57 protein-coding genes, 1 tRNA gene, 1 pseudogene and 2 riboswitches (2 of these 61 running past the window's edge) are annotated in these 57459 nt (G+C 57.7%); of the genes and pseudogenes, 25 read left to right on the top strand and 34 right to left on the bottom strand.

Annotated elements, in window-relative coordinates; translation table 11 throughout:
* The 4 genes in view from purT to BY454_RS06700 are tightly spaced (at most 21 nt apart) and all read right to left on the bottom strand, a layout consistent with a single transcriptional unit that may run on beyond the window.
* A protein-coding gene (purT, locus tag BY454_RS06715; RefSeq protein WP_104416034.1) for a formate-dependent phosphoribosylglycinamide formyltransferase crosses the window boundary here: on the bottom strand, positions 1-890 show its 5' portion. The gene continues 313 nt to the left of window position 1, outside the view; only the first 890 of its 1203 coding nucleotides appear in the window; the start codon lies at positions 888-890; its stop codon lies off the left edge, out of view.
* A 21-nt stretch (positions 891-911) separates the two neighbouring features.
* Positions 912-1094 (bottom strand): DUF1289 domain-containing protein, encoded by a 183-nt coding sequence (locus BY454_RS06710; protein ID WP_104416033.1) that lies wholly within the window; start codon positions 1092-1094, stop codon positions 912-914.
* A 2-nt stretch (positions 1095-1096) separates the two neighbouring features.
* On the bottom strand, positions 1097-1624 hold the full coding sequence (locus BY454_RS06705; protein ID WP_104416032.1) for a gamma carbonic anhydrase family protein: 528 nt from the start codon (positions 1622-1624) through the stop codon (positions 1097-1099).
* 16 nt (positions 1625-1640) lie between these two features.
* Positions 1641-2222, bottom strand: a complete 582-nt coding sequence (locus BY454_RS06700; protein WP_104416031.1) for a CoA pyrophosphatase — start codon at positions 2220-2222, stop codon at positions 1641-1643.
* A 110-nt stretch (positions 2223-2332) separates the two neighbouring features.
* Between BY454_RS06700 and BY454_RS06695 the strand changes: the two genes are divergently transcribed.
* The gene (locus tag BY454_RS06695) at positions 2333-2881 is read left to right on the top strand and encodes an NUDIX hydrolase (RefSeq protein ID WP_104416030.1); all 549 of its coding nucleotides are present in this window, start codon (positions 2333-2335) and stop codon (positions 2879-2881) included.
* Here the strand turns inward: BY454_RS06695 and BY454_RS06690 are convergent, their stop codons facing one another.
* Complete coding sequence (locus BY454_RS06690; protein ID WP_104416029.1) at positions 2882-3193, bottom strand: NGG1p interacting factor NIF3; 312 nt, start codon at positions 3191-3193, stop codon at positions 2882-2884. It abuts the gene before it with no gap.
* Between the two features lie 428 nt (positions 3194-3621).
* Positions 3622-7527, bottom strand: coding sequence for a phosphoribosylformylglycinamidine synthase (gene purL / locus BY454_RS06685; protein WP_104416028.1), 3906 nt, complete (start codon positions 7525-7527; stop codon positions 3622-3624).
* 144 nt (positions 7528-7671) lie between these two features.
* Here purL and mltF point away from each other — a divergent pair, with 144 nt between their 5' ends.
* On the top strand, positions 7672-9192 hold the full coding sequence (mltF, locus tag BY454_RS06680; RefSeq protein ID WP_104416027.1) for a membrane-bound lytic murein transglycosylase MltF: 1521 nt from the start codon (positions 7672-7674) through the stop codon (positions 9190-9192).
* Between the two features lie 33 nt (positions 9193-9225).
* Here mltF and BY454_RS06675 read toward each other — a convergent pair whose 3' ends face one another.
* Entirely contained in the window at positions 9226-9708 is a 483-nt protein-coding gene (locus tag BY454_RS06675; RefSeq protein ID WP_258075585.1) for a regulatory protein RecX, read from the bottom strand.
* Positions 9709-9851: 143 nt separating this feature from the next.
* On the opposite strand from BY454_RS06675, the gene BY454_RS06670 reads away from it, so the two are divergent.
* Both BY454_RS06670 and BY454_RS06665 read left to right on the top strand, forming a co-directional pair.
* Positions 9852-12308 carry a DUF349 domain-containing protein gene (locus BY454_RS06670; protein ID WP_104416026.1) on the top strand — a complete coding sequence of 819 codons (2457 nt, stop codon included), beginning with the start codon at positions 9852-9854 and terminating at the stop codon, positions 12306-12308.
* A 155-nt stretch (positions 12309-12463) separates the two neighbouring features.
* Entirely contained in the window at positions 12464-14638 is a 2175-nt protein-coding gene (locus tag BY454_RS06665; protein ID WP_104416025.1) for a carboxy terminal-processing peptidase, read from the top strand.
* A gap of 72 nt (positions 14639-14710) precedes the next feature.
* Here BY454_RS06665 and mtnA read toward each other — a convergent pair whose 3' ends face one another.
* A complete protein-coding gene (gene mtnA, locus BY454_RS06660) occupies positions 14711-15766 on the bottom strand; it encodes an S-methyl-5-thioribose-1-phosphate isomerase (protein WP_104416024.1) in 1056 nt (351 codons plus the stop codon).
* Positions 15767-15927: 161 nt separating this feature from the next.
* Between mtnA and BY454_RS06655 the strand changes: the two genes are divergently transcribed.
* From BY454_RS06655 to rdgC, 8 genes are read left to right on the top strand one after another with little or no spacing between them, the layout of a single operon-like run.
* Positions 15928-17256 carry a TRZ/ATZ family hydrolase gene (locus BY454_RS06655; RefSeq protein ID WP_104416023.1) on the top strand — a complete coding sequence of 443 codons (1329 nt, stop codon included), beginning with the start codon at positions 15928-15930 and terminating at the stop codon, positions 17254-17256.
* A 19-nt stretch (positions 17257-17275) separates the two neighbouring features.
* Positions 17276-17992, top strand: a complete 717-nt coding sequence (gene ubiG, locus BY454_RS06650) for a bifunctional 2-polyprenyl-6-hydroxyphenol methylase/3-demethylubiquinol 3-O-methyltransferase UbiG (protein ID WP_104416022.1) — start codon at positions 17276-17278, stop codon at positions 17990-17992.
* Complete coding sequence (gene gph, locus BY454_RS06645; RefSeq protein WP_374953539.1) at positions 17982-18647, top strand: phosphoglycolate phosphatase; 666 nt, start codon at positions 17982-17984, stop codon at positions 18645-18647. The genes ubiG and gph overlap by 11 nt, the downstream gene beginning before the upstream one ends.
* Positions 18648-18707: 60 nt before the next feature.
* Positions 18708-19460, top strand: coding sequence for a YciK family oxidoreductase (locus BY454_RS06640; protein ID WP_104416020.1), 753 nt, complete (start codon positions 18708-18710; stop codon positions 19458-19460).
* Positions 19460-19693, top strand: a complete 234-nt coding sequence (locus BY454_RS06635; protein WP_104416019.1) for a glutaredoxin family protein — start codon at positions 19460-19462, stop codon at positions 19691-19693. The genes BY454_RS06640 and BY454_RS06635 overlap by 1 nt, the downstream gene beginning before the upstream one ends.
* Before the next feature lie 13 nt (positions 19694-19706).
* Positions 19707-20477: a peroxide stress protein YaaA gene (yaaA, locus tag BY454_RS06630; RefSeq protein ID WP_104416018.1), complete on the top strand. Its 771-nt coding sequence runs from the start codon at positions 19707-19709 to the stop codon at positions 20475-20477.
* 53 nt (positions 20478-20530) lie between these two features.
* On the top strand, positions 20531-20731 hold the full coding sequence (locus tag BY454_RS06625) for a DUF2788 domain-containing protein (protein WP_104416017.1): 201 nt from the start codon (positions 20531-20533) through the stop codon (positions 20729-20731).
* A 30-nt stretch (positions 20732-20761) separates the two neighbouring features.
* Positions 20762-21688, top strand: a complete 927-nt coding sequence (gene rdgC, locus BY454_RS06620) for a recombination-associated protein RdgC (protein ID WP_104416016.1) — start codon at positions 20762-20764, stop codon at positions 21686-21688.
* Between the two features lie 39 nt (positions 21689-21727).
* Here rdgC and BY454_RS06615 read toward each other — a convergent pair whose 3' ends face one another.
* Entirely contained in the window at positions 21728-24469 is a 2742-nt protein-coding gene (locus tag BY454_RS06615) for a bifunctional acetate--CoA ligase family protein/GNAT family N-acetyltransferase (protein ID WP_104416015.1), read from the bottom strand.
* Positions 24470-24667: 198 nt separating this feature from the next.
* Here BY454_RS06615 and BY454_RS06610 point away from each other — a divergent pair, with 198 nt between their 5' ends.
* The gene (locus tag BY454_RS06610) at positions 24668-25591 is read left to right on the top strand and encodes a histone deacetylase family protein (protein WP_104416014.1); all 924 of its coding nucleotides are present in this window, start codon (positions 24668-24670) and stop codon (positions 25589-25591) included.
* Positions 25592-25609: 18 nt separating this feature from the next.
* Here BY454_RS06610 and BY454_RS06605 read toward each other — a convergent pair whose 3' ends face one another.
* Positions 25610-26536: a flagellar protein MotY gene (locus BY454_RS06605; RefSeq protein ID WP_181049663.1), complete on the bottom strand. Its 927-nt coding sequence runs from the start codon at positions 26534-26536 to the stop codon at positions 25610-25612.
* Between the two features lie 155 nt (positions 26537-26691).
* Between BY454_RS06605 and pyrC the strand changes: the two genes are divergently transcribed.
* From pyrC to BY454_RS06580, 5 genes are all read left to right on the top strand, one after another.
* Positions 26692-27723 (top strand): dihydroorotase, encoded by a 1032-nt coding sequence (gene pyrC / locus BY454_RS06600; protein WP_104416013.1) that lies wholly within the window; start codon positions 26692-26694, stop codon positions 27721-27723.
* 47 nt (positions 27724-27770) lie between these two features.
* Positions 27771-28439: a ribonuclease T gene (gene rnt / locus BY454_RS06595; RefSeq protein WP_104416012.1), complete on the top strand. Its 669-nt coding sequence runs from the start codon at positions 27771-27773 to the stop codon at positions 28437-28439.
* A gap of 74 nt (positions 28440-28513) precedes the next feature.
* Positions 28514-28813 (top strand): hypothetical protein, encoded by a 300-nt coding sequence (locus tag BY454_RS06590; protein WP_104416011.1) that lies wholly within the window; start codon positions 28514-28516, stop codon positions 28811-28813.
* A gap of 39 nt (positions 28814-28852) precedes the next feature.
* Positions 28853-31711 carry an insulinase family protein gene (locus BY454_RS06585; RefSeq protein WP_104416010.1) on the top strand — a complete coding sequence of 953 codons (2859 nt, stop codon included), beginning with the start codon at positions 28853-28855 and terminating at the stop codon, positions 31709-31711.
* 65 nt (positions 31712-31776) lie between these two features.
* Positions 31777-31853 (top strand) — tRNA-Arg (locus BY454_RS06580).
* 9 nt (positions 31854-31862) lie between these two features.
* On the opposite strand, the gene BY454_RS06575 is transcribed toward BY454_RS06580, so the two are convergent.
* The 3 genes from BY454_RS06575 to BY454_RS06565 all read right to left on the bottom strand — a co-directional run bounded on the left by BY454_RS06575 (position 31863) and on the right by BY454_RS06565 (position 34055).
* Positions 31863-32480 carry a trimeric intracellular cation channel family protein gene (locus BY454_RS06575; protein WP_104416009.1) on the bottom strand — a complete coding sequence of 206 codons (618 nt, stop codon included), beginning with the start codon at positions 32478-32480 and terminating at the stop codon, positions 31863-31865.
* A 22-nt stretch (positions 32481-32502) separates the two neighbouring features.
* Positions 32503-32600, bottom strand: a riboswitch (glycine riboswitch).
* Between the two features lies 1 nt (position 32601).
* Positions 32602-32690: riboswitch (glycine riboswitch) on the bottom strand.
* 47 nt (positions 32691-32737) lie between these two features.
* Entirely contained in the window at positions 32738-33544 is an 807-nt protein-coding gene (locus BY454_RS06570) for a DODA-type extradiol aromatic ring-opening family dioxygenase (protein ID WP_104416008.1), read from the bottom strand.
* 67 nt (positions 33545-33611) lie between these two features.
* Positions 33612-34055 carry a DoxX family protein gene (locus BY454_RS06565; RefSeq protein WP_104416007.1) on the bottom strand — a complete coding sequence of 148 codons (444 nt, stop codon included), beginning with the start codon at positions 34053-34055 and terminating at the stop codon, positions 33612-33614.
* Positions 34056-34212: 157 nt separating this feature from the next.
* Here BY454_RS06565 and BY454_RS06560 point away from each other — a divergent pair, with 157 nt between their 5' ends.
* Complete coding sequence (locus tag BY454_RS06560) at positions 34213-35118, top strand: LysR family transcriptional regulator (protein WP_104416006.1); 906 nt, start codon at positions 34213-34215, stop codon at positions 35116-35118.
* Positions 35119-35242: 124 nt separating this feature from the next.
* A complete protein-coding gene (locus tag BY454_RS06555) occupies positions 35243-35806 on the top strand; it encodes an NADPH-dependent FMN reductase (RefSeq protein WP_104416005.1) in 564 nt (187 codons plus the stop codon).
* 75 nt (positions 35807-35881) lie between these two features.
* Here BY454_RS06555 and BY454_RS06550 read toward each other — a convergent pair whose 3' ends face one another.
* The 19 genes from BY454_RS06550 to BY454_RS06460 form a co-directional block, all read right to left on the bottom strand.
* Entirely contained in the window at positions 35882-36451 is a 570-nt protein-coding gene (locus BY454_RS06550; protein WP_104416004.1) for an acyl-CoA thioesterase, read from the bottom strand.
* 23 nt (positions 36452-36474) lie between these two features.
* On the bottom strand, positions 36475-36609 hold the full coding sequence (locus BY454_RS17025; RefSeq protein WP_258075584.1) for a hypothetical protein: 135 nt from the start codon (positions 36607-36609) through the stop codon (positions 36475-36477).
* A 30-nt stretch (positions 36610-36639) separates the two neighbouring features.
* On the bottom strand, positions 36640-37590 hold the full coding sequence (locus tag BY454_RS06540) for a ketopantoate reductase family protein (protein WP_258075583.1): 951 nt from the start codon (positions 37588-37590) through the stop codon (positions 36640-36642).
* A 76-nt stretch (positions 37591-37666) separates the two neighbouring features.
* Positions 37667-38542, bottom strand: coding sequence for a SphA family protein (locus BY454_RS06535; RefSeq protein ID WP_104416002.1), 876 nt, complete (start codon positions 38540-38542; stop codon positions 37667-37669).
* 63 nt (positions 38543-38605) lie between these two features.
* On the bottom strand, positions 38606-38797 hold the full coding sequence (locus BY454_RS06530; RefSeq protein WP_104416001.1) for a 4-oxalocrotonate tautomerase: 192 nt from the start codon (positions 38795-38797) through the stop codon (positions 38606-38608).
* Between the two features lie 9 nt (positions 38798-38806).
* Complete coding sequence (gene dmpH, locus BY454_RS06525; protein ID WP_104416000.1) at positions 38807-39601, bottom strand: 2-oxo-3-hexenedioate decarboxylase; 795 nt, start codon at positions 39599-39601, stop codon at positions 38807-38809.
* Positions 39598-40635 carry a 4-hydroxy-2-oxovalerate aldolase gene (gene dmpG, locus BY454_RS06520; RefSeq protein WP_104415999.1) on the bottom strand — a complete coding sequence of 346 codons (1038 nt, stop codon included), beginning with the start codon at positions 40633-40635 and terminating at the stop codon, positions 39598-39600. Before dmpG ends, dmpH begins: the two co-directional genes overlap by 4 nt.
* A 13-nt stretch (positions 40636-40648) precedes the next feature.
* A complete protein-coding gene (locus BY454_RS06515) occupies positions 40649-41584 on the bottom strand; it encodes an acetaldehyde dehydrogenase (acetylating) (protein ID WP_104415998.1) in 936 nt (311 codons plus the stop codon).
* A gap of 34 nt (positions 41585-41618) precedes the next feature.
* Positions 41619-42404 (bottom strand): 2-oxopent-4-enoate hydratase, encoded by a 786-nt coding sequence (gene dmpE, locus BY454_RS06510; RefSeq protein ID WP_104415997.1) that lies wholly within the window; start codon positions 42402-42404, stop codon positions 41619-41621.
* On the bottom strand, positions 42404-43261 hold the full coding sequence (locus BY454_RS06505) for an alpha/beta fold hydrolase (RefSeq protein WP_104416042.1): 858 nt from the start codon (positions 43259-43261) through the stop codon (positions 42404-42406). The genes dmpE and BY454_RS06505 overlap by 1 nt, the downstream gene beginning before the upstream one ends.
* Before the next feature lie 7 nt (positions 43262-43268).
* Positions 43269-44729 carry a 2-hydroxymuconic semialdehyde dehydrogenase gene (locus tag BY454_RS06500; protein WP_104415996.1) on the bottom strand — a complete coding sequence of 487 codons (1461 nt, stop codon included), beginning with the start codon at positions 44727-44729 and terminating at the stop codon, positions 43269-43271.
* Between the two features lie 31 nt (positions 44730-44760).
* Positions 44761-45684 carry a catechol 2,3-dioxygenase gene (locus tag BY454_RS06495; protein WP_104415995.1) on the bottom strand — a complete coding sequence of 308 codons (924 nt, stop codon included), beginning with the start codon at positions 45682-45684 and terminating at the stop codon, positions 44761-44763.
* Positions 45685-45689: 5 nt separating this feature from the next.
* Positions 45690-46037 carry a 2Fe-2S iron-sulfur cluster-binding protein gene (locus tag BY454_RS06490; protein WP_104415994.1) on the bottom strand — a complete coding sequence of 116 codons (348 nt, stop codon included), beginning with the start codon at positions 46035-46037 and terminating at the stop codon, positions 45690-45692.
* Positions 46038-46050: 13 nt separating this feature from the next.
* Positions 46051-47112: an NADH:ubiquinone reductase (Na(+)-transporting) subunit F gene (locus tag BY454_RS06485; protein ID WP_104415993.1), complete on the bottom strand. Its 1062-nt coding sequence runs from the start codon at positions 47110-47112 to the stop codon at positions 46051-46053.
* 8 nt (positions 47113-47120) lie between these two features.
* A complete protein-coding gene (locus BY454_RS06480) occupies positions 47121-47480 on the bottom strand; it encodes a phenol hydroxylase subunit P4 (RefSeq protein WP_104416041.1) in 360 nt (119 codons plus the stop codon).
* A 65-nt stretch (positions 47481-47545) separates the two neighbouring features.
* Positions 47546-49102, bottom strand: a complete 1557-nt coding sequence (locus BY454_RS06475) for an aromatic/alkene/methane monooxygenase hydroxylase/oxygenase subunit alpha (protein ID WP_104415992.1) — start codon at positions 49100-49102, stop codon at positions 47546-47548.
* Positions 49103-49116: 14 nt separating this feature from the next.
* On the bottom strand, positions 49117-49389 hold the full coding sequence (locus BY454_RS06470; RefSeq protein WP_104415991.1) for an MmoB/DmpM family protein: 273 nt from the start codon (positions 49387-49389) through the stop codon (positions 49117-49119).
* Positions 49386-50387 (bottom strand): aromatic/alkene monooxygenase hydroxylase subunit beta, encoded by a 1002-nt coding sequence (locus tag BY454_RS06465; protein ID WP_104415990.1) that lies wholly within the window; start codon positions 50385-50387, stop codon positions 49386-49388. The genes BY454_RS06470 and BY454_RS06465 overlap by 4 nt, the downstream gene beginning before the upstream one ends.
* 50 nt (positions 50388-50437) lie before the next feature.
* A complete protein-coding gene (locus tag BY454_RS06460) occupies positions 50438-50698 on the bottom strand; it encodes a phenol hydroxylase subunit (protein WP_104415989.1) in 261 nt (86 codons plus the stop codon).
* Positions 50699-51059: 361 nt separating this feature from the next.
* Here BY454_RS06460 and BY454_RS06455 point away from each other — a divergent pair, with 361 nt between their 5' ends.
* From BY454_RS06455 to BY454_RS06435, 5 genes and pseudogenes are all read left to right on the top strand, one after another.
* Entirely contained in the window at positions 51060-52760 is a 1701-nt protein-coding gene (locus tag BY454_RS06455; protein WP_104415988.1) for a sigma-54-dependent Fis family transcriptional regulator, read from the top strand.
* Between the two features lie 418 nt (positions 52761-53178).
* Positions 53179-53613, top strand: coding sequence for a PAS domain-containing protein (locus BY454_RS06450; RefSeq protein WP_104415987.1), 435 nt, complete (start codon positions 53179-53181; stop codon positions 53611-53613).
* Positions 53573-53929 (top strand): annotated as a pseudogene (locus tag BY454_RS16855) (methyl-accepting chemotaxis protein); the annotation flags it as partial. The gene BY454_RS06450 and the pseudogene BY454_RS16855, both read left to right, overlap by 41 nt.
* 33 nt (positions 53930-53962) lie before the next feature.
* Complete coding sequence (locus tag BY454_RS06440; RefSeq protein ID WP_104415985.1) at positions 53963-54550, top strand: antibiotic biosynthesis monooxygenase; 588 nt, start codon at positions 53963-53965, stop codon at positions 54548-54550.
* 92 nt (positions 54551-54642) lie between these two features.
* Positions 54643-56034 (top strand): SLC13 family permease, encoded by a 1392-nt coding sequence (locus tag BY454_RS06435; RefSeq protein ID WP_219820614.1) that lies wholly within the window; start codon positions 54643-54645, stop codon positions 56032-56034.
* Position 56035: 1 nt separating this feature from the next.
* Here BY454_RS06435 and BY454_RS17210 read toward each other — a convergent pair whose 3' ends face one another.
* Complete coding sequence (locus tag BY454_RS17210; RefSeq protein ID WP_181049775.1) at positions 56036-57025, bottom strand: FUSC family protein; 990 nt, start codon at positions 57023-57025, stop codon at positions 56036-56038.
* A 247-nt stretch (positions 57026-57272) separates the two neighbouring features.
* Positions 57273-57459, bottom strand: the end of a protein-coding gene (locus BY454_RS06425; RefSeq protein WP_181049661.1) for a histone deacetylase family protein. 947 nt of this gene lie beyond the right edge of the window; only the last 187 of its 1134 coding nucleotides appear in the window; the start codon falls outside the window, past its right edge; the stop codon is at positions 57273-57275.

Below are 57459 nucleotides of genomic sequence, written 5' to 3'. Positions count from 1 at the left end.
GTGACCAGGCCGGTGTCATGAGGGCGCGGAGATACCTCGGAGAACCATACATCGTCACCTTTCACAAACAGCTCAACCCCGTAGATCCCATAACCGCCAAGATCGCCAACTATAGCCCGGGCAATGTCGGTGGCCCTTTCCAATGCCTTATCCGACATCGGATGCGGCTGCCAGGACTCCCGGTAGTCGCCATCCTCCTGGCGATGACCAATCGGATCGCAGAAGCTGATGCCGTCACGGTGTTTGACGGTCAGCAAGGTAATTTCATAATCGAAGTCGATGAAACCCTCGACAATGACACGCCCCTTACCAGCACGCCCACCGCTTTGGGCGTAATTCCATGCTTCGTCTACCTCGCTCTCATCCTTCACGGTGCTTTGGCCCTTGCCAGAGGAACTCATGACGGGTTTTACAACCAGAGGCAGGCCCACCGCTTCCACGGCCGCCCGATATTCCTCGTAGGTTCCGGCAAACCGATACGGTGATGTGGGCAGCTCCAGCTCTTCTGCCGCAAGGCGCCGAATTCCTTCACGGTTCATGGTCAGGTTGACCGCTCTTGCCGTGGGCACAACCCGGTAGCCTTCCTTTTCCAGCTTAACCAGTTCGTCAGTGGCAATGGCCTCTATTTCAGGGACAATGAGGTCGGGCTTTTCAGACTCGACCACCGCCCGCAAAGCGGCACCATCCAGCATATTCACCACGTGACTGCGGTGCGCCACCTGCATGGCCGGAGCATGCTCGTAACGGTCAACGGCAATGACTTCCACGCCAAAACGCTGAAGCTCAATAACCACTTCCTTTCCCAGTTCCCCTGCGCCACACATCAAAACCCGAGTAGCGCCGGGTGAAAACGGTGTGCCGATACGTACGCCCTGTTGGTTGTTGCTCATCTCAATATCTGTCCTTATTGGTCATAACGCGACTTTCTTTTCCCGTTCTGCCACCAGACGCAGAACGTCCCGGCGCTCTTCGTTCGTCATTGACGTCCAACGAAGAATTTCGTCTCCACTACGATGACAACCGATGCAGATGTCATCTTCGTCCAGGGCACACACGCTCACACAGGGAGAACGAACTTTATCGGAAGTCTTCATGGTTATAAATCGACCGGCTTGAGGTTGGCCACATAACGGCTGGCATTTTCCACATAGTGCGCGGCGCTGAGTTCCAGCATCTTTTTCTGCTCGTCCGTCAATTCCCGCTTGATCTTGCCTGGCGAGCCAACAACCAGGGAGCCGTCCGGCACTTCCATGCCTTCCGGTATCAGGGTATTGGCACCGATGAGACAGTGCTTGCCAATCTTTGCCCCGTTAAGTACTACGGCATTGATACCGATCAATGAGTAATCACCCACCTCGCAGCCATGAAGCATGACTTTATGGCCCACAGTGACACCCCGGCCAACAGTGAGAGGAATACCGGCATCGGTATGCAGCACAGAACCATCCTGAATGTTGGATTCGGGGCCAATGGTAATCAGATCGTTATCACCACGAATCACCACATTAAACCAGACGCTGGCATTCTCCAGCAGTTTGACACTGCCTATAACACTGGCATTGGGGGCAACAAACTGGCCCTCGCCCTGCTTTTCGGGCACGCGGTTATCAAGACTGTAAAACATGAAATCCTCCGGTTGGCTATCGGGGCGGTTCAAGAATATCAATATTGGCGTCGTAAACCGTGTTCAGGAAGTCTACCAGCAACAGGGCAGACATCCCCCAGATCTGATAATCCTCCCAGCGGTAACACGGCACATAGAAGGTGTTATCAATGTAACTGAGGGCATCGGTGCGTTCCCGCCGATCCTCGAGGAAATAAGAGATCGGTACACGGAAAATGCTTTCGATCTCGTCCGGGTTCGCTTCCAGGGGATGATCCTCCGGGATCACGCCGACGTAAGGCGTGACAAGAATCCGGTGCAAAGACATCACCTGACTCAATGGCGCAATCACCTGGACCTGATCCGGTGGCAGGCCGATTTCTTCGTGAGTTTCACGCAACGCGGTCACTTTCAGGGATTCGTCCTCCTTGTCCCGCATGCCGCCCGGGAAGGCCACCTGCCCCCGGTGCATGCTGAGCCTGGACGACCGCAGCGTGAAAACCATTTCCGGGTTATCCGGGTTATTGGTGATCGGAACCAGCACGGCCGCTTCCGGAAAATCCAGCGTCAGTTGTCGGGGGGCGTGGTTAGCCAACTTTTCAGACAGCAACTTTTGCACGTTCAACTCCGGTTACAGGCCATGATGAATGAGACATGGGCAGCGCTGATCGTTAAACTGGAACTTAAATCAGAAGCTCCTTGATGATTTACCAGTATACGGGGAAAACAATGAAGTATTGCAGCATCTGCGGCAACCCGGTTGAGCAACGAATTCCCGAGGGGGATAACCGACACCGCTATGTATGCGTAAGCTGCGAGACCATCCATTACCAGAACCCGAACATCGTAGCGGGCACCGTGACAGTCTGGGAAGGGCAAATTCTGCTTTGCCGACGGGCCATCGAACCCCGCTACGGCTACTGGACACTACCGGCGGGATTCATGGAGAACGAGGAAACCACCATGGAGGCTGCCGCCAGGGAGACCCGGGAAGAGGCCCTGGCCGAAGTCGATATCCAGGGCCTGTATTCGATGATTGACGTTCCGCACATCAACCAGGTTCACCTGTTTTACCGGGCACAGCTTCTTGACGGTCGCTTTGGAGCGGGAGAGGAGTCACTGGAAACTCAGTTGTTCCACCCATCCAGGATTCCATGGAGCGAGATATCGTTCCCTACCGTTCGCAAGACGCTGGAATTGTTCCTTTCGGATATGAAAACACAACAGTTTGGTGTCCACGTGACCGACATTCGCCACCCCATGGCCAAAAACAACTAATCAGAGATCTTCCAACCGATAGACTTCGTAGGCTGGCTCCTCGTAGGGGTGAGCCTGCTTGAAAGCCGTAATAGCATCGAAGATCTTTGCATCCTCAATCACCAACTCGACCTTGAACTCCTTAACCGTTTCAAGCTCCCCCTGGGCGCCCAGGAACGGGTCACTCCCTGCCAGCGGCCGGAACTGACCCTGGCCTTCACATTGCCAGGCACAGCTGTCGTAGTCGCCGATCTTTCCGGCACCGGCATCGAATAATGCCTGCTTGGTGGTTTCGAGATGACTCTCTGGAACGAAGTAACACAGCTTGTACATTTTTCACCCACCTTGATCAAACTTTGTTAATCATTGAAGTTTTTCAAGTTACCCACAAAATCTGTGGATAACTATGGGGATAGTTTTGGGGAATCCGCCGCCAAGCCCCTTGATTACTGACCCTAACTCAAATTGGCGACAAAATCGCCCATTTGATTTCCCCTTTTTATTTCAACAGCTTATGAGCAGCGAACAAAAATAGGGCAAAAATACCGGTGTTTGTACACAGATCGCGCAACACCGCCTCTTCAATGTGCATAAAAGCGGATAGTCAAGGCCTTGACACGACTGATGGGGGCGATTTTTCCACTTTTTCAGTCAACAATTAAAATGACAATCACGTTATTCATGCCATAAAAAAACCGGTCTGCCGCAACCCTGAAACTCAGAGTACAACAGACCGGCCTAGGGAGCCTTAGCAGGTTGCTTTAGGCAAGCCAGCGCCTGGCATTACGGAACATGCGAATCCACGGACCATCTTCCTGCCAGCCACTCGGGCGCCAGGAGTGCTGGACAGCCCGGAACACCCGCTCGGGATGCGGCATCATGATCGTTACTCGCCCATCGCGACTGGTCACACCGGTAATGCCCATCTCCGACCCATTAGGGTTATAGGGGTAACGGGTGGTGGCATTGCCCCGATTATCCACGTATTGCAGCGCCACCAGACCCTCGTCTTTCAGAGCCTGGGCGGAACTGCCTGCCGGCAGCTCGATACGGCCTTCACCATGGGCCACCGCGATGGGCATCCGCGAACCCGCCATGCCATCCATAAAGGCGGACTCCGAGGCCTGTACTTCAACCATGGCGAAACGTGCCTCGAACTGCTCCGACTGGTTACGGACAAAGCGCGGCCAGCCTTCACTGCCCGGAATCAGTTCGTGCAGGTTTGACAGCATCTGGCAACCATTACAGACGCCAAGGGCCAGTGTGTCCTGACGATTGAAGAAGCTGGAGAACTGGTCACGAACCCGGTCGTTGAACAGAATGGACTTCGCCCAGCCTTCACCGGCACCCAGAACGTCACCGTAGGAGAAACCACCGCAAGCCACCAGGCTCTGGAATTTTTCCAGGGTGATGCGCCCCGAAAGCAGATCACTCATGTGCACGTCGACGGCCTCGAAGCCGGCACGGTCGAAGGCTGCGGCCATTTCCACCTGGCCGTTAACGCCCTGCTCCCGCAGCACTGCCACCTTCGGGCGAGCGCCGGTGTTGATGAACGGTGCCGCCACGTCCTCGTTGATATCGAACGTCAACTCGGCGCTCAGACCCGGATCTTCGGCATCCAGCAGGTTGTCGAACTCCTCCTGAGCGCAGTCGGCGTTGTCCCGCAGCGACTGGATGCGATAGCTGGTTTCGGCCCAGAGGCGCTGCAGCTCCGCCCGCGGCTCATCCACCACGGTGTCGGGACCAAAGGTCAAACGCATGCGATCTTTGTTATTCAGAGTACCGATCACGCTGGTGTGATCACCCAGCCCTGCCCCGGAGAATTGTTGCAGAACAAACTCAGTGTCTTCTCGACGAACCTGAATCACCGCCCCAAGTTCTTCATTAAAAAGTTCACGGGCAAACTGGGACGCATCTTCGGCCAGACCATCCAGTTTCACATCGACACCGGTATGGCCAGCAAACGCCATCTCGGCCAGAGTCACGAACAGACCACCATCGGAGCGATCGTGGTAAGCCAGCAGTTTGCTATCCGAGTTCAGGCCCTGAATCACCGCGAAGAACGCTTTGATATCTTCCGGGTTATCCAGATCAGGAGCCACTGCCCCCATGTGTTTATAGACCTGCGCAAGAGCCGAGCCGCCCAGACGGTTCTGGCCAGCGGCCAGATCAATCAGAATCAGATCGGTTTCACCCGCATCGGTACGCAATTGAGGCGTCAGCGTACGGGCTACGTCGGTTACCGGAGCAAAACCACTGACAATCAGCGACAGCGGAGAGGTGACACTCTTCTGCTCGCCATTGTCTTCCTCCCAGGCCGTCTTCATCGACATGGAATCCTTGCCCACCGGAATCGTGATGCCCAGTGCCGGACACAGTTCCATACCCACCGCGCGAACGGTCTCGTAGAGGTTCTCGTCCTCACCGGGATGACCGGCTGCCGCCATCCAGTTCGCCGACAGGCGGATATCCGACAGCTTGCCAATCGGTGCGGCTGCCAGGTTGGTAATAACCTCGCCCACCGACATGCGACCCGAAGCCGGCGCATCCAGCACCGCGACCGGGGTGCGCTCGCCCATGGCCATCGCCTCACCGGTGTTCACATCAAACGAAGCTGCGGTAACTGCCACATCGGCGACCGGCACCTGCCAGGGACCAACCATCTGATCGCGAGCAACCAGACCGGTAATCGTACGGTCACCAATGGTGATCAGGAAGTTTTTGGAGCCCACCGACGGCAAACGCAGCACACGGCGGATCGCTTCGTGGATATCGATCTTCGTAGAATCGAAAATCGGCTTGGTGAACGATTCCCGGGTGACGCTGCGGTGCATTCTCGGCGGCTTGCCGAACAGCACATCCATCGGCAGGTCTACTGGCTTATCGTCAAAGTAGGAATCACTCAGCTCCAGGTGATGAGCCTCGGTGGCTTCCCCGACCACGGCATAGGGGCAGCGCTCCCGGCGGCACAGGGCATCAAACTGATCCAGGTTTTCCGGCGCCACCGCCATTACGTAGCGTTCCTGGGATTCGTTACACCAGATTTCCAGCGGCGACATGCCCGGCTCGTCACTCGGGATATCCCGAAGCTCGAACTTGCCACCACGGCCACCGTCTTTGACCAGTTCCGGCATGGCATTGGACAGACCGCCGGCACCCACGTCATGAATGAAGCAGATCGGGTTATCCGCGCCCATCTGCCAGCAGCGATCGATCACTTCCTGACAACGACGCTCCATTTCCGGGTTGCCCCGTTGTACAGAGGCAAAGTCCAGGTTTTCATGGCTGGAACCGGAGTCCATGGAGGAAGCAGCGCCGCCACCCAGACCGATGAGCATGGACGGCCCACCCAATACAATCAGCTTGGCGCCTTCAGGAATGTGTCCCTTCTCAACGTGTTGCTCGCTGATATTACCCAGACCGCCGGCAATCATGATGGGCTTGTGGTAACCACGCACCTCTTCACCCGCCACGCCCGGGGCGAGGGCCTCAAAGGTCCGGAAATAGCCGGCCAGGTTCGGACGGCCAAATTCATTGTTGAACGCTGCACCACCAATCGGCCCTTCAATCATGATGTCGAGGGGCGATGCGATACGCTCTGGCCGACCATAATTCTCTTCCCAGGGCTGGGCGTCGTCCGGGAGGTTCAGATTGGAAACTGTGAAGCCCGTCAGGCCCGCCTTGGGCTTGGAGCCACGTCCGGTTGCGCCCTCGTCACGAATTTCACCACCGGCGCCCGTCGCGGAGCCGGAAAACGGTGAAATGGCCGTCGGGTGGTTGTGGGTTTCCACCTTCATCAGAATGTGGATCGGCTCTTTGTTGTAACCGTAGGCGCCAGTCTTGGAGTCCGGGTAGAACCGCCCGGCTTCGCTGCCAACAATGACAGAGGCATTGTCCTTGTAGGCAGACAATACCCCTTCACTGTTCATCTCATAGGTGTTGCGAATCATCGCAAACAGGGATTTTTCCTGGGCCTCGCCATCGATATCCCAGCTGGCATTAAAGATCTTGTGGCGGCAATGTTCCGAATTCGCCTGGGCGAACATCATCAGTTCGACATCGGTCGGATCGCGCTCAAGCGCCGTAAAGGACTCCACCAGGTAATCGATTTCGTCGTCGGCCAGCGCCAGCCCCAGGGAGGCGTTAGCCTCAACCAGAGCCCCACGGCCTCCGGCCAATACCGGCACGCGGCCCAGTTGGCGGGGCTCTTCGTCACTGAACAGCAACTCTGCCCCACCCATCTCGTGGAACACCTTTTCGGTCATCCGGTCGTGCAGGAGAGCCGCAATTTTTTCACGCTGTTCCAGACCCAGCTTTTTGCGGGCACGCACATAAAAAGCCACGCCCCGCTCGATCCGGCGAATCTGACGCAGGCCGCAGTTCCGGGCAATATCCGTTGCCTTGCTGGACCAGGGAGACAACGTGCCCGGTCTTGGCACCACCAGGAACAACACACCGTCGGGCTCTTCAACCTCAACACTGGGCCCGTAGGTCAGCAGTCGGTCCAGAACCGCCTGCTCGGCATCGGAAAGCTCGAATTCAAGATCGGCGAAGTGCATGAATTCGGCATACACATGTTCGACATCCGGAACGATTTCCTGGATGCGGGAATGCAGCTTACGGGAACGGAAAGGCGAGAGCGCGGGCGCGCCGCGAAGTTCAAGCATGATATCAACCTGTATCGCGCGAATCGGGAGACGTCTGAAAGCCGGCAATGATACCCGAAAGAAGTCGCGGGATACAGCAGCCAGCCAGACCGGCGACCGGTAATTTTGTTATGCTTACAATAACGACGGATGGCTCGGAGGAGCATGAGTTTGTCACGGATCCTGAACAACTTGAAAAGCTGCGGCCTTGCCCTGTCGGCGGTGGTATTGACCGCGCTGGTCCTTGCCGGCTGCTCGCGGCCCAGCACGCTTCAGGAGATACGTAACGAGGGCGTTTTACACGTTATCGTACGGGAAGCGCCATCACTGTATTACCAGCAACGCGGCGCACCCACAGGCTACGACTACCAGCTCGCCCGTCATCTGGCTGATCGGCTGGGGGTGGAACTGCGAGTCCGGGTTGCTGACAACAATTCCGAGATTCTCTCCGTCCTGACCAATAACTACGCCCATATCGGCATCGCCGGCCTGGCCAACCACCCGGATCTTGAGAATCAATTCCAGACACTGCCTACCGGCATCCAGGCGCAGTCAGTGATTGTCTACCACCGGGACGCAGAGCCTGCCAAAAGCTTCCCCGACCTTTCCGGCAAGACCGTCCATATCTTGCCCGACAGCAGTCACAAACGCCTGCTGCAGCAGTCGACCAACGCCGAGCCACCCGAAGTGAGTGTCCATGAAGGCCTGGATGCCGCGGGCCTACTGGCCCGGGTGGAACAGGGGGAATTCACCTATGCGGCCATTGCCTCCAATGAGCTGGAACTGAACCAGGTGTTTTACCCCAATGTCCAGCGGGGTTTCAGCCTGAATGCACCGAAGGACCTGGTCTGGTTATTCCCGAAGGAACAGGATCAAACGCTGATCAATGAAGTGCGGGATTTTCTCGAATCAACGCGTGAGAGTGGGCTGATGGCTCAGCTTAGAGAACGCTTCTACGGTCACCTGAAGCAGTTGAACTACGTTGGCGCTCTGACCTTTATGCGGCACGTTAAAAAACGCCTTCCGAACTACGAGCCACTTTTTAAGGAACACGCCAAAGAAACCGGCTTTGACTGGCGCCTGCTTGCCGCCATTGGCTACCAGGAGTCCCACTGGCGCCCCCGCGCGGTCTCGCCTACCGGCGTCAAGGGCCTGATGATGCTGACCCTATCGACCGCCAGCTACGTGGGGATCGACAACCGACTGGACCCGGAACAAAGCATTGCCGGTGGTGCCCGGTATTTCAGGGCCGTGCATAACAAAATTCCGGACCGCATTCCCGAGCCGGACCGGACCTGGTTCGCCCTGGCTTCCTATAATGTCGGCTTTGGCCATCTGGAAGATGCCCGCAGGCTGACCGAAGGCGCCGGAAAAGATCCGGACCGGTGGATGGACGTTAAAGAATTCCTGCCGAAGTTGGCCCAGAAAGAATGGTATTCCAGAACCCGCTTCGGCTATGCCCGGGGACACGAGCCTGTGCTCTACGTCCAGAACATTCGCCGGTACCTGGATTTCCTTGTGCGTCTGACCGAGCCCAGCATCCAGGCCACCACAGGCCTTGAAGATAAGATCGTCTGGCTGGAACCCGCCGAGAAAAAAGTGCCTGAAATAGAAAGCCCGACAGTCACTGGGCCAAACCGGGCTGAGCTGCCGCCGGAGATGGGACTGATTCCTCCGACTCTTTGAGTAGGCTCACAGCGCACACAAAATAATCAGGGGCTAAAACGACAGTTCATCCAGATCCCTCACCCCCAGAGCTTTTTCCACCTGGGAGGAAGAAAAGCCACGCCGCGCAAGAAACCGGGCCTGGCGCAGCTTTTCCGCCAGATCATCATTCACCGGGGCGAGGCCAAACCGCCGCTCCCGCAAACGGGCCGCCAATTCGCACCAATACTCTTCTGACACTTCGTTCAGACACTCGGGGCTCTGGTGCACACCCCGCTGCTGAAGTTCTGCCAGGATCCGCACCGGTCCGTAACCCATATCCATCCGCTGGCGGGTAAACACGTCGGCAAAACGCTGATCATCCAGCCAACCCTCCGCCTCGTATTCATCCAACACCGTATCAATGACATCGGGTTCTATCTTGCGCTGCCGCAATTTCAGAAATAATTCCTGGCGACTGTGTTCGCGCCGCGCCAACAAACGCAGGGCTACCGAGCGCGCCCTGGTTTCAGGATCCTGCTGTTTTTCGTCTTTCACGGTAAACCCCTTTCCGCACACGCGTGCAAAACGCTAGACTAGCGCCCGATTCTTGATACTACCCGGCACATTCCCGTGCCGATGCCCGGTGGCGCATTACTTTGCCGCCCCCGCAGACTGGTTTCAATGCCGAAGGATATTATATGGCCGCGTTTATTCAGAAACTGTTCAAAACCCGCAAGGCAACCCCGATCAAGAAAGTTGCCAGGCCGGAAAAGCAGGAAGCCAGCCAGCCTCCCGCAGAGGATGAACGGAAAGCGTTACTGAAAGAGCAAGAAGGCCAGTTATCCAACAACCCGGAACAGACCGTGCTGGCAACCCTGGCCATCGACGGAGCAACCGCAGCCATCCGTCTCCAGGCCGCCCGGGGCCTTCGCGAGGAAACCTACCTGCAACAGGTACAGAAACAGGCGAAGGGACGAGATAAAGGCGTCTACCAACTGGTTAAACAGGCCCTCCAGAGCCTCCGTGAGCAACAACACCAAGCGCAGGCCACGCAGGAAACCATTGCCGGCCTGATTCAGCAGGCAAAAGAACAGGCCACCAGTGAAGACACCAAGCTGTACCAGGCAAGACTGGACTCACTGCTTGATCAATGGCGCACCATCGAAGCTCAAGCCTCCACCGAACAGGCGCAGGCTTTCCTGGAAGCCGTGCACCAGTGCCGTGAACGGCAAACCCAAATTGAACAGGCACAGCAGGAAGAACAACGTCACCAGGAGCAGACCCGCGAGCGCCAGGAAACACTTAACCTGCTCACGGAAACCCTGACCGGACTCACCACACCAAACACCCAGTTGCCCTCGGCCTCAGCCCTTGACGCCTTGCAAAAAACCCAGGAAAACCGTTGGCTAGAGGCAACCCGGGACACCAACGTCAGCAAGCAGGAGCAGAAAACCTACGAGCAGAACATGCTGGCGCTGCGCAACTTCCTGGGCGCCATCCGCCGGCTCGACCAGGCTCGCGAGGCACTCGCACAGTTGGAGCCAGTGGAGACAGCCAGCGACGAACAAACCGACGCCGCCCGCCAATTGCTGCTGGACATTGCCTGGCCCAACGATTTCCCAATGCCCGCTGAGCTGCTGACACTCAAAAAGCAGGCCGGCAAGGCCAAAAGCGCTCCGATCGAGACTGGCGACACCGAGCGCCAGAAGCGCCTGAATGACGCTCTGACAACCACGCTTACCCAACTCGAAGCGGCACTGGAAGCGAAGCTCTACAAAGAGTCCAAACAACTGTTGAAAACCGCCCAGAACCAGTTCCAGAAACTGGATGGCAACCACCGCAAAAAGTTGCAGGCACGCATGCACTTGCTGGCCGGCCAGTTCCGTGAACTGAATGACTGGCAAGGTTTCGCTACCCAGCCCAAACAGATTTCCCTGTGTGAACAAATGGAATACCTGGCCAACCAACCGATGGACCCGGAAGCCAAGGCCGAACGGATCAAGGAACTGCAGAATGAATGGCGTGAGTTGGGCGGCTCCTCGGACCGGGCACTATGGACCCGTTTCAAGACGGCGTCAGACCAGGCGTACGAGCCCTGCAAGGCCTACTTTGAAGCAAAGTCCGACCTGAAGCAGGCCAATCTGGAGAAGCGCCAGGCTATTTGTAGGGAACTGGCTTTGTTCCTGGAAAAGGCAGACTGGTCGAGCATCGACTGGAAAACCGCCGAGCGGATTCACCAGACGGCCCGGCAGGAATGGAAGGAAGCATGGCCGGTGGATTTCCGAGACAACCGGCAAGTGCAAAAGCGCTTCGACAGCCTGTTGAAACAGCTCGAAAGCCCACTGGACGAAGAACGCAAAAACAACGAAGCCGTCAAACAACAAATCGTTGAGAAGGCCGAAGCACTGATAGACCATGAGCCGCTGCAGGAAGCCATGCATCAAGCAAAAGCCCTTCAGGGTGAATGGCAGGCCGTGGGAATCACCCGTCACCGGGAAGATCGCAAACTGTGGAAAGCCTTCCGCCGGGCCTGCGATGAAATCTTCGCGCGTCGGGACGCCCACCGTTCTGCCCGACAGGAAGAAACCGAGCAGGCGGATCAGCAGGCTCGAAACATTCTTGCCGAGCTTGTCGATATCAACGCATCCTCGGATAAAAATCGCCTGGAACGGGCCCGCACCAGCCTGAATCAGCTCAACGGCCAACCGCTTTCCAAAGACATCAAGAGCGAGATTCAGGAGCTCCGCAAGCACCTGGCCAACCTTCAGAAAGCAAGACAGCTTCACGAGCAGGTGGATAAGTGGAAAGCCCTGATCGCCGAACGAATCAGCGCCCCCCTGGCCAGTGACCGTATCCCCGAACACTGGCCCAAGCTCACCGGAGCCTCCGACGAACCGAACAACCAGGATTTGGTCATCCGTACGGAGATCCTCACTGGCGCTCCCAGCCCCGAGGCTCATCAGCCTCGCCGCATGGAGATCCAGGTCCAGCGCCTGGCCGACGGTCTTGGCGGAGGGGAAGAAGTTCTCAGCAGCCCAGAGGCCATCGAACAACTGATTGCCCGCTGGTGCCTGCAAGTCGATGACGACGGCATCACCGCACAGGACGCGGAACGCCTGAATGCAGCACTGGATGCTTTCCTCAAACCGGAGTAATCCACGCCGTTCGATGGACAGATTGTCACAAACCGCCAGCCCCCACTTGTAGTCACGGGGTTGGCGGTTGCCTACAATGAACGGATCAGCTACAGGTTCGAAAACGCCCCGCTGGCACGAATCTGCCCTGTTGCCCAGCTCGTCAGGATTGCTTTATGACCATTGCGCAAACGCTCATGAACCGCTACGCCCGCCGCCCTGTTGGTAAAACAACCGGATTCTGCTCGGCGGTTGCCCTGGCCCTGCTCATGCCGGGATTGTCGGGCGTGCAGGCGAACATTGAAATACCCACGGAATATGAGCCGGTCATGCCGACCGTGGAGCAGGCGCGCGCCAATATCCTGATTGCCCGGCAGCTTCAGTTTACTCACTTTCGCGACCTCAGTGTCAGCGATGAGCTCTCCGACGATGTCTTTGAGTCTTACCTTGATTACCTCGACGGCCAGCGCATCTACCTGACGCAAAAAGACATCGACGCCTTGTCCGACATCCGTAACGTGCTGGGCCCAGCGCTGCGGACCGGTCAGTTGCGGCCAGCGTTCCAGGTCTACAACCTGGTACAACAACGCGTTATCGAGCGACTGAAGTTTGCCCTCGATCTGGTCAACAACGGCATTGGCCAACTCGACTTCAGCACTGACGAGCAAATCCGTGTTGATCGCTCTGAAACACCCTGGGAAGCGAACCAGGCGGCCCTGGACGAGCTCTGGACCAAGCGCATCAAAAATGCCGTGCTGTCCCAGCGCCTGAACGGCGCCGACAACGAGGCTATTGAAGATAACCTGCGCCGACGCTACGAAGGCCAGCTCAAACGCGCTTACCAGGCCCGCAGTGAGGATGCCTTCCAGGCGTACATGAATGCTTTCACCAGCATGTGGGACCCGCACACTTCCTATTTCTCGCCACGCACGTCAGAGAACTTCAACATCAACATGAGCCTTTCCCTGGAGGGTATCGGTGCGGTGCTCCAGTCGGACAACGAGTACACCAAAGTGGTTCGCCTGGTGCCAGGCGGCCCCGCCGCCAAACAGGGACAGTTGCAACCGGCAGACCGCATCGTCTCCGTGGCCCAGGAAGATGAAAAGCCCGTTAACGTCATCGGTTGGCGGCTGGATGAAGTCGTCGACCTGATTCGCGGCCCACGGGACTCAAAAGTGACCCTGGAAGTGATTCCGGCCAGTGCCACCGATGAAACCCTGACCCGTACCATCGTCATCAAGCGGGACGAGGTTAAGCTGGAAGAACAGAGCGCCAGCAAGGACATCATCGAACTGGAACGGGGCGGTGAGGACTACACCATTGGCGTCATCACCATTCCCACCTTCTACGCTGATTTCCAGGCCATGCAGGCGGGTGACCCCAACTACAAAAGCACCACCCGTGACGTTAGGAAATTAATCAATGAACTGAAGGATGCCAGTGTTGATGGCATTGTCATGGACCTTCGCAACAATGGCGGCGGCGCCCTGCACGAAGCCAATGACCTGGTGGGTCTGTTCATTGACCAGGGGCCGACCGTGCAGATCCGCAACGCCAACAACGAGGTGCAGGTTCTCACCGATCAGGACCCGTCGGTGGCCTACGACGGCCCGCTGGTGGTGCTGGTCAACCGGATGAGCGCGTCTGCTTCGGAGATCTTTGCCGGTGCCATTCAGGATTACGGACGGGGCCTGGTGGTTGGTTCCCAAACCTTCGGAAAAGGCACCGTACAAGCGGTAAGGCCGCTTAACCATGGTCAGTTGAAGATCACCCAGTCCAAGTTTTACCGGGTATCCGGCGGCTCTACCCAGCACAAAGGGGTCATCCCGGATATCAAGATCCCCTCCCGTCTGGACAAGACCCGCATTGGCGAGGATGCGCTTGACCATGCCCTACCCTGGGACCAGATCGATGCTGTACCGCACACACGCTACTTCGACTTCAGCGGAATCATTGACCAACTGCGGGAAAATCACGAAAAACGTTTTGCCACCAACCCGGAATTTCAACTGCTGCAAAAAGAAATCGAATTCCTGGAGAAACAACGCGCCATTGATTACGTCACCCTGAACTCGGATGAACGCAAGAAGCGCCACAGCGAAATTGAACAGACCCGGCTAACAATTGCCAACACTCGCAGGGAGCTTCAGGGAGAAGATCCGTTCGAAACACTGGACCAACTGGAAGATTGGCGGGATCAGCAGGCAGCCGATCCCGACAGTACAGATGAGGAACTGGATTTCGTCATTCGGGAAGGGGGCCACATCATGGCGGACCTGCTCAAGATGGACCAGAACATGGCATCCATCCTTGGCTCTTCGCAATTTGCGGTACAGACCAGCGCCCAGTAAACCCATCCAACCGGACTCAATGAGAGCCGCCGGGCGGGAATAACCCGTTCGGCGGTCACAATCCTCCGACCTTTACCCGAAAAGCGCGTTCATCCCGGTAATGTTCGGGTTATGCACAGCACCCTTTTCAGTCACAATGGCATCAATAAGATTGGCGGGCGTCACATCAAATACCGGATTGAACACCCGGATGCCCGCAGGCGCCAGCTGCCTGCCCCCCATTTCCCTGACTTCCGCGCCGTCACGTTCCTCAATGGGAATATCCCTGCCTTCGGCCAGCGCCATGTCCACGGTGCTGGAGGGTGCGACAACCATGAACTTCACCTTGTGGTGCCGCGCCAACACCGCCAGGCTGTAAGTGCCTATCTTATTGGCCACATCGCCATTGGCCGTGATCCGGTCGGCACCGACCACCACCCACTTCACCTTGCCTGAGGCCAGGATCGAGGCTGCGGCACCATCGGCATTCAGAGTCACCGGAATACTATCCCGCGCCAGTTCCCAGGCCGTCAGCCGGCTACCCTGCAACCATGGCCGGGTTTCATCCGCGTACACCCGGTCCAGCAACTGCTTCTCATGCAGGCGGCGAATCACGCCCAGGGCGGTGCCGTAACCACCAGTGGCCAGAGCCCCGGTATTGCAGTGCGTCAAAACCGATATGGGGCTCTCAGGCTGCATAACGTCCAGGGCATAATCTGCCATGGCCTGGTTGCCCGCTACGTCTTCCTCGTGGATTCGTCGCGCTTCGGCGTCCAGTCGTTCCAGAGCCTCTGCCAGAGAATGACAGCCATGGAAAACCGTTTCCATGCGTTCCAGAGCCCAAAACAGATTAACGGCGGTAGGCCGGGACGCCGCCAGTTCACGAATCGCCTGTTTGATTTCCGCCTGCCAGTCTCCACCGCCAGCATAACGGGCGGCCAACACCACGCCGTAAGCTGCGGTAATGCCAATGGCCGGCGCGCCACGCACCACCATGTCGGTGATACATTGGGCCACCTCTGACGCCCTCTGTGTGGTCAACCACTTTTCCTCACCCGGCAACAGGCGCTGGTCCAACAGTTCCAGTCGATCACCATGCCAACGCATGGCCACGGCCTGGCCGTTGAGGTCATTCGCGGTCGATACCATAGACAACATCCTCTCGCTCAACATAAAAAAAGCAGTATACCGTCATCCCAACAGATTACCCGCCTCTTATATAAGGGGTAGTCCTACCTACACAGCGCTGGTTATACTTTCCGACTAAACTTCCCGGCGCAGCCCCTTGCGCACCAACCCAAGGCAGCTCAATGACGGCAGACACCATCACCGCAGCCGACACCCGAATCAACGCCCGCTGGCTGATCCCCATGGCACCCGTTGGCCAGGTGCTCGAACACCAGGCAGTCATTCTGCGGGGCACCCGCATTCTCGATGTTCTACCCCAGGACAAGGCGGATCATCAGTACCGTACCCGGGAAACCCTGGACCTGGATCAGCATGTGGTCATGCCCGGCCTGATCAACCTCCACGGGCACACCGCCATGTCCCTGTTCCGGGGATTGGCCGATGACCTGCCCCTGATGACCTGGCTGAACGACCACATCTGGCCGGCCGAGGGCAGGTTCGTCAGCGAAAACTTTGTTGCCGATGGCAGCCGACTGGCTATGGCGGAGATGCTACGCACAGGCACCACCACCTTCTCCGACATGTACTTTTTCCCCGAGGTGACTGCCCAGGCAGCCCACGATGTTGGCATGCGCGCCCAGATCTGCTTCCCGCTGCTGGACACACCCACCGTCTGGGGTTCCGGCCCCGAAGAATACCTGAGCAAGGGCGCCGCATTGATTGAACAGTGGCAAGGCGATGATTATATCGTGCCGGCCATTGGCCCCCACGCTCCCTACACCGTCTCTGATGGCCCGTTGGCGGCTGCCCTGGAGTTGTCGCAGGAAACCGGGGCGCCATTACAGATTCATCTGCACGAAACCGCCTTTGAAGTGCGCGAAGCCCTCAAGGCAACCGGTAAGCGCCCTGTGGCCCGCATGGCGGATCTGGGCATCCTAAATAGCAACAGCCAGTGCGTACACATGACCCAGGTCGACGATGCCGACCTGGAGCAGGTGGCCCGCAGCGGCACCCATGTGGTTCACTGCCCCGAGTCCAACCTTAAGCTTGCCAGCGGCTTCTGCCCGGCACACCGGCTCCTGGAACATGGCGTCAACCTCACCATTGGCACCGACGGCGCCGCCAGTAACAATGACCTGGACCTGTTCGGCGAGATCAAGACCGCCGCGATGGTTGCCAAGGCCGTGGCCCAGGATGCGTCTGCGCTGCCTGCGCACCAGACTCTGGCGATGGCCACCATCAACGGTGCCCGGGCCCTGGGACTGGAGCATGAACTTGGTTCGTTGGTGCCGGGCAAACTGGCGGATGTCATCGCCGTGGATCTGAGTGATCCCTTTCTTCAACCGGTGTATGATCCCGCCTCCCACCTGGTGTACAGCAACCATGGTCGCGCGGTAAGCCACAGTTGGATTAACGGCGTACCTCAATTGCAGGACGGCCGCCTGACCCGCATCGACATGCCGGACCTGACGCTTCGGGTCAGCCAGTGGCGCAAACAGATTCTCAGTTAACCGTTATCAGGGGTACCCCATGAACAACCAGAACATCGATCACGACGAGATCGCCAAGTTTGAAGCCCTGGCCAGCCGCTGGTGGGACCCGACCAGTGAGTTCAAGCCCCTGCACGACATCAACCCATTGCGTCTCAACTATATCGATGAACGCATCTCACTGGCTGGCAAGCGCGTTGTGGACGTTGGTTGCGGCGGCGGTTTGCTGTCCGAAGGCATGGCGCTGAGGGGCGCGCACGTGACCGGCATCGACATGGGCGAAGCCCCCCTGTCGGTCGCCAAACTCCACAGCCTGGATTCCGGCGTGGACGTCACCTACCGCCGGATCACCGTGGAAGAGCTGGCCCGGGACCCGGAGCACGCTGGCCAGTATGACGCCGTCACCTGCCTGGAAATGCTGGAGCACGTGCCCGATCCCGGCTCCGTGATCAGTGCCTGCGCCGCTCTTCTCAAACCCGGCGGCCACTTGTTCGTGTCGACCATCAACCGGAATCCGAAATCCTTCCTGTTTGCCATCGTAGGCGCTGAGTACGTCATGAAAATGCTGCCCAAGGGCACCCACGAATGGAAAAAGTTCATCCGGCCATCGGAAATGTCCGATTACCTGCGTCACGCTGGCCTGGAAGTCCGGGAGTTGACTGGCATGAGCTACAACCCGGTCACCAAAGTCTACAAACTGGGCCGGGATGTTGACGTCAATTACCTGATGCACGCCCAGGATGCCCGTGAAAGCTGAACAAGCACCAGCTGCCGTCCTGTTTGACCTGGACGGCACGCTGATCGACACGGCTCCGGATTTCATCCGCTGCCTGAACCTGTTGCGCCAACAACACGGGCTGCCGCCACTGCCGCCTGAACAGATCCGGCGCTCGGTCTCCAACGGCGCCCGTGCCATGATTCGCGTTGGCTTTGGATTGGAACCCGATCACGAAGACTACGCCGAAAAACACGCCGCGTTCCTGGACCTGTACGAGGCCGGTGTGGCGGTGGAAACCACGCTGTTTGAAGGCATGGATGAAGTGCTGCTGGCACTCGAAGCCAGGGGCATCCCCTGGGGCATTGTCACCAACAAGCCGGCCCGTTTCGCAGAACCCCTGATAGTCGCCCTTGGGCTCGCCCAACGTTGCTCTGCCCTCGTGTGCCCGGACCACGTCACCGAACGAAAGCCCCACCCCGAATCCCTGCATCTCGCCTGCCGTCAGATACGGGTAGAACCGATAAAATCTGTCTATGTCGGTGATCACGAACGCGACATTGAAGCCGGCAGAAACGCCGGCATGCGCACCATTGCCGTGCGCTACGGCTATATTGAAGAACCCGAGAGCATCGAACGCTGGCAGGCCGATATCATTGCCGACACCGTCAACGACCTGGCAAAGCTGTTACAATAGGCGCCATTCAATTTCACCACCGGCCTTCCGGGCCGGGTCGCCTGAACACGGAGACAGGTTATGCACGATTACCAGGCACCTGCCGATCTTCTCAAAGACCACATCATCATGGTCACCGGCGCCGGCAGCGGTATTGGCCGGGCGGCTGCCATGGCCTACGCCGCCCATGGCGCCACGGTAATCCTGGTGGGCCGCACAGTGGAGCGTCTGGAAGACATCTACGACGAAATTGAGGCCGCCGGCTATCCACAGCCTGCCATTGTGCCCATGAATTTCGAAGGCGCTGCGGTGAAAGAATACGAAGAGCTGGCCATGACCATCGAAGACAACTTCGGTCGCCTGGATGGCCTGCTGCACAACGCCGGCATGCTTGGTGACCGCAGCCCGGTTGAACTGTACGACCCGGCAACCTGGAACCGTGTCATGCAGGTGAACGCCACTGCTCCGTTTCTGCTGAGCCGGGCCATGATTCCGCTGCTGCGCAAGTCCACCGATGCCTCAATGATCTTTACCTCTTCCGGCGTGGGCCGACAGGCCCGGGCCTATTGGGGTGCCTATGCCGTGTCCAAGTTTGCCATCGAGGGCCTGACCCAATTGCTGGCTGACGAACTGGACGACGAACGCCACAACATTCGCGTCAACAGCCTGAACCCGGGCGCAACCCGCACCGGCATGCGGATGCTGGCCTACCCGGCGGAAGACCCCAACAAGAATCCGAAACCAGAGGCTCTGATGCCGGTCTACCTGTACCTCATGGGTAAGGACAGCCGGGGCGTCAATGGCCAACAAATCGACGCGCAGCCGAAAAAGTAATGGAATTACTGTTCTATACCACTGCCCAATGCCACCTCTGCGAACTGGCCGAGTCTCTGCTGGTACAGACGCCCATGCCAGAGCCCATTCCCGTGGATGTGGTGGACATCGCCCAGTCTGAAGCGCTGGTGGAACGTTATGGCACCCGCATCCCTGTGTTGCGGCGTAACGACACCGGCGCGGAGCTGGACTGGCCGTTTACCAAAGACCAGTTACTGACGTTTCTGCAATGAGGAACTGCCACCAATGCTGATGATCATCTCACCTGCCAAGACGCTGGATTACGAAAGCCCGTTGGCAACGGAAACCCATACCCAACCGGATTTCCTGGACGACGCCTGTGAACTGATCGACCAGCTCAAGGAACTGGAGCCGCACCAGATCTGCAACCTGATGGACATCAGCGACAAGCTCGGCCAACTGAACGCGGAGCGTTTCCAGAACTGGCACACGCCGTTCACCCCGGACAACGCCCGCCAGGCGGTACTGGCGTTTAAGGGTGATGTCTATACAGGGCTCGATGCCGAAAGTTTCAGCGAAGACGATTTCCAGTTCGCCCAGAAACACCTGCGCATCCTCTCCGGACTGTACGGCTTGCTGAAGCCGCTGGACCTGATGCAACCCTATCGCCTGGAGATGGGCACCAAGTTTGAGAACACGCGCGGCAAGGACCTTTATGCGTTCTGGGGCAGCAAAATCACCGAGGCCCTGAACCAGCAACTGGCCGAGGACGATCAGGTACTGGTTAACCTGGCCTCCAACGAATACTTCAAGAGCGTCAAGAAGAGAGAACTGGACGCCCGGCTGATCACCCCCCAGTTCAAGGACTGGAAAAACGGTAAGTACAAAATGATCAGCTTCTATGCTAAAAAAGCCCGCGGTCTGATGTGCCGCTACGCCATCCAGAACCAGATCAACAAGGCGGAAGACCTGAAAGGATTCAACCTGGACGGCTACTATTTCAGCGAAGACCAATCCGATAACAACAACTGGGTTTTCCTGCGCGACGAACAGTAATTGCCCGTCCTGACCTTACTGGCTCAAAGTTTTCAGTTGATATCGGAGACATCATGAACGAAGCAGTTTTTTCCCAGATCGCCATGCTGGTGCTTCTGACCGGCCTTATTGCCTGGATGGGTTTCATCGTCTGGGACCTGGCCAAGAAATCCAATGCCGGAAAGTTTGGCACCATGGCCCTGTTCACCGTACTGGGAGCAGGGGTTGTAGGCTTCATCATCAAGACCGTTCTGGTCGAAATCATTCAGATCTGATCTGCCCAGGCAAAAGGATAGCTAACCCTAATGTGGTTCCGTAACGCCCGAATTTTCCGTTTTACCAAGCCCTTCGACATCTCGGCCGAAGCGCTGGAAGAGCAACTGCAGGCCGACGCCTTCAAACCCTGCGGCCCGCAGGAAACCACGCGCTCAGGCTGGGTGCCGCCACTGGGTAAGCATGGTGAGCAGCTGGTGCACAGCGCCAATGGCTACCACCTGATCGCCCTGCGCAAGGAAGAGAAAATACTGCCAGGCCCCGTGGTCAAGGAAGCCGTAGAGGAGCGCGCCGAGGCCATTGAACTGGAACAGGGCCGCAAAGTCCGGCGCAAGGAAAAAGACGAGATCAAAGAGCAGGTAATGCTGGAAATGCTGCCCCAGGCCTTTTCCCGCAACCGCCGCTGCTATGCCTATCTGGCGCCACAGGATGGCCTGCTGGTGGTGGATGCCGGCTCTGCCAAACAGGCCGAAGATCTGGCCTCCACCCTGCGCAAAAGTCTCGGCTCCCTGCCGGTACGGCCGCCGGTGGTCGAACAGTCACCGGCGTTCACATTCACCGGATGGCTGGCGGAAACCGTCGATCACCCGGCCACCGTGGTTCTGGGTAGCGAATGCGAGCTGAAAGATCCATCCGAAGACGGTGGCGTGGTGCGCTGCAAAGGACTGGACCTGAAAGCCGACGAGATCCGCAACCACCTGGAGGCCGGCATGCAGGTCACCAAACTGGCACTGACCTGGGACGACAATGTCTCATTCGTGCTGGATGAGGAACTCGGCATTCGCCGTTTGAAGTTCGGCGAGTCCCTTCAGGAACAGCTGGAGGACGTGGATACAGACGATGCCGTGGCCAAATTCGACGCAGCCTTTACCCTCATGACCCTGGAATTGTCCCGCATGGTGCCCGGCCTGCTGGAGGCCCTGGGCGGCGAAGACCGCTCCGCCATCATCGAGGAGTAAGCCCCAGAGCCCCGGGCAACACCCCGGGGCTCAAGCTTCTCAAGCCTTGCGCTGTAATCGCTCTTTCTGCCATTGACTGGTCGGTTCATTAAGCACCAGCCGCAGGTCCATCACGTCCTCTTCATTGTTGTACTTGATCTCGAAACCCAGATGCTCCGCCAGCTGCAGCATCGGCAGGTTATCCGGCAGTACATCCCCTACCATTTCCACGGTGCCCCGGGCGCGACAATACTCGATCATCTTCTGCATCAGCCGGATCCCCAGGCCCTCGCCTTTCATGCGGTCGTCCACCATCACGGCAAACTCACAGCGAAGATTGTCCGCGTCGGTCCAGGTGCGAACGGTGCCCAGGGTTTCTTCACCCTGGCCATCCTCACGTTGGGCGTTGGCGATAAACACCATTTCCCGGTCGTAATCGATCTGCACCATCTGGGCAACGTCCTCATGGGAAAAGTGCTTCCGGTACTGGAAGAACCGGTAGCGAATGGACTCGGGCGACTGGTGCTCATGAAACGCCCGGTGAGCCGGCTCATCCTCCGCCAGCACCGGGCGGATAATGACTTCTCGACCGGATTTGGGCAGCACAACCCGTTCCTCCAGCTCCCGGGGATAAGGCTGGATAATGGGCTGGCCCGGCTTCTCGTCCAGATCGATGGCGACATTCACCGCCACCGCACCGTTGTCATTAAACAGCAATGGCGAAATCTCCAGGCCGCGAATCTCCGGCATGTCGATGGCTATCTGCGACAGGGTCACCAGGGTCTCACACACCGCCCGGATGTCTTCCTCCGGGCGCAGGCTGTACTCCTCCAGCAGCTTGTACATGTAGGTTCGCCCCAACAGCTCCCGGGCCAGGACCATATTCAGCGGCGGTAAAGCAATTTGCCGGTCACTCATGATGTTGATCTGCGCACCGGCTGCGCCACAGACCACCAACGGACCGTAGGTCTCGTCCCGGGTAATGCCCACGCTGAACTCAATGCCGCCGATGTGCTGATACGAGTGCTGAACGGAAAAACCCAGGAAGCCGCTGTCCGGGAAATGCTTGAGGTATTCATCCATCAGAAAACGGCAGCCATCTATGATTGCCTGCTCGCTATTCACCTTCTTCACGGTGCCCTTGTACCGACACTGGGCCGGCGTCAAATCCATGAAGGGATGACAGACCTCCTGGTGCAGGATGGTGATATCCACCGGTCGCCGGTCAATGGAAAAGACCTGCAGCACTTCTTCCACGTCATCGCAATACAGTGTGTTAAGCGTACTCAGGCCATATTCCTGGACCACCCGGCGAGCTTCCTGATTGGTCAGATACCGGCGCTTCTGCTTCAACGCACGGGTCACCAGCTCACGCGTGCCACTGTGATCGGCAAAATGGTCCGTGAATGACTCCGGAGTTTCCGTCAGCAAGCGCTGGACCCGCTGATGGCGTACGTGCTGCATAAAGGCCATAACGGCCTTTTCCGGATTAAAGAACGAGGGCACACCCGCCTTGTAGAAGGCATCCCGGGAGTCCATCACCGTGCTCTGCCCGAGCCAGCAGGTAAACACATTCAACTGCGTACCACGGGCGGCCTCCACCACCGCGTTCGCTATTTCCAGACTGTTGCCGGTCAGTGTGGGGGCATACATCACCAGCAAATTCGCGACATTACGATCCTTGGCCAGGATCTTGACCGCCTGGGCGTAAATTTCCGGCGTGGCGTCGTAGTTCAGGTCAATGGGATTCTTGCGAGTCCAATACGGCGGCAAAATCTCCGCCAGGGAAGAGATACTCTGCTCGGACAGTTCCGCCATCTCGCCGCCCAGGTCGGCCAGTCGGTCGACGGCCATCACCCCGGGCCCCACGCCATTGGCCATGATCGCCAGGGATTCGCGGCGCAGGGGGCGCATACGAGTCAGCGTTTCCAGGGCATCGAACATCTGCCCCAGGCCATCGACCCGAAGTACCCCGGCCCGCTTGAGCATGGCATCATAGATCGGGTCGCTGCGCTTCAGGCCCGCCGGCAACACATGGGGCACCCATTCGGACTCCGGCACCCGCCCCGATTTCACCGCGATCACCGGCTTGGTGCGGGACGCCACCCGCACGGCCGACATGAAACCGCCGGGATTGGGAATGTTCTCCATATGCAAAAGGATGGCCCGGGTCTGGGTGTCCTGGGCCAGGTAATCAATCAGGTCTTCGTGGCCGATGTCCATGCCATCTCCCAGCGTCAGGAAGTAGGAGAAGCCCACCCCCCGGGCCACCGCCCAGTCAATGACAGAGCTGGCGATGGTGCCGGACTGGCCGACAAAGGCGACGCGCCCCGGCAGGGCGTTCATGTGCGCGTAGGTGGCGTTGAGCCGGCGGCCAGGCACCATCAAGCCAATGGTGTTGGGCCCCAGTACCCGCAAACCGGTTTTACGGGCCGCATCACGGACTGAGTACATCAGGGGCTTGCCGCTTTTGCTGTGAGTACGCGACATACCGCCGGTCATCACGATGGCAGTCCGTACTCCCTGTTCACCCAACCGGCGAATCACCCGTGGCACAGTAATAGGGGGCGTGCAGACAATCGCCAGATCGGGCACAAATCCCAGGTCACTGATCTTCGCCTGACAGGCCACTCCATAGACCCGCTTGTATCCTTTGCGGTTCACCACCGCCAACCGGCCGGGAAACTTTCCGTCAAGCAGGTTGCCCAACACAATGCCGCCCAGATTGCCCGGCCGTTCCGAGGCACCAACCACCACAATGGATTCGGGGTTGAACAGGCTTTCCAGATAGCGGGTACTCAAAGTGCATCTCCCAGGCATGGCACAATTATTGTCACCCCACCTCCTTGGCGGGGTCCGGCTGATCACTATCATATCTTAGATAGTAAGCCTTCGATGTAAATCCGCTATCCAATTGATAAACAAAAACGGACACGACACGCTTGGAGCTGGCCTGATACCATGCCCTTCCAAAAGTGCATCCAGGCATAGGCCCAGCTCATGACCACAGCATTTTACTCCCACAATGATTGCATGAAACACGACATGGGCCCGGGGCACCCGGAAAGCCCCGAGCGGTTGTCGCGTATCATGGCCTATCTCGCGGACTCACCGCTGGAGAAAAAGCTGGACTGGGTTCGGCCGGAGGAGATTACCCGGGAGCAGTTGCTGACCGCCCACCCGGAAAGTTATCTGCAGCAACTGGAAAACATGCAGCCTGCCCAGGGGCGAGTGTTCACTGACCCGGAAACGGCCATGATCCCCCACACCCTTCGCGCGGCTCGCCTGGCCGCCGGTGCCAGCGTACAGGCCGTGGACAGGGTAATGAGTGGCCAGGCGACCAATGCCTTCGTCTGCACCCGCCCACCGGGCCATCATGCAGAGAGCGCTCGCTCCATGGGGTTCTGTTTTTACAACAACGTGGCGCTGGCAGCCCTCCACGCGCTGATTGAGCACGGCCTGGAACGGGTGGCCATTATCGATTTCGATGTCCACCAGGGAAACGGCACAGTCGATATTGTCGGCGGTGACGAGCGCATCCTGATGTGCTCCACCTTCCAACACCCATTCTTCCCCCACTCACACGTCTATCGCCAGGCGGACAACATCGTGAACGTCCCGGTGCCTGCCGGTTGCGGCTCGGAGGAGTACCGCAAGCTGATTGAAGAAAACTGGCTGGACAGACTGCAGGCCTTCAAGCCGCAAATGCTGCTGGTTTCCGCCGGGTTCGACGCCCACAAGCGGGACCCGATGGGCGAGCTCAACCTGGAGACGGCGGATTTCCGCTGGCTGACCGAACTGTTGATCAACATAGCGGCGGAACATGCAGAGAACCGAATCGTGTCCGTGCTTGAAGGCGGGTATGACCTGAACGCGCTCTGCGAGTGCGTAGCAGAGCACCTGGAGGCGCTGAGCGCCGTTTAAGATCCGTTTAAACGACGTTCAGCCGGCAAACTCGTTGCTATCGCCACTGGCCTGTTGAAATTCTGGCCGTTCACCTTCGCGCTGAAGCCGAATATTCACCCTCCGGTTTTCCGACTGACGACGGGATGCTGGGTACTGGTCACCGTGGGCCCGGACGGTCAGCATGTTCTCATCAATGCCGCGGGATTTCAGATAGTCCGCGACTACCTGGGCGCGTTCCTCGGACAGGGCCCGGTTATCAATACGGCTACCAATGCTGTCGGAATGGCCATCAACAAATACCCGCTCCACGCTCGGGTCTGCCATGACAAACGCCACGATGTTATCCAGTAGCCGCTGATCCGCCTCTGACAAGCTGGTACTGCCACTGGCAAACGGAATGCGCGATCGTCGTAGCTGGTCATAATTGGCCGGCAACAAACCAGCAACGCATTGACGATACCCCTGCCATTGACCGGAGAAATTCACATTGGACAGGTGCACCCGCACCTGTCCATTCCCGTACCGGGCCGTTCGGGTAAGCGTCGGCTGCATCCCCTTGAGCAATCCACGGGCAATATAGGTAGCCTCCCGGTTTCCGAGGTCAACCGCCCGCCGCCCGGAGGAAACATTCACCGCCCCCAGGGAGGTCGGCGCTACGCCTGGTCGCCAGGCTGGCGCTTCCACCACCAGTTGCCCCCGCCCGGCTCGCATCATGGGAACTTCCGATTCCAGAAAGAACGTCAGTTCCTCGCCGGCCCGATGACGAAACACCGCACGGCCATAGCCCGGCACTTCATGCACCAGCACGCACTCAAAGACCGAATCGGTCAGATACCACTGACTGTTTTCTATACCCGCGCCATAACTGGAGGCCATAACCGGCCATGCCACCCAAGGCAGCATGGCGGCGCCGCCAAGCAGCGCCAGCCGGCGGGCTAGAGACTGGCAAGAAACCTTGGCCATATTCATGTCCCGTTTATCAAAGAAGGAACCATACACGCAGGTTAACGGCCCCGATCCACAGGACTTGAGGATGGATATCGCATCCGGGCCCGGAACATTTACCCCGCCCTTCTGATATAATTCCTCAAATTTTTCGGCTGCTTTCGGATGCTTTCATGACCAGACAACTCACCATCACCCGCCCGGACGACTGGCACCTGCACGTACGCGACGGCGCGGTTCTTGACTCTGTCGTCCCGGCCACCGCCGCCTGTTTCGGCCGGGCTATCATCATGCCCAACCTGGTGCCGCCGGTGACCGACACCGCCGCCGCCATGGCCTACCGGGATCGCATCCTGACAGCCGCCGGTGACACCGGGTTTGAGCCCCTGATGACCCTGTATCTCACCGAGGGCACTACGCCCGAAACCATCCGGGAGGCCAAAAAGGCCGGCATTGTGGCAGCCAAGCTCTATCCCGCTGGTGCCACCACCAACTCCGCTTCCGGCGTAACCGATATTCGCAACATCTATCCGGTGCTGGAAGCCATGGCCGAGTGCGGCATGTTGCTGCTGGTGCACGGCGAGGTGACCGACGGCGACATTGATATCTTTGACCGTGAAAAAGTCTTCCTGGAGCGGGTGCTGGCCCCCACCCTGGCCGACTTCCCCAACCTGAAAGCGGTGCTCGAGCACATCACCACCGCAGATTCCGCCGAATTCGTGCGTAGCCACACCGGCGGCAACCTGGGCGCCACCCTTACGCCCCAGCACCTGATGTACAACCGCAACAACATGCTGGTTGGCGGCATTCGCCCTCACCTGTATTGCCTGCCCATCCTCAAGCGCAACAAACACCAGCAGGCACTGCGCGAAGCCGTGGCCAGTGGCGACCCCCGGTTCTTCCTGGGGACCGATTCCGCACCCCACGCCCAGGACAAGAAAGAAGCCGCCTGTGGCTGTGCCGGTTGCTATTCCGCTTATGGCGCGATTGGCCTATACGCCGACATCTTTGAAGAACTGGGCATTCTGGACAAGTTCGAGGCCTTTGCCAGCCATAACGGCGCCGATTTCTACGGCCTGCCCAGAAACACCGACACCATCACCCTGGTGCGTGAGCCGTGGACCATGCCGGAAACCCTGCCCCTGGCCGATGGCAACATCGTGCCCCTGAAAGCGGGTGAAACCGTTCACTGGCGCATGGCCTAAACCTTCATCCATTTTTATACAACCTACAGACGAACATCGGAGTTCGAGTGTCAGACGAAAACAAACAGCCACATCCCATGTCCCTTCGCTTCCGGGGTTTCCTGCCGGTCGTGGTCGATGTCGAAACCGCCGGTTTCAATCCGGAGCGGGACGCCCTGCTGGAAATCGCGGCCGTGATGGTCACCATGGACGACAACGGCTGGCTGCACCGTGGCGAAACTCACGTTAAACAGATTGACCCGTTCGAAGGGGCCAACCTGGAACAGTCCGCCCTGGATTTCACGGGCATCGACCCCTGGTGCCTGGAGCGCGAAGCCGTGCCCGAGCGCGAAGGCCTGAGTGAAATCTTCGCCCCCATTCGCAAGGCGGTGAAAGCCCACGACTGCAAGCGGGCCGTACTGGTGGGCCACAACGCCACCTTCGATCACAACTTCGTGTTTGCCGCCGCCATGCGGGCCGACATCAAACGCAACCCGTTCCACCCGTTCTCAACGTTTGATACCGCCACCCTGGCCGGCCTCGCCTATGGCCACACCGTGCTGGCCCAGGCGTGCAAGATCGCCGGCATTCCGTTCAGCAACAAACAGGCCCACTCCGCTGCCTACGATGCGGAGAAAACCGCCGACCTGTTCTGTGGCATCGTCAACCGCTGGAAGGAGCTGGGCGGCTTTCCTCCCCCTGCTGTGATGGACACACCCGAAGAAGACAACGCCTGACCGGTGGCCGTGGGAACTTCCTGCGGCCAACGCCGTCTCACCTCAACATCCTTATAGCGGTTATTTTTTCGAATATGCAAAACGACAACCCGAACACCGAACGTTACATCGCCATTGCCCGGGCCTGCCTGAAGGCCATCAACGACACCGCTTCAGACAACGGCTCCCGGGAAGACAAAATCCAGGCTGTTTACGACGCCATCGATACCGCCTTCCAGGCTGAGTTCTCCGACTACCAGCAGTCGATTGCCGTCATGGCCACCGTTCTGGAACGCATCGGTTCCGGCGACCTGAGCGCGGACAAAGCGGCCAGCCTTGCCCGTCAGACACTGGAACAGCAACCGCAAACCAGCAGGAACGCACAGCTGCACTAAAACACTATTTATCAGCCATTCAGCGGGAGTAGGGGTTTCATGACTTTTGACTACGTTTCAACCTCCGTCACCCGGCACCGGCCCGGGATTATCCTGTTTTTACTAGCCACCCTTATGTTGAGCCAGACAGCCATCGCCAGCGTGACCCCGACCAAAAGCCCCAACGACAACAACGACTACCGCTACCTGGAACTGGACAACCAGCTACAGGTGATGCTGGTCTCCGACCCCAAGGCGGACATGGCCGCAGCCTCCATGAATGTCGCCGTGGGCAGCGGTGACGATCCCGACGACCGCGCCGGCCTCGCCCACTTCCTCGAACATATGTTGTTCCTGGGAACCGAGAAATATCCCGATGCCGGTGAATACCAGCAATTCATCCGCAGCCATGGCGGCAGCCACAACGCCTTTACCGCCTTCCAGGACACCAATTATTTCTTTGATGTGGAAGCCCAGTTCCTGGAGCCGGCGCTGGACCGCTTCGCCCAACAGTTTTCCGCCCCTCTGTTCACCCCCGAACTGGTGGACCGTGAACGAAACGCCGTACATTCGGAGTTCAGCGCCAAGCTCAAGGATGATGGCCGTCGGCTCCTGTCGGTCAGAAAAGCCAGCGGTAACCCGGACCACGCCTTCAGCCGCTTTGCCGTGGGCAACCTGACCACGCTGGAAAACACCGAGGACAACCCGCTGCGCCCGGACCTGGTTGAATTCTGGCGGGAACATTATTCCGCCAACCTGATGACACTTGCGGTATACGGCCCCCAGAGTCTGGACGAGTTGGAAGCCATGGTGCGTAAACGCTTCGCGGCCATTGAGAATCGGAACCTGACGGCGCAGAAGCACCCCGAGCCCATTCTGGATATGGACCGTCTGCCGGAGAAGGTTACCGCTGAGACCCTCAAAGACAGCCGGCACCTGACCCTGGCTTTCCCGATTCCGTCACAGAAAGAAAACTACAAAACCAAACCGGCTTCCTACCTGGCCAATCTGATTGGTCACGAAGGACCAGGCAGCCTGTTTGACGTTCTGAAAACTGCCGGGCTGGTGGAAAGCCTGTCCGCCGGTCTTGGCATGGACACCGGCCAGAATGCCACCCTGGAAATCAGCATGGCCCTGACCCGCAAGGGCCTGGCGAACCAGGATACGATCATCAACCTGACTTTCGAGTACCTGGACCAGATTCGCCAGAACGGCATCAGTGAAGAACGCTTCCATGAAATGCAGCAACTGGCGAGGATTGATTTCCGCTTCCGCGAACGTGGCAAGCCGGTACGGGAGGCCATGCGCCTGTCCCGGTCGCTTCGGGACTACCCGGTGGAAGATGTGCTCAGCGCGCCCTGGCTCATGGAAAACTACGCACCGGAGCAGTACCGGGCACTGCTGCAGCAACTCACGCCAGACAACCTTCAGGTACGGGTTTCCTCCCCAGATCCGAAACTGGAAAACCCCAAACGCACCCAATGGTACAATACGCCGTGGCAGCGCGAACCGTTGCAGCTCCGCAGCAAGGCTGAAACAAACCTTACCAGTCAACTGAGCCTGCCCGAGGCCAACCCCTTTGTACCGGAAAACCTGGAACTGGTCGGCGGTGACACCATGGCGCACCCGGAACGCCTGGCCGATTTTCAGGGCCTGGACGTCTGGTACGCCCGCGACACTCAATTCAACACCCCAAAGGCTAACGTGTTCATCAGCCTGCGCACGCCCGCTACGCAAGACAGCGCCAGGACCAAAGTCCTCACCCAGTTACTAATGGATACGGTGAACACCAACCTGAATGCCCAGGCCTATCCAGCTCAACTGGCCGGCCTGAGTTACCGGGTGTACTCCCACCTGCGGGGCATCACCGTTCGCATTGGTGGGTATGACGACAAACTGCATACCCTGCTACAGCGCATTCTGGCCGAATTGGCCGACCCCACAATCACGCCACAGCGCTTCGAAATTGACCGCCAGCGCCTGATCGACAGCCTGGAAAACCAGGCCAAGAACCGGCCCGTGCAGCAAACTTCCGAGTTTGTACAAACCGCGCTGATTGAAGGCACATTCCCGACCAGCGAAAAACTGGCTGCCGCCCGAGAAGTCACCCTTGAGGAATTGCGGGCGTTTGCCGGAACGCTACTGGCCAGCACCGACCCGGTCATGCTGGCCCACGGTAACCTCACCCGCGCCGCCGCCCTGAACATGGCACGGCAGGTACAGGCGCTGGTTCTGGACGAAGGCCAACGCACTTCCGTCCCCCGCTCCAGCCTGCGCCAGTTGCCGCCGGGTGAAACCCACGCAACCATCAAAGTGGATCACCCCGACACCGGCTACACCCTGTACCTGCAGGGACGGGATACCTCCTACCCGGAACGGGCTCGTTTCCGCCTGTTGGCCCAAATTGTCGGCAGCCCCTTCTACGAGGAAATCCGCACCTCCCGGCAGCTGGGATACATTGTGTACGGCACCAACTTCGAGATCCTGGAAACGCCCGCTCTGGGCCTTATTGTCCAGTCACCAGAGGCAAGCGGTGCCACCATCGATGCGGCCGTGACCGAGTTCGCCCAAGACTTCACTCAACAACTGAAGAGCCTGGACGACAACCGCCTGAACCGCGAGAAACAGGCCGTAATCAGCCGCTTGCTGGAAAGCGACCGGCAACTCGATGAAATTTCCAGTCGCTACTGGCGAGAGATCGACCGCCAGAATTATGACTTCGACAGCCGGGAGCAACTGGCCGAGGCCGTGCGCCAGGTGTCACTGGAAGAACTGAATCGTACCTACGAAAATGCCCTACTGGACCGCCAACGGGCGCTACGAGTGACCACAGGCCAGAAAGGCATTAACGAGGAAGAGATTCTGGAACAGCTACGCCAACGACCGCCAATGGCAAGCACCAGCGCCCGGAACAACTGACCTCACCGGCCGCCCCCCCCTTGAGACCCAAGCCGGTGCCGGCTATCATACGCCCTCCTCGGAAGGCCCCCGTAGCTCATCTGGATAGAGCGATCCCCTCCTAAGGGATAGGTAGCAGGTTCGAGTCCTGCCGGGGGTACCAATCAACCGCTCAATCCCACCGCTCCTGCGAATAACTGAACACAGGCAATGACACGTTCCACCGAATCGCAACCATGCGTAGCAAAAGGCCAAGGCTGAACGCGGCCAGCAATGTAATGTCCTCCCCCACGCCCTGCTCCAACAGAGTCAGATACAGCAAGGCCACGATCAGCGAAACACTGGCGTACAGTTCATGGCGCAGAACCTGAGGAGTTCGGTTACACATGATGTCCCGCAGAATGCCACCAAATATTCCCGTGGTGATGCCGGCCATCACAATCACAATGGTGTCGTACCCCAGGTTAAGAGCCACATTGCAGCCGATCACGGTGAAGGCCACCAGGCCAATGGCGTCCAGCACGAGAAAAAGCTGGTGAAGATGGCGCATTACGCGGGCTATAACAATAGTTATGAGCCCGCCGGTAACGGTTAGATAGATATAGGTAGGGTGCTGGGTCCAGTTCACGGGGAAATTGCCCAGCAGAATGTCGCGGACAGTGCCGCCACCAAGGGCAGTCAGAAACGCGACGACAGCGACGCCGAAAAAATCCATATTTCTTCGCCCAGCGGCGAGGGCGCCGGACATGGCTTCGGCAGTAATGGCAACCATATAGATAGAGATCAGCACACAGGACTCCCGAGTTTCTGTGGCCTCTCCCCCTGTCCCTGATACCTGAGAGTTTACAGAGCCCTGCCCTGTTTGCCCCTTCGGTGGACTGCTTGGCAGCCTCTCTCCAGACGGCGTTATGTTGATGGTCGCAGTACTTGTGCCTGAGCGTTTATGGGAGTTTGCGCCTTCGGCGGGGCTTTGCAAGGCCCACTCTCCTGCGAGGAACGGGATTATAGAAGCGTAACGGAGGTCGTCACAACCCGACGCCTAAACCTTCACCCTGCTTTCCAATAAAAGAATCCCGATTCTTTCCCCAGAATAGTCACCGAGGAATGCGCATCGCTGGGCTTATTGGCAAGGCCATAACAGACGTGTAGCGGCAAAAGATGCTCTTCACGGGGATGACAGAACCTGGCATGGGGCGCCTCGCCCCAATGAATCAGCCGTCGCTCCCGCTCCGATTCATCCATTTCTTCATCAGCACAAGTCTGCTTCAGCCATTCCTCAAATGCCCGATTACGTACCTGTATTTCCGGTGTACTTGCCGTGAAGAACGCGCGCATGTTGTGAAATGAAAAACCCGAGCCAATAACCATCAGGTTGTCGTAGTCAATGGCCTGCAAAGCGCGCCCAATTGCCAGGTGAAGGCTGGCATCCAGGCTATTTACCAGGGATAGCTGGATGCATGGAATGTCGGCTTTCGGATACATCAGCTTGAGCGGCACAAACAGGCCATGATCAAAGCCGCGTTGCTCATCCAGCCGTGCCGGGAGCCCGGCTTCCTCCAGTGCCTGGAAGACCTGCTTCGCCAGCTCCGGCTCCCCCGGACAGGGATATTCGATTCTGTAGGCCTCCGGTGGAAAGCCATAGTAATCGTAAATCAGGCCCGGGTTGGCCCCGGAAGTGATTGTCGGTAAGGCCTCCTCCCAGTGGGCACTGATCACCAGAATGGCAGACGGCCTCGGGAGCTGATGCGCCAGACCGGTTAGCTGGTCCACCATATCCTGGTGTCCGGGGTCCCCCAGCAGCGGCATCGGGCCGCCCCCATGGGAGATATACAGTACGTCGTTTTTTGTGGTCATGACCATTACTCCCGCTTTGCCCGGCCCACATGCCAGGTGGCATCTCAACCTACATCACCAGTCTGATTCAGACCCGCTTCTGAAACAGGCTGTCCAAAGCGAATCGGCCCGCGCCCTGAACGGCCAATGCCAGTGAGACCACAAACAGGGTCAGGGCATACTCGTAGCCGTTGTTAGACATAAACAACCCGTTGCCGATGTGTACCGAGAAAATGGCCACCAACATGGTAAAAGCGGCAACCAGCGCTGCCGGTCGCGTCAGGAGCCCAAGCACCAGCGCCAGACCACCGAAGAACTCGGCACCACCGGCCAACAGGGCCATCACATAACCCGGCTCAAGACCAATGCTGGCCAGCCACTGGCCGGTACCTTCCAGGCCATATCCGCCAAACCAGCCAAAGAGTTTCTGGGCGCCGTGGGCTGCCAGGATCAGCCCAACGGGTACACGCAATACCAATGCTGCAAAACCGCCGTTGTTGTTAAAAAGTGCCTTTGAAAATCGAGCATTCATGATGCCACCTCGAGTCTGTCTGTGTATTGGTTTACCAGGAAGCGTCTGCTTCAAGCGATGTGGCCACTTTACTATCACCAATATGAAAGACTAATATCCTTGTCATTGCTTATTTATAAACATATTGTTGATAACGAAAGCACAACCGGACACTCCTATGGATAGAATCGAAGCCATGCGCGCCTTCGTAGCCGTGGTCAACGAGGGCTCCTTCACCCGCGCGGCAGATCGTCTGGAGACCTCCCCCCAACTGGTCAGCAAGTACGTTTCCCAACTGGAAACCCATCTGGGTGTACGGCTACTCAACCGCACCACCCGCAGGCTCAACCTGACCGAGGCAGGCACGCAATATCACCAGAGAGCCCGGCAGGTGCTCACCGACATTGACGATATGGAGCACCAACTCGGTGACCTGCAAACCCAGGCTCAGGGCCTATTGCGAATAAGCGCCCCGGTCTCTTTTGCCATTCGTCACCTGGCTCCCCTCTTGAGTGAGTTCCAGAAAGCTCACCCCGCCGTGGGCATTGATCTGCAACTGAACGACCGAAAAGTTGACATCGTGGAGGAAGGATTCGACATCGCGCTTCGTATTGGCCACCTGAAAAGCTCCTCTTTGATTGCCAAGCGACTCGCCCCGGTCAGGCTGGTGCTCTGCGCCTCGCCTGACTATCTGAAGCAACACGGCACGCCGCGCCGCCCTGAAGAACTGGGCCATCATCGCTATCTGCAGTACAGCTACATGGACATTGGTCCTGGCCATCCACTTCAGAAATGGCTGCAGGCCGGGGGGCAAGAGAGTGAGGGCAGCATGGTCAGCAATAACGGCGATGTGCTGGTAGAGGCGGCCATTGCCGGGGCCGGCATAGCCCTCCAGCCCACCTTTATTGCCGGCAACGCCATCAGGGAAGGAAAGCTGAAGGTGATCCTGCCGGAGTACGAACCCCAGCCCATGGCGCTCTATGCGGTCTACGCCCACCGGCAGCTACTGGCCAGCAAGGTGCGTGGTTTTATCGATTTTGTTGATGGCTTCTTTGGGGAAGCACCTTATTGGGATCAGTTCTAGAAAGCCTCATTTTTTGTTCAGGTAATTTGAACAAGTCTTGCTGACTTCTCCGTTATCATTTCATGCTTGCGTTCCTTATCATCATTCTTCAAACCCAGAACACCATGCAAAAGGATTGAATGACATGTCGCTCCTGCTCCAGACCATTATTTGCAGCACCCGCCCAGGGCGGATAGGCCCATCGGTAGCCCAATGGTTTCATGGCCACGCTAATGAGCAAGGTAACTTTGAGAGCGAATTGATTGATCTGGGGGATTTCAACCTGCCGGTTTACGACGAACCTCATCACCCGAGGACGCAGAAGTACGAACACGACCATACCAAGGCATGGTCTGAAAGTGTCTCCAGAGCGGATGCCTACGCGTTTGTGATTCCCGAATACAACTTCTGCCCGCCGCCTGCGTTTGTTAACGCACTGAATTACATTTACCGGGAGTGGAATTACAAGCCGTGCGGCTTTGTTAGCTACGGCGGCGCCTCTGGCGGGGTTCGCTCGGCAGTTAATGCCAGGCAGTTAGTCACCACCCTGAAGATGATGCCAATGGTGGAGGGCGTGATGGTACAAATGCCCTGGGAGAAGCTGGACGATTCTGGCAACTTCGTGGCGGAACAGCCCCACGCCCAGTCAGCAACGGCGATGCTGGAGGAAATGGCTAAGTGGGCGCAGGCGCTGAAAGCAATGCGATAACCGCCGATAGGCAAGAGTGTCCACCAGGAAAACGGTGGACACCCATTGGCCGGGGTTTAACCCCAAAAAAAATGGTTATCCTTCAGGCGTAACCACCTTACAGTTCTCCCCCTCAAGAGAACTGTCACTGACGTCATAATCAATCTCGCTTCTTGCCTGATCCAGCTCATGCCGCTGCAGTTTTCTCACCTTACGGCGCAAGCGCCCCTCCAGAAAACGGCGCACTTCCTCGTCGGTCTCCAACAATAATCCGGGAATTGCTTCCGGGGATTTGGTGTCCTTGTTCAGGGCCACCATGGTGAAGTAGGAGGTATTGGTATGGCGAATCATGCCGGTATGAAAGTTCTCCGACACCACCCGGATACCGATTTCCATGGATGACTTGCCGGTGTAGTTCACGGATGAATACAGAGTCAGGATTTCCCCCACTTCCACCGGATTCAGGAAATCCACCTTATCGACCGACGCGGTGACGCAATAACACTTGGAGTGCGAGGCCGCGCAGGCATAGGCAATCTTGTCCATCAATGACAGCACCACGCCCCCGTGCACCTTACCGCCAAAATTCTCATAGGAAGGAACCATCAGCTCCTTCAAAACAATCTGGGACTCGCTAACAGGACGAAACTCACCACTTTTACTCATCAGAACCCTCTCAGGAAATTTGGTTAGCCCAACAGCTTGATCATCACACCCGCAGCCACCGCAGAGCCGATAACACCCGCCACGAATAACAGGAACGCAAACACAAAGCCCATGCCGGCAATCATCAGATCCACGGCTTGTGACATCAGGTCATTCATAATTTCTTGTTACCTTTTCTTGGAAAGGCCTTAACCGGCTTTTTGATGTTGCAGCAGTGCATGCACCGTGTGGGTATAGGGCGCCTCAATACCGAGGCTCTGGCAACGCCGGAGCACCGCACCAGAAATGCTGTCCAGCTCCAGTGGACGTCCTTTTTCCTGATCCACCAGCATGGAGGTTTTGATGGCATTAAAGCTGCTGATCAGGTCAAACATTTCATCCAAGTCGCGCTCGGTCAGGTTTACGCCGTCGGCTTTCGAGGCCTGTACGGTTTCCGCCATCATGCCGTACACCATTTTTCCGAATTCCGGGTGATGGGTCAGCTTATATGTGTCCAGGTAAGTAAGTGCCGACAACGGATTCACGCCGTTATTGATCACCAGCTTGCGCCATAACTCGTAATGAATGTCGTCAGTGACCCTGGTGGGTATGCCTGCCTCGGTGAATGCTTGTTCCAATCGGGACAGTAAATCGGTGCGAGGGTCATTCCGAGCCTGTACCGGCCAGGCACCCATAACGATCTGGGCCACGCCTTCGGCGTAGACTTTGCCAGGCTCCGTAATATGGCCACCAATGCGCACGGCCAGACCGCCCAGCACTCGCTGTTCACCCACTTCTTGGGCGATACGCTGCTCGTTGTCTACCCCGTTCTGCAGGGACAACACAGGGGTTGAGCCAGCCTGCAGCCATGGTGAAAGTTCAACCATCACCGGCTCCGTGGCGGTGGATTTCAGGGTAATGGCAATCAGATCAAAATCATCCGCCCGGTGCGACTTCATCAGGGTCTGGTGATCAAATGCGGGCAGATCGTGATGACTGATCGTCCCTTCATAATCCACAACCAGGCCATTGGCTTGCAGGGCTTCGAGGTGTTCGCCCCTGGCAGTCAGGACCACGTTATGACCCGCTTGCGCCAGCTTTGCAGCGTAGTAGCCCCCAATACCACCGGCACCGATCATCAAAACTCTGAGCTTGCTCACATTCCCCCCAACCAATCCACATTACGCACAGAAAAACCGGGACACTCTGGCCCCGGCTTTCAAGCTTACAGCGAAATCAGAATCTTTTGGTTAAATGCAACCGGAACAGGTTGCCTTCGGGGCGGTTCTTGTTGGCGTACTCAGTGTACACCGCGCCACTCAACTGGGCGCCCAGGGGCTTTACCGGGAAGGTGACTTCGGCGCCGATGGCGTGCTGCTCCATCTTGGCGTTAGTGGTGTTAGGGCCGCTGTCTGATTCCAGCTGCCAGCCGTCATAACCGGCCAGAGCGACTTCGACGCCGTTGTTCAACACTTTGCCCAGTGCCCATTCGACAGTCCAGCTATCGCCGGGCGTTCTCTCAGTATCTTCCTGTTCGGTTTTGATTTCATAACGGGACAAGGCAGAGAACGACCAGTCTCTGGCTTCATCGAAGTACCAGGTACCGCCCAGTGTCAGCATGGTAGTGCCGAAGCCCTTACCTACAGCAGCAGGATTTGTGGAATCGTAGTCACCCGTATCAAACCAGTGGCCGGCGGCAAACACGGTATCCCATTGCTGCCCGTGCCAGCCCAGAATCAGCGGCCCCAGAAACACATCGCCAATGCCGGAATCAGAAGACCTGGCAAAATCAAAATCGTTATCCTGGGCAATTACGATGGCTTCCATGCCATAATCCGCACCGAGGAACTTTTTGTCGGTCACATAGATAAACCGGTTCGCGAATGCTGTTACCGAGCCATCAGCATCATCAATATCGCCAGCATCGCTTTGGATGCTATCAATCTCGTACTGCACCAGGTAACCGCGATAGTACAGGCCTTCTGGCGGCAGGGAAGGCCCCTTGGTGCCTTCAATACCGGCCACATAATGGCCGTTCACTGCGAAAGCAGGGGTTGCAGACAAAGCCAGGCCGAGCGTGCCGGCAGCGGCAAGCAGTTTAGTCGTTCTCATAAGTTCACCATTTTTGTATTTGTAGTGGTTTTGAGTGAGGGGCCTGCCGGCCCCAACTGGACGTCAACGCCCGAGTTTTTCCGCCGATCGTCCGCCAATGCCGAAGTGCTGCTTCGGCATCTCGTTAATGATCACCCGCACGCTTTCAATCGGCGCATCCAGCGAACGCACGATAGCCTCGCTGACTTCCTTGATCAGGGCTTCCTTTTGCTCATCGGTCCGGCCTTCGAGAATGTTGATCTGTGCAATCGGCATAACGCCTCCTTATTCGAAGCGGGCCGAGACCGTACCCAGGCCCTGGTAACGAACGGTGATGTTGTCACCGGCTTCCACGGCGATGGCCGCGGTAATGCCGCCGGTCATAATGAAGGTGCCGGCCGGAATGTGTTCCCCACGCTCCGCCAACAGGTTGGCCAACATGGCCACGCTGGAGGCCGGGTGGCCCAGCACGGCGGCGCCGGCGCCCACGTCCACCACCTCGCCGTTTTTCTCGACCACCACCCCCAGGGTTTTCAGATCCACATCCGAGATATCGGCCATCTGGCCGCCGGTGATAAAGCGGGTAGAGGAGGCGTTATCCGCGACCACACTCACCAGATCAAACTTGAAGTTTTCATAGCGTGAGTCGATCACTTCCACGGCGGGGATAACGAAGTCGGTGGCCGCCAGGACATCACCAATGTGGCAGCCCGGACCATGCAGTGGCTTCTTGGTGACGAACGCCACTTCCGCTTCGATTTTGGGGTGAATCAGCTCTTTGGTGTTGACCACACCACCGTCCGGCACACTGAAATAGTCCGCCAGGAATCCGTAAATGGGAGTATCCACGCCCATCTGCGCCATCTTGGCCCAGGAAGTCAGGCCCATTTTCATGCCAACAACCTTGTTGCCCCGGGCTTCCTTGCGGCGGCGGATTTCCCACTGCACGTCGTAGGCGTCTTCGAAGGTCATGTCCGGGTAATCATTGGTGACCTTGGTAATGTCGTGGGCCTGCAGTTCGGCGTTTTCCACGTGCTCAGCCAGCGCCAGCATCTGTTCGTTGCTCAGTGTCTTGCTCATGCCTTTTGCTCCTTTTGCGCTTTCAGCAGATCCAGCGCCACATCCACGATCATGTCTTCCTGGCCACCCACCATGCGACGTTTGCCCAGCTCCACCAGAATGTCCACGGTCTTCAGGCCGTACTTCTTCGCCGCCACTTCGGAATGGCGCAGGAAGCTGGAGTACACACCCGCGTAGCCCAATGCCAGGGTTTCGCGGTCCACGCGAACCGGGCGATCCTGCAGCGGACGCACGATGTCGTCGGCCGCGTCCATCAGGGCGTAAACGTCGGTGCCATGGTCCCAGCCCATCTTGTCGAAGGCGGCAATGCACACTTCCAGCGGTGCGTTACCGGCGCCAGCGCCCATGCCGGACAAGCTGGCGTCTACCCGGTCACAGCCCTCCTCCACCGCCACGATGGAGTTGGCCACACCCAGTGCCAGGTTGTGGTGGGCATGGATGCCGGTTTCGGTTTCCGGCTTGAGCACGTCTTTCATCGCGCGGAAGCGGTCCCGGATGTCGTTCATGTTCATGGCACCGCCGGAGTCGACCACGTACAGGCAGGTAGCCCCGTAGTCCTCCATCATTTTTGCCTGCTCCGCCAGCCCCTGCGGGGTCTGCATGTGGCTCATCATCAGAAAGCCAACGGTGTCCATGCCCAGTTTGCGGGCGTGTTCAATGTGCTGTTTTGAGACGTCCGCCTCGGTGCAGTGGGTGGCCACGCGAACCGTGCGGGCGCCGGCCTTGTAGGCGTCTTCCAGGTCTTCCACGGTGCCGATGCCGGGCAGCAGCAGCGTGGCGATCCGTGAGTGTTCCACCACTTCGGCCACCGCCTCGATCCACTCCAGGTCGGTGTGGGCACCAAAGCCGTAGTTGAAGCTCGAGCCCTGCAGGCCGTCGCCGTGGGCCACTTCGATGGAATCCACCTTGGCCTTGTCCAGTGCCCGGGCGATGTCCTGCACGTTTTTGATGGAGTACTGGTGACGAATGGCGTGGCTGCCGTCGCGCAGGGTCACGTCGGAGATGTAGAGTTTCTTGCCAGGGTTAAAAGTCATTGTTCGTTCCTCCTCAGTGGACCAGCGATTCGGCGATGCGCTCGGCGGTACCCAGCGCGGCGGAGGTCATGATGTCCAGGTTGCCGGCGTAGGCCGGCAGGTAGTGGGCCGCCCCTTCCACTTCCAGGAAGATGGAGGTTTTCAGGCCACTGAAATACCCCAGGCCCGGCACGTTGATGGGCTGGTCGTCAGGGATTTCGTCAAACTGTACCTTCTGCTTCAGGCGGTAACCCGGCACATAGCTGGCCACGGCTGCGGCCATTTCCTCGACGGATTTCTCCACCTGGGCCTGGTCGGCTTTCTCCGACAGCACGTACACGGTGTCGCGCATCAGCAATGGCGGCTCGGCCGGGTTCAGGATGATGATGGCCTTGCCCTTCTCCGCACCGCCGACCACTTCGATGGCCTTGGAGGTGGTTTCAGTAAACTCGTCGATGTTGGCCCGGGTGCCTGGGCCGGCGGATTTACTGGAAATGGAGGCGACGATTTCGGCGTAGTGCACCTTGGCCACGTTGGAGACGGCCGCCACCATGGGAATGGTGGCCTGACCGCCACAGGTGACCATGTTCACGTTGCCTTCTTTGAGGTGCTTCTCCAGGTTTACCACCGGCACACAGTAAGGACCGATGGCCGCCGGGGTCAGGTCGACCATCTTTATGTCTTCCTTGTGGCCCCGCAGGAATACGTCGTTGTGGCGGTGGGCGCTGGCCGAAGTGGCGTCGAACACCACGTCGATGTCGGCAAATTCCGGCATTTTTACCAGTCCTTCCACGCCTTCGTGAGTGGTGGCCACACCCATACGGTTGGCCCGGGCCAGGCCGTCGGAAGTTTCGTCGATGCCGACCATCACGCCCATTTCGATGTTCTGGCCGTTGCGCAGAATCTTGATCATCAGGTCGGTGCCGATGTTGCCCGAGCCGATGATGGCTGCTTTGATTTTGTTGCTCATAGCACTGTCCTCGTTGTCCTTGTTACCGGCGCGCTCAGGAGAAGCACACGGACGCACTGCCCATGCCGCCGATATCAATGCGCATATGGTCACCGGCCTTCACCGGCTCCAGCGGCACCAGCGAGCCGGAAAGAATCACTTCGCCCGCTTTCAGCGAGATACCAAACTCGCCCAGCGTGTTCGCCAGCCAGGTCACGCAGTTCACCGGTGACGCCAGGGCTGCAGCACCGGCGCCGGTGCTGATAATCGAGCCGTTCTTCTCGACCACCATGCCGCAGGTCACCAGATCCACGTCCCGGGGTGAGACCGCCTTGTCACCCAGCACGAACAGCCCGCAGGAGGCGTTGTCGGCGATGGTGTCCTGAATGGCGATCTTCCAGTCCTTAATGCGGGAATCGACAATCTCGAAGCACGGCATCACGCATTCGGTGGCAGCCAGTACGTCGGCATTGGTGACGCCCGGGCCCGTCAGCTCCTTTTTGAGAATGAACGCGATCTCGCCCTCAGCGCGCGGCGCAATCAGGCGGTCACTGATGTTCACTTCTTCACCACTGTTGAACACCATGTCGTCGGTCAGGTAACCAAAATCAGGCTGATGCACGTTCAGCATGTTCATCACCGCCTTGCTGGTGACCCCGATCTTCTTGCCAATGATGCGGGCACCCGCCTGCTGGCGACGCTCGAGCATGCGCAGGGAGATGTGGTAGGCATCGTCGATGGTGATGCCATCAGCCCGGCCGGTCAGCGGAGCTACCGCTTCCCGGTTGACCATGGCTTCATAGAGTTCATCACCGAACGCCTCGATCTGAGCCTTGTCCATTACTTACCTCCGGCGGTTTGATCCGCTTCGTGCAGGAAATCGTTCACCAGCCGGGCAAACCGGTCGGCGTGTTCAATCTGGGTCCAGTGACCACAGCGGCCGAAGACATGCAGTTGGGAGCGGTCAATCAGCTCGGCAAGCTTGTAGGACACCGCCAGCGGAATCACCTCATCTTCCCGGCCGTGCAGCACCAGGGTTTCATGGGGCAGCTTGCGGATGTCTGCTTCCGGGCTCGCCAGGTTGTCCACCCAGCGCTGACGCGGAGCCGGGAACATGGCGGCGAAGGATTCCTGGAAACCGGGGCGCACGCTGGCCTGGTAACGCATTTCCGCCAGCTCGTCGGTCAGCAGGCTCTTGTCGTAGGCAAACACATCCATCAACCGCCGCATTGTTTCGATGGAGGGCTCATAGCCCCAGACTTCATTCAGGCCTTTGGTGATGGGGAAGCTGACCCCCACCGACCCCATTAAAATCAGACGGCGCACGCGTTCCGGGTGTTCAATGGCCAGTGCCAGCGCCAGGCCACCGCCGAAGGAATTACCCACCAGGTCCACCTGCTCCAGGCCCAGCTCGTCCATCACGCCCAGGGCGTGTTTGACCCAGCGCTCGCGGTTATAGATCTGGTCTTCCGGGCGTTCGCTGTAACCGAAGCCCAGCATGTCCGGTGCCACTACTCGGCGATGTTTCGCCAGCTCCGGAATCACCAGGCGCCAGTTGGCCCAGGCGGTCACGCCGGGCCCGGAGCCGTGAATCATCATCACCGGGAAGCCGCCCTCGCCCTGATCGTGGACATTGGTGCGGTAACCGGCCGCGATAATTTCCCGCCCGATTTCCGGGCTTTCTACAGATGCATTCATGACCACCTCACAGCTTGATGCAGACGTTTTTCATCTCGGTGTAGAACTCCAGGGAGTGCACACCGCCCTCCCGGCCAATGCCGGACTGCTTGCTGCCACCAAAGGGCGTGCGCAAGTCCCGCAGGAACCAGCTGTTCACCCAAATAATCCCCGCTTCAATCTGCCCGGCAACGCGGTGCACGCGGCTGACGTTTTCGGTCCAGATAGCCGAGGCCAGGCCGTACGGCAGACGATTGGCCAGATCAATCGCTTCTTCTTCGGTATCGAAGGGCTGGATATGGCAGCAAGGACCGAAGATTTCGTCGGTCACCACCGCCGAATCCTCAGAAAGGCCAGTCCAGATGGTGGGCTGTACCCAGGCACCGCCGGCGTACTGTTCCGGCATGTCCGGCACACCACCACCGGTAACCACGGTGGCGCCGTCGTCGACGGCCTGCTGGTAGTAGGAGAGCACTTTTTCCCGATGTTTCAGGCTGACCAGCGGGCCAAAGTTGGCACTTTCATCATCCGGAGGACCGATGCGCAGCTTCTCTGCCTCTTCCTTCAGGCGGGCGACGAATTCGTCGAAAATGGAGCGCTCGACGTACACCCGTTCGGTGCCCAGGCATACCTGGCCACAGTTCACGAACGCCGAACGCATGGTGCCTTCGATGGCCTTGTCCATGTCACAATCCGCGAACACCAGGCCGGCGTTCTTGCCACCCAGCTCCAGGGAAATATCCCGGATGCCTTTGGCGGCAGACTTCATGATGGTTTCGCCCGTGCTGGTCTCACCGGTGAAGGTGAAGCCATCCACGTCCTGGTGTTCGGTCAGGAACTGGCCGGCGGAATCGCCGCCGAAGCCGTGTACCACGTTGTACACACCATCCGGCACGCCGGCGTCCTTCATCACCTCGCCCAGCAAGGCGGTGGTGGTCGGGGTCTCTTCCGAGGGTTTGACCACCACGGTGTTGCCACACGCCAGTGCTGGACCGACTTTCCAGGTCATCAGCAGCAATGGCAGATTCCAGGGGCTGATCACACCAATCACGCCTTTCGGGCGACGCACTGCATAGTTCAGAGCGCCGGTGCCGTCCGGTGTGGCCATTTCAAAGGATTCGGTGGGCACGTTCTTGATCATGTCCGCGAATACCTTGAAGTTGGCCGCACCACGGGGAATATCGATATGGCTGGCCATGGTTTTCGGCTTGCCGGTATCCAGGCATTCCGCTTCCAGGAATTCATCAAAGCGCTCGTTAATACCGTCGGCGACTTTGTGCAGAATCCGGGTGCGCTCATCCAGCGTCATCTTGCCCCAGGGGCCGTCCAGGGCAGCGCGTGCGGCTTTCACCGCTGCATCCACCTCCTCCCGGCCGGCTTCGTGAACTTTGGCAAAGGTCTGACCATTCACCGGGTTCACATTGTCGAACCGCTTGCCGCTGGCGGAACCGACATACTCACCGTTGATGTAATGCTTGATCTCTTTCATTGCTGCTTCATCCTGTTTAGTCGGTTTGGGGTCAGGTCAATACCGTCAGGAAACGCTCGTTCAACTGGCGATCGTGATAGAAGATGGCCTTGCCGAGCTCGTCTGCTGTCCAGGTGACGGGCTTGTGATCCGGGTAGGTATAGTCACCACCGGAGAAGACCTCACAGCGGTTACCTGACGGGTCGAAGAAGTAGATGGTTTTGCCATGGGTCAGACCATGACGTGTGGGGCCGATATCGATGGAGGTATCGGTCATGGAAATCAGGTCGGCGGCACGCAGCACGTCGTCCCAGGTTTCCAGGTAGAAAGAGGTGTGGTGGAGCTGCCCCGGTTTGTCACTGTGGATGAAGGCGATGTCGTGTTCCTTCATTGACGCGGTCAGGAACTGGGCAATGCGGTTGCCATCCGGGTCCATCACCTGTTCGGCCAGATGGAAGCCCAGTACGTTGGTGAAAACATCCAGCACTTCCGGCAGGTTGGGGCCGTAGAACAGGGAGTGATCGAAACGCACAGCCTTCATACCACCCAGGTCACGGGGCCAGGCCTCAGGGTTCACTTCAGTGACGCCCCACTTCCCGGTGTATTCCTTGTCGGCATACAACTCGAAGGCGTGGCCGGAAGCCACCGTGAAGCGCACGCGGCGGCCGCAGCCCTTGAGCTCTTCAGCCGGAATCTCTTCAACCTCCAGGCCGAAATCTTTCAGGTCCTGGGTCAGGCTGACGAGAGTATCCTCATTCAGTACTTTGAAGCCCATGAAATCGCAGCCGGGCTGGTCGGTTTCACGCAGAACCACGGAGAACTTGTCGACCTCGGTCCAGGCTTTCAGATACACCCGGCCCTCAACGTCACGATCGGTTTCAATCAAACCCATCAGATCCGTGTAATGTTCCACTGCTTCTTTCATGTCCAGTACGCGGATCTGGACGTGTCCGGGACGCATAACACCTTTTTTCATGACAGTTACCTCATCGCTCTTGTTGTTGTTTGCTTTGCTCGTGTTGCTTGCTCCACGACTGCGTCCACCGGTTGCGGCACGCATTCGATCGTTAAGTCGGCTTGCGGATAGATGCGACAGGCCAGCACTTCACCCTGCGCCAGGGCTTCAGGCGGTACGTGAGCCTTGCTCATTTTTCCGCACTCGAAATCGCCCTCCAATACCCGGATCTTGCAGAACCCGCAGCCTCCGCCGCGGCATCCCACCGGGACACATTTCTTGCCCACCGCTTCCATGGCCTTGAGCACGCTCTGGTCACCGTTACAGGTGAACGAATCACCCGTGGTGCGGTTGAACACCTGGTATGCCGGCATGGCGCACCTCCGGTCAGATCTTCTTGAACAGGGCCGAACGCTGGGTGTCTTCCGCACCGTCCGCCGCTGTCAGGAATTTCTCCATAAAGATGTCGCGCTCAAACAAGCGCCCCTGCATCAAGGCCGTAATAGCCGCGTCGATCATCGGCGGCGGGCCGCACAGGTAGGCCTTGTTGCCGGCAAATCGACTCTCGTAATGTTCTTTGGCCGCCTCGTGGACAAAGCCCTTGAAGCCTTTCCAGTCCGGGTCGTTGTCGGCGTCGTTCAGCGCCGGAATGTAGGTGAAGTTGTCGTGCTCCCGGGCCAGCTCCTCGAACATTTCCCGGTTGTAGAGCTCCGGCACATTGCGGGCGCCCTGGAACAGGGTGATCTGGCGCTCATCGTTCTGCTCCAGCAGGTCCAGGATCATCGACTGTGGGCTCGACAGTCCCGAACCGCCGGCAATGAAGATCAGATCGCCGGGTTGCGAGCTGCGCACGAAAAACTGCCCGTAGGGGCCGGAGAGGTTCAGTTCGTCGCCGGGTTTAAGCTGTTCGTGGATGTAACCGGTTGCCGCGCCGCCTGGAACCAGACGAATATGCAGTTCCACTTCATCGGCTTTGCTCGGCGGGTTGGCCAGCGAGAAGGCGCGCGGGCCATCCACATCCGGCAGTTCCAGGTTGATGTATTGGCCTGCCTGGAAGGTCATGGGCCGGTCCAGCTTCAGGCGCAGTCCCTTGATGGTCGGTGACAAATCCGTGATCTCGGTGACCGTCGCGGTGTAGTCCTCCACCGGGTAGCCTTCGAAATCCGGGTCGACATCGATATCCGCTTCGATGGTCACATCGCTTTCCACGGTGGCGCAGCAGGCCAGCACCTTGCCTTCGTCCCGCTCTACGTCCATCAGGGCAAAGGGCGAGGCATCGCCAACGTCCACATCGCCATCCACCACCTGCACTTTGCAAGTACCGCAGGTGCCATGGCCGCAGGCAAACGGCAGCCAGACACCCTGGCGCAGGGCCGCCTGGAGGATGGTTTGATCCTCCTCCACTTCAATCTGCTCACCAATCGGTTCAATGGTCACGGAATGAGTCATGGCGCACCTCAGTATCCAGTGTTGAACATGCCGTCCAGGCCGGGCGTGGTCACAACCAGCATGCTTTTATGGTCAATGCCGTTATCCACCAACGAAGCGTCGGCGTTCGGCGTGAACGACTCGCCGTTCAGCTCCCACTGCGCTGCCAGAAAATCGGCTTTAACCGATTGGGGGTGTGCTGCGACTGCCGGCTTCAGTGCGTCTTCGATCAGGGCACGGAAGCTCATATCAGGCTCAACCAGCAGGGCGAAGGGTGCGCAGAACATCAGGTGGCCGGCCCACTGGACGTACACCAGCTGCATGCCGTTGAAGTTTTCTACCTTGTCGCGCGGTTCGAATTTGTAGTCGTACAGGGCATTTACACTCATGATCATCACCTTGTTGTTTTTGTGGGTGACAGGCCCGGCGCGCTCTGGCACCGGGCCGTCCCGCTTCAGGCTGCGTTGGGTTTTTCGGCGGCTTCGTCGTCGCCTTTTTGCTGTGGCGCCATGCCTTTGATGAACTGCCAGCGTTTGTGGTCCGGCGAGCCGACGTATTCGAAATTGTCCTCGCCAATGTTGATGTGGTAGTACTTCTGCACCACCGTCTCGACATCGGCACCGCCACAGTTGCCCTGGTAGATCTGGTGTACCGGCAACCAGGCCTGGACGTACTTCTCCGGCTCGTCCTTGAAAATGTCGCAGCAGGCCTCGGAGCAGAAGTGATAACGCTCGCCTTCATGCTCGATCTGGCGGTGGCTCAGCTTGGTGGCGTCGCCCTTCTCGGTGAACAGGGTCGGCACCTGGCACACCTGGCACAGCTGCGGCAGGGTGTTGTTGTAGTAGCGGCGGCCTTCGGCGTGCTCCTTGGCCAGGAATTCGTACCGCGGGCGGTAGTATTTATCGAAGGTGTCCGGGTACTTCTCGGACATCCAGTCCATCTCTTCCTCGGTCGGAATCCAGGTGTGGAAGTTGGTGGCATGGCTGTACTGGTAGAACGTGGTCCACAGCTGGTGGCTCAGGTGGTGCTTGGCTTCGTTGGCCACGTCTTCGTACTTGGGCGGACGAATGCCATAGCGCTCCAAATCCTTGAACAGCGCGCCACCGTTCTGCTCGTAGTAAACCTCCCAGGCCTCGGCCCAGCTCATGACCTTCTTCGGCAGCATGTAGTCCATCATCATGCTGACCAGGCTCAGCAGGCGGAAACCACGCCAGAACCACTTGTCGATCCACTTCTGAACGATGGGCACGTTGTCTTCGTGCTGCTCCAGGATGAACTTGATCACCTCAAGACCCAGGGTCATGTGGCGGGCTTCGTCCGACTGGGCGGAGAAACCGAAAGTTACGGTGGCCATGTCGTTGTTGTAGGCCGCACCGGACATAAACGGCACGAACAGAAGATTGGTCAGCACATATTCGAAGGAGAACGAAATCGCAGTCAGGAACTCGAACGGGCCGGCGGAGCGGGCATCGTCGAAGAACGACTTGGGTACGGACAGGAACCACACCCGGTCGTGCATGTAGGCCGCGTCGTGCAGACCATTGAAGTGTTTGTTGTAGTGGCTCATGGCGTGCTGCTGGGTCTGGGAATGACGCAGTTCGTCAATCGCCTGCATCTGGCAGGCAACCCGCGCGCCGGCACCACTGAACTGGCGGCCAACCTTGGAATAGCCCTGGAATGCAGCATGCTCCAGCGGTGACACACCGGTCAGGAACAATTTCAGCGCGTTCACATAACGGGCATCGGTGATGTTCTGGTGACCGTTGTTCTGCGCGAAGGCATCAAAGATGGCGTACAGCTTTTTCTCTTTTTCGGCCTGGTATTTCCAGTAGGCATCCATGGTCAGGCGGAACGGGTCTTCCCACTGGGACCAGTCAAGAATCTTGATGCCTTCGAACGACTCGTCCGGGTAGATGTCTTCTTTTTTCTGGTACGTCGGCTCCCAGGCCATGTCACGTGTCAGATACTGGTACTTGTCTTTGAGATTCAGTTTTTTGTTTTTAACAGCCATGATTCGTCTCCCGATTATTTCCACTCAAGAATGAAGTGGTCATCGTCTTCATCGACGTTGCCGCCGATGCTGATTACATCGATAAGCATTTCCTGCACGTCCCAGTCGCGGCCCAGTTCTTCTTCCATGGTTTCGCGGTTAATCACCAGTCGCTTGTCAGCCTGGATGCGGATCATCGCCGGCTGGTGTTGCATTTCTGCGTGGGGGTTGTCCGCCATGATGGCGTCGGCCAGGTAACGGGCGTTGTCATTGTCCTGGAACACGATAAAAACGAGTTGTTGACTCATGCCGACACTCCCTTGCTCTGCAAACCAAATTTCTTCAGGCGGTTGGACAGCTCTGCCCGGGCTTCATCCAACGCTTCAACACCCACGGAAGCCTGTGCAATGGGCGCTAGTGCCTCGTAAGCGCGCGGCTCCCAGTGGTCGATCCACTGTTGAAGCAATTCACGATTGGCGTCGCTCTCACCAGCAACGGCTTTCATCATGGCGTTGATCCAGCGCAGGGATTCTTTCTGCCAGTCGCGCATGAATTCGGTCAGCATGGAGATGTCTTCGGCACCCTGTTCGGCAAACCAGGCGTCCATCTTGTGGTACACCAGCGGGTACATCAGGCCGTCCAGCAGTACGTTCTGCAGCAGGGTCAGCTCGAACCAGTCGTCCACCACCAGCGAGTCTTCCACCAGCTTGCGCATGGGCTGCCAGAGCTCTTCGTCCATCCAGTAGCCTTTGGATTCATCGAGCGCCTTGCCGGTGGTGCCGTCCATCATCAGGGCAATGCGCGAGAGGTACTGGCCAATGCCCAGGCGGTCCATGGCGGTGTAAATATGCATCTGCGATACGGTGGTCGCGGTGGCGTCGCCGGCGATCTTGCTGTTGTTCATGTTGGCGCCAAGCTCAACATGACGCAGCGGTACCATCAGGCGCAGGATCTGCTTCTGGGTTTCTTCCGGCAGGCGGCCCAGCAGGTTGCGCTTGTCGCAGAAGCTGTAGCTGGTTTCCGCCGCTTCCTGCATTTTGGCGCGGTTACCAACATAGGCGCCGTAGTAGAACTGGCGAGGGTCGGACACCACGTACCAGTCTTCCATGCGAATGGCGGTACGCCGCTCGTCGTTGAGCTCGTAGCGGGAATCCCACTGCGGGCGATAGTGGAAATTGACCTTCGCCTCCAGGTCATAGCTGGCTTCCTGGTAGCGGCTTGCAGGCTTGTCGCCAAATCGCCGGGCGATGTGGCTGTAGGTTTGGCGGATGGGTTCCACCGAGTCGGTTTTGATTTCGATGCTCATATCAACCTTTCCGTTTTGTTGTTGTGAAACTGGAGTTGATGGTTTTGTTGTTAATAGCGCTCGCCGCGCTCACCGAACCGCCACTTGACCATGTCCTCGTCAATTTCGCGGATCATCTCTGCGTCCATGTGAACGACCTTGTTGTGCTCGCAGAAAATCCTGAATGCGTCGCGGGGGAGTACGAGCTCCACAAACAGCTCCGGGTAACCGATCGCAAAGTCGAACTCGACAAAGCGGTCATCCGGCTCGCTGCGTACCCGGATGTAACGGGTCAGCTCGTCAAACGATTTGTGTTGAATCTCGGCAGTCATGGTTAGCCCCGTTGTGTTTGTTGTTGGCTGTAGGGAGGGAGAGCAACGGCTATGCCACCAACGGGAATTTAATTTTAAAATTCCTCTATCCGGCTGTTAAAAAAGAGTTTTTAAAGGACCAACGAGAGCAACCCTGGAACAATTGACTGTTTTTTGTTCGCAAAAATACGTACGGGGTTTTGATCAAATGGTGAAACAAAAAGCGGATATGATGATTTGATGAGTTGCGGCTCAGACGGCAAAATTTGTGTGCACTCCTGACCGACAGATTGATTTTTGGCGCCGATCATGGGCTAGATAACGGGTTCAACACCAAGGCCAACCAAGCCTTCCCCACCGACAACAACAATGGGGGACCATCATGGCTGATACGTTTAAGCCACAACTCCAGTACACCGATTTCAAAGATCTGACGGACCAGATTCAGTTTCACAGCAAGGAAGGGAAAATCTGGTTTGGCGAGCAGCGGGTGCTGTTGATGAGCCTGTCGTCGCTGGCCGCGTTTCGCCGCGAAATCGTCAACAGCATGGGCATTGAGCGGGCCAAGGGATTTTTCCTGCGCCTAGGCTATACCTCCGGCGTGAAGGACGCGGAACTGGCTCGGAAACTCCGGCCGGGCTCCAACGACATCGACACCTTTCTGGCCGGCCCGCAACTGCATGCTCTGAAGGGCATGGTAAAAGTCGTTCCCCTTGAACTGGACCTGGACCGTGAAACCGGCGCTTTGCACGGCACCTTCGAATGGGTCAATTCCTGGGAAGTGGAAATCTGCAAAACCGAACTGGGCCAGATGGACGAGCCCGCCTGTTGGGTTTTGCTGGGCTACGCCTGTGCCTATAGCTCATCTTTTATGGGCCGGGAAATCATCTTCCGGGAAATCAGCTGTCGTGGCTGCGGCGATGAAAAGTGCATCATTGAAGGCCGGCCGGCCGAGGAGTGGGACGACGCCGAAGAATTCTCCCGCTATTTCAAGGCCGACCCGCTGATTGAAGAGCTTTACAACCTGCAGGAACAACTGACCTCCCTGCGCAGCAGCCTGCACCAACAGCAGGGCCAGTACTACGGCATTGGCCAGTCGGCCTCTTATAACAAAGTGTGCCGGATGATCGACAAGGCAGCCCGGGGCAAAGTGTCGGTACTATTGCTGGGCGAGACCGGCGTTGGCAAGGAAGTAATCGCCCGTAGCGTACACCAGCGCAGCGAACGCGCAGAAGATCCTTTTGTGGCAGTGAACTGTGCGGCCATCCCCCCGGATTTGATTGAAGCAGAGCTGTTCGGCGTGGAGAAAGGCGCTTACACCGGCGCCAACCAGTCCCGGGAAGGCCGGTTTGAACGTGCCAACGGCGGCACCATTTTTCTGGATGAAGTAGTGGAGCTGACACCCCGGGCCCAGGCAACCCTGTTGCGGGTGCTGCAGGAAGGCGAACTGGAGCGGGTGGGTGACAACAAAACCCGCAAAGTGAATGTGCGGGTGATCGCCGCCACCAACGAAAGCCTGGAACAGGCCGTGGAAGAAGGGCGTTTCCGGGCCGACCTGTTCTATCGGTTAAACGTATTTCCGGTAAAAATTCCGGCCCTGCGGGAACGGCGGGAAGACCTGCCATTGCTGGCCGAACACTTCCTGGAAAAATTTCATGCCCAGTACGATAAACGCACCCTGGGCCTGTCGGACAAAGCCCTGGAGCTCTGCATGGCTTACCAGTGGCCGGGCAATATCCGGGAGCTGGAAAACGTCATTGAGCGGGGCGTGATCCTCACCGACAACAACGAGACCATCAGCCAGGAGGCTCTTTTTGTCTCCCCGCCGGAAACCACCAAAGACGGCATTGTGCGGGTGGACGCCGATGGCAACGTGATTTCCGACCAAAACGGGGCTGGCGAGTCTGACTGGTCCGAACAGGTGTTTGCCCAGCAGATCAGTCTGGAGCAGGTAGAAGCAACCTTAATGCGCAAGGCCATGAACGAAGCCAGCCAGAACGTTTCAAAAGCGGCCCGGTTGCTAGGACTGACCCGCCCTGCCCTGGCGTATCGGCTGAAAAAAGCCGGCATTCTCGAAGGCTGACCGGGCATGGCATAGGGCAACAGGGAGGTTGCCGGCCACCTGATGAAATAAACATCTCCTCTTTAGCGTTTGATCATTTGATCAAACGATTCTCACGGCCCCACCGTCACCAACCTCTTCTCCACCTTCCATAAATCATATTTTATATTTTTAAATCAATGACTTGAGTATTTCGATAATTAATCGGCATACATTCTGCTTTATCTAGAACCGTCGCTAACTCAAACAACAAAGACGGTGACTCAACATGATGATTTCTTCGGCCTGCGCCCCGCGCATCGCTTACCGCACCCGAATACCCGGCACTCGCTGTCCCGACCGCCAGTTTGTTATGGGCCAATGATCTGCACATCGTTGTGGCTCTCCTTTGGGCCGGCGCTTGCGGGCCCCTTTTTCTCTTTTAAATCAGGGTGGCATCATGTCCGGTTACGAATCTTTCCAAGTCAGCCAACAGGCCTCAGAACAGCTGCTCGTTCTGACGGACCCACAGGGCCAGATCACTTACGCCAGCGACGGCTTCTGCCAGCTGGTCGGATACAATGAAGCAAAACTCAAAGAGCAATCGTTCGAAAAACTCCGGCATCCGGACATGCCCAAGGGGCCTTTGAACGATTTATGGAAAACGCTGGGGCGTCATGAATCCTGGATGGGCATGATCCGTAACCGGACGGCCGATGGAAAAGATCTGTGGCTCGATGCTTTCGTGACACCCATTGCCGATAACAGCGGCAATATCATTGAATACCAGGCCATCTACCGGCGCCCTTCCCCGCTGACCATTCAGCGAACCCAGAACGTTGACCACGCCCGTGGCCGGGGAAAGCGGGCGAGGCTTTGCAGTGGTGGCAGATGAAGTGCGATCACTGGCCGGGCGCACCCAGCAATCAACCCGGAGCGTCGAGCAGATGCAGGTCAGCGTGGAGGCCCTGCAGGCCGTTGTCGCCGGTCTGAATGATAACGACGGCCTGAACCAGCAAATTGCCGCCGCTACGGAACAGCAAAGCCAGACCGTGAAACAAATCAGCGAGGAAGTGGCGGATATCCATCGGCTGGCCAGCGACACCGCCCAAACACTGACCGAGACCGTTCAGGCTGGTGAATCCGTTGGCTACCACGTAACCCGTCAAAAGTACCTGATTAAGCAGTTGGCGCCGGGAAAACAACCCTGACTCTCTTCGCCAAAACAACAAAGGAACCAAACCATGACCAGAAACAGCCCCCTGCCCCTGCGTTTTGATCCCTTAACGGTAGTCGTCTCCAGGCGCGTAAAGAAAGGACTTGAAAAGGAATTTGAAAAGCTCAGCAGCCAGATGACAGAAAGAGCTGCCGACTTCCCTGGCTATCTTGGTGCAACCATGTTCCGTCCTTCATCAGCGGAAGACCCGGAATACCGCATCGTTTTCAAGTTCAACGACAAGGACAGCCTGAACATCTGGGAAAACTCCGACGAACGGGCAGAGCTGCTGGATAAAATCGAAGAGTTGCTTGAGCAGCCGAGTGAACGGGAGACCCTGTCAGGCATTGTCACCTGGTTCACGCTGCCTGGCCAAAACCCGGTCCGGCCGCCAGCCCGATGGAAGATGACGATTGTCAGTTGGTTGGCCCTGTATCCCGCAGTCACTCTTGTTTTTGCTGTATTCGGGGACTGGCTTGCTCAAATTCCACTATTGATCAGAACCATGCTGGTCACCATGGTCGTCATGGGTCTGATGAGCTATGTGCTGATGCCTCGTATGACCAAGTGGTTCTCTTTCTGGTTGTTTCCGCAAAAGCACAACAATATCCGCTAAGACACCTAATCCGGGCCGGTATATTAAGTTGATGCAGCGCAGCTACTAAACGCTTCGGACGGCTACCCCACAGTAAAAAGGATGCGCCCCTCGTGCTATCTCGTATTAACCTGACACGTCCCCAATGGTTGGCCCTGATACTGATCCCCACGCTGTGTACAGGGCTGATGCTATCACCTGCAGCAGGGTGGTTTGATAGCAGCCAACGACTATCAGCCTTGTTGGTTATTTCAGGCTTGGTTCTTTTTGCCACGGGCGCTCTGCCAGAGTTCGTATCAGCCCTCCTTGTGCTCACGCTCGCCATGCTTCTATCCCTGGCGCCAGCCGATGTTGTGTTCTCTGGCCTAACATCCACGGCCTGCTGGTTGATTATTTCCGGATTGGTCATAGGCATTGCTATTACGGAAACCGGGCTGGCACAGCGACTCTCCGATACCGTAACCGGCCATCTTGATTCCAGCTATGTCAGACTCATTACAGGCATTGTATTTATCGGCATACTGCTGGGGTTTGTCATGCCTTCCTCGGTGGGGCGCATTGTGTTGTTCATTCCGATTGCCCTGGCCATCGCGGAAAACTGTGGATTTGAAGCCGGTAGCAATGGACAAAGAGGGGTGGGTCTTGCAGCGGCTTTTGGCAGCCATATTCCTACATTCGCCATTCTCCCCGCCAATATTCCAAACATGATCATGATCGGGTCTGCCGAGAAGATTTATGGCTGGAGTCCATTGTTTGGTGAATATCTACTGCTGCACTTTCCGGTACTCGGTTTTCTCAAAGCCCTGCTACTGATCGCCGCGATCCTCTGGTTTTATCCCGCCCAGCCTCAGCGCCAGCAGTTGAAAACCAGACCACCGAGCTTCTCCGGCAAGGAAATACGACTTTTGACCATTATGTTGGCCACCTTGGGGCTTTGGCTGACCGACTCTCTCCACCAAATCTCTGTAGCCTGGATTGGCCTGGCAGCCGCTACACTGTTGCTGCTGCCAGGCGTGGGCATGATTTCCACTCAAAGCTTTAACCAGAAGGTTAATTTGAGTGCCATTCTTGTGGTGGGTGGTTTGCTAGGCATTGCTGCTCTAATCAATCATCAGAACATCAGCCAAGTAGTAGGTACTCACACGCTCGATTGGATGCCGCTTAGTCCGGAAAATCGCTTTACCAATTTTATGGTCCTGTCGTTAACCGCCACTTTCACAGGCATACTGACAACCCTTGCTGGCATTCCCGCAACACTAACGCCTCTTGGGAGTCAAATTAGCGAGTTGACTGGTTTTTCATTGGAGGCGGTACTGATGACACAGGTGTTAGGCTTCTCAACTGTTGTTTTTACCTATCAGTCAGTTCCTTTGATGATGGCCATGCCACTGGCAGGGATTCCAATCCGGCACGCAGGCCGGTTGTGCCTTGTTCTATCGGCACTCTCCATAGCCGTCCTATTTCCATTGGATTATTTTTGGTGGCGCTGGCTAGGGTGGATTTGAATCAGCCCAGCTTCCTTGCGGCTCTTAAACCAACCTGCGTCGTTTTGCGTGGTGAGTAACAAGATGAGCCCGGTCCTGCCCCAAGCCATAATTCGAACCGATGGTCACTTCTGCGCAAAAAGACAGCGCCGCCACCATTACGATAACGGTCCACACAGAAGGTTCGGTCGACAATACCAGAGCTACCAAAATGGCCCCGAGCAGGTTGCCCCCCCGCACGCTGCAAAGCCCTATTCATACTGATGTGCAAATGACTTCCCTGCAAGACCACCACTGCACCCATGGCAGCCCAACCGGCATGATCGCCACCAAATGAATACGCCACAAGCCCGGAAACCGCCGCACCAAGAATAATCCGGCCAACAACGAGTAACTGATCACTTGTCGGCCGGTCTGAAAACCAGGCTGGGCCAACCTCTACATCATGGCGGAACCTCTCAGTCGACAAAACCAGAAGCCACGCAAGCATTGCCGCCAACGCAGTGGCACTCGACCGTTCCAATACAGTGGCGAATTCGTCCACTTGGCCCATGGAGACACTGGCCGCGAAAATAAAGATCAACGCACCCGGTGGACCAAAGTCGGCGACGTTCACGATATAAAACAAAATTCCACACACCAACGCCAGGATAGCCAGTTGGCCGCCCATAGGAACGTCCAACCAGGCAACCAGCGACATGCCAAAAACGGTGAACGTCTGGCACAGGACACATAGAAACACGGTCATTCCCCGACGGGCGGGCGGCGCAAATCGACCGAACAAGGCAACCAGTGTGCCCAGCGAGGCAAAACCTATAAGGTCAGAAAAACTCGACACCTGGATAAGGGGAAGGACCACTAATGCCGTCACGGCTACCTGTAATCCTGCAAGCCTTGAGTTTCTGGCGCCAGACTGACTTACCATGGCTAAGCTCTCGCTCAACTGCACACGCGAGAGCAGAAAACGGGCAGCCATTGAGCGGCTTTTCACTTTGGATATGCTCGTATACACCCGGACTCCTGCTATCACAGTTAAAAGGCCAACCTTTACGTTAGCATACTAACTGTTATCGCAAGAGATAAATCGGCAGTTTCCGAACCCAGGGGATTACTGCCTATACAATCGTGGGGCTCGGGGCTATGCCTGGTGCAGTCGTTGGTCAGTTTATTCGGGACAGTCGCTTATCAAAGCTGAAGCCAGTTGTTCCGCCCTAAACTGTAAAGAAGCCAAGGTTTTCGGATAGCGTCTCGGTTGTTCATTAATTCTCCAGCGGTGGCTCTTTACCTGATCCCTTTCGTTTCAGAAACTGAACCGCATCCGCCACGGCCGCGCAGCCCGGGTCGTCCGGCATAACATTGAAGCTATTTACCCGAATACCCGCCAGCACGTTCACGACCGCATGGGCACTATCGGCCAATGCCTTGGCGTTGTAGCCGCCCTCAAGC

The organism is Marinobacter persicus, from assembly GCF_002934325.1.
Taxonomy (GTDB): domain Bacteria; phylum Pseudomonadota; class Gammaproteobacteria; order Pseudomonadales; family Oleiphilaceae; genus Marinobacter; species Marinobacter persicus_A.
This window is presented reverse-complemented; position numbering and strand designations above follow the sequence as displayed.

Coding starts and splice junctions, on each gene's coding strand:
- BY454_RS06710 (WP_104416033.1), bottom strand. CDS start 1,094: ATGAAGACTTCCGATAAAGTTCGTTCTCCCTGTGTGAGCGTGTGTGCC.
- BY454_RS06705 (WP_104416032.1), bottom strand. CDS start 1,624: ATGTTTTACAGTCTTGATAACCGCGTGCCCGAAAAGCAGGGCGAGGGC.
- BY454_RS06695 (WP_104416030.1), top strand. CDS start 2,333: ATGAAGTATTGCAGCATCTGCGGCAACCCGGTTGAGCAACGAATTCCC.
- BY454_RS06690 (WP_104416029.1), bottom strand. CDS start 3,193: ATGTACAAGCTGTGTTACTTCGTTCCAGAGAGTCATCTCGAAACCACC.
- purL (WP_104416028.1), bottom strand. CDS start 7,527: ATGCTTGAACTTCGCGGCGCGCCCGCGCTCTCGCCTTTCCGTTCCCGT.
- mltF (WP_104416027.1), top strand. CDS start 7,672: ATGAGTTTGTCACGGATCCTGAACAACTTGAAAAGCTGCGGCCTTGCC.
- BY454_RS06670 (WP_104416026.1), top strand. CDS start 9,852: ATGGCCGCGTTTATTCAGAAACTGTTCAAAACCCGCAAGGCAACCCCG.
- BY454_RS06665 (WP_104416025.1), top strand. CDS start 12,464: ATGACCATTGCGCAAACGCTCATGAACCGCTACGCCCGCCGCCCTGTT.
- mtnA (WP_104416024.1), bottom strand. CDS start 15,766: ATGGTATCGACCGCGAATGACCTCAACGGCCAGGCCGTGGCCATGCGT.
- BY454_RS06655 (WP_104416023.1), top strand. CDS start 15,928: ATGACGGCAGACACCATCACCGCAGCCGACACCCGAATCAACGCCCGC.
- ubiG (WP_104416022.1), top strand. CDS start 17,276: ATGAACAACCAGAACATCGATCACGACGAGATCGCCAAGTTTGAAGCC.
- BY454_RS06640 (WP_104416020.1), top strand. CDS start 18,708: ATGCACGATTACCAGGCACCTGCCGATCTTCTCAAAGACCACATCATC.
- BY454_RS06635 (WP_104416019.1), top strand. CDS start 19,460: ATGGAATTACTGTTCTATACCACTGCCCAATGCCACCTCTGCGAACTG.
- yaaA (WP_104416018.1), top strand. CDS start 19,707: ATGCTGATGATCATCTCACCTGCCAAGACGCTGGATTACGAAAGCCCG.
- BY454_RS06625 (WP_104416017.1), top strand. CDS start 20,531: ATGAACGAAGCAGTTTTTTCCCAGATCGCCATGCTGGTGCTTCTGACC.
- rdgC (WP_104416016.1), top strand. CDS start 20,762: ATGTGGTTCCGTAACGCCCGAATTTTCCGTTTTACCAAGCCCTTCGAC.
- BY454_RS06610 (WP_104416014.1), top strand. CDS start 24,668: ATGACCACAGCATTTTACTCCCACAATGATTGCATGAAACACGACATG.
- BY454_RS06605 (WP_181049663.1), bottom strand. CDS start 26,536: ATGGCCAAGGTTTCTTGCCAGTCTCTAGCCCGCCGGCTGGCGCTGCTT.
- pyrC (WP_104416013.1), top strand. CDS start 26,692: ATGACCAGACAACTCACCATCACCCGCCCGGACGACTGGCACCTGCAC.
- BY454_RS06590 (WP_104416011.1), top strand. CDS start 28,514: ATGCAAAACGACAACCCGAACACCGAACGTTACATCGCCATTGCCCGG.
- BY454_RS06585 (WP_104416010.1), top strand. CDS start 28,853: ATGACTTTTGACTACGTTTCAACCTCCGTCACCCGGCACCGGCCCGGG.
- BY454_RS06570 (WP_104416008.1), bottom strand. CDS start 33,544: ATGACCACAAAAAACGACGTACTGTATATCTCCCATGGGGGCGGCCCG.
- BY454_RS06565 (WP_104416007.1), bottom strand. CDS start 34,055: ATGAATGCTCGATTTTCAAAGGCACTTTTTAACAACAACGGCGGTTTT.
- BY454_RS06560 (WP_104416006.1), top strand. CDS start 34,213: ATGGATAGAATCGAAGCCATGCGCGCCTTCGTAGCCGTGGTCAACGAG.
- BY454_RS06555 (WP_104416005.1), top strand. CDS start 35,243: ATGTCGCTCCTGCTCCAGACCATTATTTGCAGCACCCGCCCAGGGCGG.
- BY454_RS06550 (WP_104416004.1), bottom strand. CDS start 36,451: ATGAGTAAAAGTGGTGAGTTTCGTCCTGTTAGCGAGTCCCAGATTGTT.
- BY454_RS17025 (WP_258075584.1), bottom strand. CDS start 36,609: ATGAATGACCTGATGTCACAAGCCGTGGATCTGATGATTGCCGGCATG.
- BY454_RS06535 (WP_104416002.1), bottom strand. CDS start 38,542: ATGAGAACGACTAAACTGCTTGCCGCTGCCGGCACGCTCGGCCTGGCT.
- BY454_RS06530 (WP_104416001.1), bottom strand. CDS start 38,797: ATGCCGATTGCACAGATCAACATTCTCGAAGGCCGGACCGATGAGCAA.
- dmpH (WP_104416000.1), bottom strand. CDS start 39,601: ATGAGCAAGACACTGAGCAACGAACAGATGCTGGCGCTGGCTGAGCAC.
- dmpG (WP_104415999.1), bottom strand. CDS start 40,635: ATGACTTTTAACCCTGGCAAGAAACTCTACATCTCCGACGTGACCCTG.
- BY454_RS06515 (WP_104415998.1), bottom strand. CDS start 41,584: ATGAGCAACAAAATCAAAGCAGCCATCATCGGCTCGGGCAACATCGGC.
- dmpE (WP_104415997.1), bottom strand. CDS start 42,404: ATGGACAAGGCTCAGATCGAGGCGTTCGGTGATGAACTCTATGAAGCC.
- BY454_RS06505 (WP_104416042.1), bottom strand. CDS start 43,261: ATGAATGCATCTGTAGAAAGCCCGGAAATCGGGCGGGAAATTATCGCG.
- BY454_RS06500 (WP_104415996.1), bottom strand. CDS start 44,729: ATGAAAGAGATCAAGCATTACATCAACGGTGAGTATGTCGGTTCCGCC.
- BY454_RS06495 (WP_104415995.1), bottom strand. CDS start 45,684: ATGAAAAAAGGTGTTATGCGTCCCGGACACGTCCAGATCCGCGTACTG.
- BY454_RS06490 (WP_104415994.1), bottom strand. CDS start 46,037: ATGCCGGCATACCAGGTGTTCAACCGCACCACGGGTGATTCGTTCACC.
- BY454_RS06485 (WP_104415993.1), bottom strand. CDS start 47,112: ATGACTCATTCCGTGACCATTGAACCGATTGGTGAGCAGATTGAAGTG.
- BY454_RS06480 (WP_104416041.1), bottom strand. CDS start 47,480: ATGAGTGTAAATGCCCTGTACGACTACAAATTCGAACCGCGCGACAAG.
- BY454_RS06475 (WP_104415992.1), bottom strand. CDS start 49,102: ATGGCTGTTAAAAACAAAAAACTGAATCTCAAAGACAAGTACCAGTAT.
- BY454_RS06470 (WP_104415991.1), bottom strand. CDS start 49,389: ATGAGTCAACAACTCGTTTTTATCGTGTTCCAGGACAATGACAACGCC.
- BY454_RS06465 (WP_104415990.1), bottom strand. CDS start 50,387: ATGAGCATCGAAATCAAAACCGACTCGGTGGAACCCATCCGCCAAACC.
- BY454_RS06460 (WP_104415989.1), bottom strand. CDS start 50,698: ATGACTGCCGAGATTCAACACAAATCGTTTGACGAGCTGACCCGTTAC.
- BY454_RS06455 (WP_104415988.1), top strand. CDS start 51,060: ATGGCTGATACGTTTAAGCCACAACTCCAGTACACCGATTTCAAAGAT.
- BY454_RS06450 (WP_104415987.1), top strand. CDS start 53,179: ATGTCCGGTTACGAATCTTTCCAAGTCAGCCAACAGGCCTCAGAACAG.
- BY454_RS06440 (WP_104415985.1), top strand. CDS start 53,963: ATGACCAGAAACAGCCCCCTGCCCCTGCGTTTTGATCCCTTAACGGTA.